The 56,115-nt window shown below is 63.5% G+C and carries 54 protein-coding genes and 1 riboswitch (1 of these 55 only partly in view); of the genes, 16 read left to right on the forward strand and 38 right to left on the reverse strand.

Translation table 11 applies throughout. The features are described 5' to 3' along the window. From VGO12_RS05920 to ccoN, 3 genes are read right to left on the reverse strand one after another with little or no spacing between them, the layout of a single operon-like run. The gene (locus VGO12_RS05920) at positions 1 to 153 is read right to left on the reverse strand and encodes a CcoQ/FixQ family Cbb3-type cytochrome c oxidase assembly chaperone (protein ID WP_034788377.1); all 153 of its coding nucleotides are present in this window, start codon (positions 151 to 153) and stop codon (positions 1 to 3) included. Positions 154 to 165: 12 nt separating this feature from the next. Then, on the reverse strand, positions 166 to 897 hold the full coding sequence (gene ccoO, locus VGO12_RS05925) for a cytochrome-c oxidase, cbb3-type subunit II (protein ID WP_104664286.1): 732 nt from the start codon (positions 895 to 897) through the stop codon (positions 166 to 168). A 13-nt stretch (positions 898 to 910) separates the two neighbouring features. Next, a complete protein-coding gene (gene ccoN / locus VGO12_RS05930) occupies positions 911 to 2,539 on the reverse strand; it encodes a cytochrome-c oxidase, cbb3-type subunit I (RefSeq protein WP_327511804.1) in 1,629 nt (542 codons plus the stop codon). 188 nt (positions 2,540 to 2,727) lie between these two features. On the opposite strand from ccoN, the gene VGO12_RS05935 reads away from it, so the two are divergent. After that, positions 2,728 to 3,228, forward strand: coding sequence for a hemerythrin domain-containing protein (locus tag VGO12_RS05935; RefSeq protein ID WP_327511805.1), 501 nt, complete (start codon positions 2,728 to 2,730; stop codon positions 3,226 to 3,228). 98 nt (positions 3,229 to 3,326) lie between these two features. On the opposite strand, the gene VGO12_RS05940 is transcribed toward VGO12_RS05935, so the two are convergent. From VGO12_RS05940 to hemN, 9 genes are all read right to left on the reverse strand, one after another. After that, on the reverse strand, positions 3,327 to 3,905 hold the full coding sequence (locus VGO12_RS05940) for a GNAT family protein (protein ID WP_327511806.1): 579 nt from the start codon (positions 3,903 to 3,905) through the stop codon (positions 3,327 to 3,329). Between the two features lie 147 nt (positions 3,906 to 4,052). Next, a complete protein-coding gene (locus tag VGO12_RS05945) occupies positions 4,053 to 4,763 on the reverse strand; it encodes a PAS domain-containing protein (protein WP_327511807.1) in 711 nt (236 codons plus the stop codon). A 364-nt stretch (positions 4,764 to 5,127) separates the two neighbouring features. Beyond that, positions 5,128 to 6,057: a lipid A biosynthesis lauroyl acyltransferase gene (locus VGO12_RS05950; protein ID WP_327511858.1), complete on the reverse strand. Its 930-nt coding sequence runs from the start codon at positions 6,055 to 6,057 to the stop codon at positions 5,128 to 5,130. An 11-nt stretch (positions 6,058 to 6,068) separates the two neighbouring features. Further along, positions 6,069 to 7,097: a zinc-binding dehydrogenase gene (locus VGO12_RS05955; protein WP_327511808.1), complete on the reverse strand. Its 1,029-nt coding sequence runs from the start codon at positions 7,095 to 7,097 to the stop codon at positions 6,069 to 6,071. A 269-nt stretch (positions 7,098 to 7,366) separates the two neighbouring features. Further along, entirely contained in the window at positions 7,367 to 8,653 is a 1,287-nt protein-coding gene (locus tag VGO12_RS05960; protein ID WP_327511809.1) for a beta-ketoacyl-ACP synthase, read from the reverse strand. A 9-nt stretch (positions 8,654 to 8,662) separates the two neighbouring features. Next, complete coding sequence (locus tag VGO12_RS05965) at positions 8,663 to 9,865, reverse strand: beta-ketoacyl-ACP synthase (protein WP_327511810.1); 1,203 nt, start codon at positions 9,863 to 9,865, stop codon at positions 8,663 to 8,665. A 1-nt stretch (position 9,866) separates the two neighbouring features. After that, positions 9,867 to 10,352, reverse strand: coding sequence for a 3-hydroxyacyl-ACP dehydratase FabZ family protein (locus tag VGO12_RS05970; RefSeq protein WP_327511811.1), 486 nt, complete (start codon positions 10,350 to 10,352; stop codon positions 9,867 to 9,869). A 143-nt stretch (positions 10,353 to 10,495) separates the two neighbouring features. Further along, positions 10,496 to 10,780 carry an acyl carrier protein gene (locus tag VGO12_RS05975; RefSeq protein ID WP_089044188.1) on the reverse strand — a complete coding sequence of 95 codons (285 nt, stop codon included), beginning with the start codon at positions 10,778 to 10,780 and terminating at the stop codon, positions 10,496 to 10,498. Between the two features lie 127 nt (positions 10,781 to 10,907). Then, entirely contained in the window at positions 10,908 to 12,257 is a 1,350-nt protein-coding gene (gene hemN / locus VGO12_RS05980) for an oxygen-independent coproporphyrinogen III oxidase (RefSeq protein WP_327511813.1), read from the reverse strand. Between the two features lie 216 nt (positions 12,258 to 12,473). Here hemN and VGO12_RS05985 point away from each other — a divergent pair, with 216 nt between their 5' ends. Continuing rightward, the gene (locus VGO12_RS05985) at positions 12,474 to 13,211 is read left to right on the forward strand and encodes a Crp/Fnr family transcriptional regulator (RefSeq protein WP_327511814.1); all 738 of its coding nucleotides are present in this window, start codon (positions 12,474 to 12,476) and stop codon (positions 13,209 to 13,211) included. Between the two features lie 127 nt (positions 13,212 to 13,338). Here VGO12_RS05985 and VGO12_RS05990 read toward each other — a convergent pair whose 3' ends face one another. The 6 genes from VGO12_RS05990 to VGO12_RS06015 all read right to left on the reverse strand — a co-directional run bounded on the left by VGO12_RS05990 (position 13,339) and on the right by VGO12_RS06015 (position 18,632). Further along, entirely contained in the window at positions 13,339 to 13,728 is a 390-nt protein-coding gene (locus VGO12_RS05990; RefSeq protein ID WP_327511859.1) for a L,D-transpeptidase, read from the reverse strand. 189 nt (positions 13,729 to 13,917) lie between these two features. Further along, positions 13,918 to 14,889, reverse strand: coding sequence for an adenosylcobinamide-phosphate synthase CbiB (gene cbiB / locus VGO12_RS05995; protein ID WP_327511815.1), 972 nt, complete (start codon positions 14,887 to 14,889; stop codon positions 13,918 to 13,920). Next, complete coding sequence (cobD, locus tag VGO12_RS06000; RefSeq protein WP_327511816.1) at positions 14,890 to 15,939, reverse strand: threonine-phosphate decarboxylase CobD; 1,050 nt, start codon at positions 15,937 to 15,939, stop codon at positions 14,890 to 14,892. After that, complete coding sequence (locus VGO12_RS06005) at positions 15,936 to 17,240, reverse strand: cobyrinate a,c-diamide synthase (RefSeq protein ID WP_327511817.1); 1,305 nt, start codon at positions 17,238 to 17,240, stop codon at positions 15,936 to 15,938. The genes cobD and VGO12_RS06005 overlap by 4 nt, the downstream gene beginning before the upstream one ends. Continuing rightward, positions 17,237 to 18,076 (reverse strand): uroporphyrinogen-III C-methyltransferase, encoded by an 840-nt coding sequence (gene cobA / locus VGO12_RS06010; protein ID WP_414650681.1) that lies wholly within the window; start codon positions 18,074 to 18,076, stop codon positions 17,237 to 17,239. Before cobA ends, VGO12_RS06005 begins: the two co-directional genes overlap by 4 nt. Before the next feature lie 127 nt (positions 18,077 to 18,203). Continuing rightward, entirely contained in the window at positions 18,204 to 18,632 is a 429-nt protein-coding gene (locus tag VGO12_RS06015) for a cobalamin biosynthesis protein (RefSeq protein WP_327511860.1), read from the reverse strand. Positions 18,633 to 19,183: 551 nt separating this feature from the next. Between VGO12_RS06015 and VGO12_RS06020 the strand changes: the two genes are divergently transcribed. The 3 genes from VGO12_RS06020 (at position 19,184) to VGO12_RS06030 (ending at position 21,118) form a co-directional block, all read left to right on the forward strand. Then, positions 19,184 to 19,969, forward strand: coding sequence for a TSUP family transporter (locus VGO12_RS06020; RefSeq protein WP_327511819.1), 786 nt, complete (start codon positions 19,184 to 19,186; stop codon positions 19,967 to 19,969). A 240-nt stretch (positions 19,970 to 20,209) separates the two neighbouring features. Next, entirely contained in the window at positions 20,210 to 20,434 is a 225-nt protein-coding gene (locus VGO12_RS06025) for a hypothetical protein (RefSeq protein WP_327511820.1), read from the forward strand. 537 nt (positions 20,435 to 20,971) lie between these two features. Then, positions 20,972 to 21,118: a hypothetical protein gene (locus VGO12_RS06030; protein ID WP_327511821.1), complete on the forward strand. Its 147-nt coding sequence runs from the start codon at positions 20,972 to 20,974 to the stop codon at positions 21,116 to 21,118. Between the two features lie 133 nt (positions 21,119 to 21,251). Here VGO12_RS06030 and VGO12_RS06035 read toward each other — a convergent pair whose 3' ends face one another. Continuing rightward, on the reverse strand, positions 21,252 to 21,596 hold the full coding sequence (locus VGO12_RS06035; protein ID WP_327511822.1) for a hypothetical protein: 345 nt from the start codon (positions 21,594 to 21,596) through the stop codon (positions 21,252 to 21,254). A gap of 316 nt (positions 21,597 to 21,912) precedes the next feature. On the opposite strand from VGO12_RS06035, the gene VGO12_RS06040 reads away from it, so the two are divergent. Beyond that, positions 21,913 to 22,506 carry an isoprenylcysteine carboxylmethyltransferase family protein gene (locus tag VGO12_RS06040; protein WP_327511823.1) on the forward strand — a complete coding sequence of 198 codons (594 nt, stop codon included), beginning with the start codon at positions 21,913 to 21,915 and terminating at the stop codon, positions 22,504 to 22,506. A 13-nt stretch (positions 22,507 to 22,519) separates the two neighbouring features. Here VGO12_RS06040 and VGO12_RS06045 read toward each other — a convergent pair whose 3' ends face one another. The 7 genes from VGO12_RS06045 to VGO12_RS06075 form a co-directional block, all read right to left on the reverse strand. Continuing rightward, a complete protein-coding gene (locus VGO12_RS06045) occupies positions 22,520 to 23,953 on the reverse strand; it encodes a hypothetical protein (protein ID WP_327511824.1) in 1,434 nt (477 codons plus the stop codon). 90 nt (positions 23,954 to 24,043) lie between these two features. Beyond that, a complete protein-coding gene (locus VGO12_RS06050) occupies positions 24,044 to 24,469 on the reverse strand; it encodes an EamA family transporter (RefSeq protein WP_327511825.1) in 426 nt (141 codons plus the stop codon). Continuing rightward, positions 24,469 to 25,113, reverse strand: coding sequence for a cob(I)yrinic acid a,c-diamide adenosyltransferase (cobO, locus tag VGO12_RS06055; RefSeq protein WP_327511826.1), 645 nt, complete (start codon positions 25,111 to 25,113; stop codon positions 24,469 to 24,471). The genes VGO12_RS06050 and cobO overlap by 1 nt, the downstream gene beginning before the upstream one ends. Positions 25,114 to 25,158: 45 nt before the next feature. Then, entirely contained in the window at positions 25,159 to 29,283 is a 4,125-nt protein-coding gene (gene cobN / locus VGO12_RS06060) for a cobaltochelatase subunit CobN (protein ID WP_327511827.1), read from the reverse strand. 75 nt (positions 29,284 to 29,358) lie between these two features. Continuing rightward, positions 29,359 to 30,423 carry a cobalamin biosynthesis protein CobW gene (cobW, locus tag VGO12_RS06065; protein ID WP_327511828.1) on the reverse strand — a complete coding sequence of 355 codons (1,065 nt, stop codon included), beginning with the start codon at positions 30,421 to 30,423 and terminating at the stop codon, positions 29,359 to 29,361. Positions 30,424 to 30,426: 3 nt separating this feature from the next. Further along, positions 30,427 to 30,951 (reverse strand): bifunctional adenosylcobinamide kinase/adenosylcobinamide-phosphate guanylyltransferase, encoded by a 525-nt coding sequence (gene cobU / locus VGO12_RS06070; RefSeq protein WP_327511829.1) that lies wholly within the window; start codon positions 30,949 to 30,951, stop codon positions 30,427 to 30,429. A gap of 134 nt (positions 30,952 to 31,085) precedes the next feature. After that, positions 31,086 to 31,490: riboswitch (cobalamin riboswitch) on the reverse strand. Positions 31,491 to 31,586: 96 nt separating this feature from the next. Further along, a complete protein-coding gene (locus tag VGO12_RS06075) occupies positions 31,587 to 33,044 on the reverse strand; it encodes a cobyric acid synthase (protein ID WP_327511830.1) in 1,458 nt (485 codons plus the stop codon). 248 nt (positions 33,045 to 33,292) lie between these two features. On the opposite strand from VGO12_RS06075, the gene VGO12_RS06080 reads away from it, so the two are divergent. Then, positions 33,293 to 33,436, forward strand: coding sequence for a hypothetical protein (locus VGO12_RS06080; RefSeq protein WP_327511831.1), 144 nt, complete (start codon positions 33,293 to 33,295; stop codon positions 33,434 to 33,436). A gap of 125 nt (positions 33,437 to 33,561) precedes the next feature. Here the strand turns inward: VGO12_RS06080 and VGO12_RS06085 are convergent, their stop codons facing one another. Continuing rightward, complete coding sequence (locus VGO12_RS06085; protein ID WP_327511832.1) at positions 33,562 to 34,251, reverse strand: alpha/beta hydrolase; 690 nt, start codon at positions 34,249 to 34,251, stop codon at positions 33,562 to 33,564. Between the two features lie 843 nt (positions 34,252 to 35,094). Here VGO12_RS06085 and VGO12_RS06090 point away from each other — a divergent pair. From VGO12_RS06090 to VGO12_RS06100, 3 genes are all read left to right on the forward strand, one after another. After that, positions 35,095 to 36,093 (forward strand): ABC transporter substrate-binding protein, encoded by a 999-nt coding sequence (locus VGO12_RS06090; RefSeq protein WP_327511833.1) that lies wholly within the window; start codon positions 35,095 to 35,097, stop codon positions 36,091 to 36,093. Between the two features lie 292 nt (positions 36,094 to 36,385). Beyond that, entirely contained in the window at positions 36,386 to 37,297 is a 912-nt protein-coding gene (locus tag VGO12_RS06095) for a proline/glycine betaine ABC transporter permease (protein WP_327511834.1), read from the forward strand. Beyond that, complete coding sequence (locus VGO12_RS06100; RefSeq protein ID WP_327511835.1) at positions 37,290 to 38,336, forward strand: glycine betaine/L-proline ABC transporter ATP-binding protein; 1,047 nt, start codon at positions 37,290 to 37,292, stop codon at positions 38,334 to 38,336. Before VGO12_RS06095 ends, VGO12_RS06100 begins: the two co-directional genes overlap by 8 nt. 274 nt (positions 38,337 to 38,610) lie before the next feature. On the opposite strand, the gene VGO12_RS06105 is transcribed toward VGO12_RS06100, so the two are convergent. Next, positions 38,611 to 39,483: a D-alanyl-D-alanine carboxypeptidase family protein gene (locus tag VGO12_RS06105; RefSeq protein WP_327511836.1), complete on the reverse strand. Its 873-nt coding sequence runs from the start codon at positions 39,481 to 39,483 to the stop codon at positions 38,611 to 38,613. 373 nt (positions 39,484 to 39,856) lie between these two features. On the opposite strand from VGO12_RS06105, the gene VGO12_RS06110 reads away from it, so the two are divergent. Beyond that, the gene (locus VGO12_RS06110) at positions 39,857 to 41,200 is read left to right on the forward strand and encodes an O-antigen ligase (protein ID WP_327511837.1); all 1,344 of its coding nucleotides are present in this window, start codon (positions 39,857 to 39,859) and stop codon (positions 41,198 to 41,200) included. Positions 41,201 to 41,283: 83 nt separating this feature from the next. Then, positions 41,284 to 42,300: a betaine--homocysteine S-methyltransferase gene (bmt, locus tag VGO12_RS06115; protein WP_327511838.1), complete on the forward strand. Its 1,017-nt coding sequence runs from the start codon at positions 41,284 to 41,286 to the stop codon at positions 42,298 to 42,300. Between the two features lie 102 nt (positions 42,301 to 42,402). Here bmt and VGO12_RS06120 read toward each other — a convergent pair whose 3' ends face one another. The 3 genes from VGO12_RS06120 to VGO12_RS06130 form a co-directional block, all read right to left on the reverse strand. Next, positions 42,403 to 44,370, reverse strand: coding sequence for an acyltransferase family protein (locus VGO12_RS06120; RefSeq protein ID WP_327511839.1), 1,968 nt, complete (start codon positions 44,368 to 44,370; stop codon positions 42,403 to 42,405). Positions 44,371 to 44,549: 179 nt separating this feature from the next. Then, positions 44,550 to 45,680: a pyridoxal phosphate-dependent aminotransferase gene (locus VGO12_RS06125; RefSeq protein ID WP_327511840.1), complete on the reverse strand. Its 1,131-nt coding sequence runs from the start codon at positions 45,678 to 45,680 to the stop codon at positions 44,550 to 44,552. 120 nt (positions 45,681 to 45,800) lie between these two features. Beyond that, complete coding sequence (locus tag VGO12_RS06130; protein ID WP_327511841.1) at positions 45,801 to 46,439, reverse strand: helix-turn-helix transcriptional regulator; 639 nt, start codon at positions 46,437 to 46,439, stop codon at positions 45,801 to 45,803. A gap of 151 nt (positions 46,440 to 46,590) precedes the next feature. Here VGO12_RS06130 and VGO12_RS06135 point away from each other — a divergent pair, with 151 nt between their 5' ends. Then, positions 46,591 to 46,938: a hypothetical protein gene (locus VGO12_RS06135; RefSeq protein WP_327511842.1), complete on the forward strand. Its 348-nt coding sequence runs from the start codon at positions 46,591 to 46,593 to the stop codon at positions 46,936 to 46,938. A gap of 274 nt (positions 46,939 to 47,212) precedes the next feature. On the opposite strand, the gene VGO12_RS06140 is transcribed toward VGO12_RS06135, so the two are convergent. The 3 genes from VGO12_RS06140 to VGO12_RS06150 form a co-directional block, all read right to left on the reverse strand. Continuing rightward, positions 47,213 to 49,366 carry a VWA domain-containing protein gene (locus tag VGO12_RS06140; RefSeq protein ID WP_327511843.1) on the reverse strand — a complete coding sequence of 718 codons (2,154 nt, stop codon included), beginning with the start codon at positions 49,364 to 49,366 and terminating at the stop codon, positions 47,213 to 47,215. Further along, positions 49,363 to 49,890, reverse strand: a complete 528-nt coding sequence (locus tag VGO12_RS06145) for an RNA polymerase sigma factor (RefSeq protein WP_327511844.1) — start codon at positions 49,888 to 49,890, stop codon at positions 49,363 to 49,365. The genes VGO12_RS06140 and VGO12_RS06145 overlap by 4 nt, the downstream gene beginning before the upstream one ends. A gap of 135 nt (positions 49,891 to 50,025) precedes the next feature. Further along, entirely contained in the window at positions 50,026 to 50,775 is a 750-nt protein-coding gene (locus tag VGO12_RS06150; protein WP_327511845.1) for a phosphodiester glycosidase family protein, read from the reverse strand. 152 nt (positions 50,776 to 50,927) lie between these two features. Here VGO12_RS06150 and VGO12_RS06155 point away from each other — a divergent pair, with 152 nt between their 5' ends. Beyond that, on the forward strand, positions 50,928 to 51,314 hold the full coding sequence (locus VGO12_RS06155; RefSeq protein WP_327511846.1) for a hypothetical protein: 387 nt from the start codon (positions 50,928 to 50,930) through the stop codon (positions 51,312 to 51,314). Positions 51,315 to 51,349: 35 nt separating this feature from the next. Here the strand turns inward: VGO12_RS06155 and VGO12_RS06160 are convergent, their stop codons facing one another. The 3 genes from VGO12_RS06160 to VGO12_RS06170 all read right to left on the reverse strand — a co-directional run bounded on the left by VGO12_RS06160 (position 51,350) and on the right by VGO12_RS06170 (position 54,417). Then, positions 51,350 to 51,901, reverse strand: a complete 552-nt coding sequence (locus VGO12_RS06160; RefSeq protein ID WP_327511847.1) for a hypothetical protein — start codon at positions 51,899 to 51,901, stop codon at positions 51,350 to 51,352. Between the two features lie 129 nt (positions 51,902 to 52,030). After that, positions 52,031 to 52,735 (reverse strand): ferredoxin, encoded by a 705-nt coding sequence (locus tag VGO12_RS06165; RefSeq protein WP_327511848.1) that lies wholly within the window; start codon positions 52,733 to 52,735, stop codon positions 52,031 to 52,033. A gap of 107 nt (positions 52,736 to 52,842) precedes the next feature. Continuing rightward, a complete protein-coding gene (locus VGO12_RS06170; protein ID WP_327511849.1) occupies positions 52,843 to 54,417 on the reverse strand; it encodes a trimethylamine methyltransferase family protein in 1,575 nt (524 codons plus the stop codon). A 337-nt stretch (positions 54,418 to 54,754) separates the two neighbouring features. On the opposite strand from VGO12_RS06170, the gene VGO12_RS06175 reads away from it, so the two are divergent. Continuing rightward, on the forward strand, positions 54,755 to 55,453 hold the full coding sequence (locus VGO12_RS06175) for a corrinoid protein (RefSeq protein ID WP_057254147.1): 699 nt from the start codon (positions 54,755 to 54,757) through the stop codon (positions 55,451 to 55,453). A gap of 111 nt (positions 55,454 to 55,564) precedes the next feature. Here VGO12_RS06175 and VGO12_RS06180 read toward each other — a convergent pair whose 3' ends face one another. Continuing rightward, positions 55,565 to 55,723 carry an entericidin gene (locus VGO12_RS06180; RefSeq protein WP_327511850.1) on the reverse strand — a complete coding sequence of 53 codons (159 nt, stop codon included), beginning with the start codon at positions 55,721 to 55,723 and terminating at the stop codon, positions 55,565 to 55,567. 39 nt (positions 55,724 to 55,762) lie between these two features. Here VGO12_RS06180 and VGO12_RS06185 point away from each other — a divergent pair, with 39 nt between their 5' ends. Next, positions 55,763 to 56,115 carry the 5' portion of a DUF1638 domain-containing protein gene (locus VGO12_RS06185; protein ID WP_327511851.1) on the forward strand. 268 nt of this gene lie beyond the right edge of the window, so only the first 353 of its 621 coding nucleotides appear in the window; it begins with the start codon at positions 55,763 to 55,765; the stop codon falls past the right edge of the window.

Genomic DNA, 56,115 nt, shown 5'->3' on the forward strand with positions numbered 1-56,115 from the left:
TCAGTCCTCCTTGAGGGGGATGGCTGCGGCATCATCGGCGGCCTTCTTGGCGCCGGGCCGGAAGATGAAGGCGACGACGCCCAGGAAGAAGAGCGTCATGGCAAGGAGCGCCCAGCTGTCGGCGAACTGGCGCATGGCCGTATAGGTTTCCATGGGTCGATCTCCTTAGCGGTAGCCGGTTGTGTCGTCGTAGGTGGAGAAGTCGACCAGCGTGCCGAGCATCTGCAGATAGGCGACGAGCGCGTCCATCTCCGTCAGCTTCTGCGGATCGCCGTCGAAGTCACCGAGCTTGGCCTTCGGATAGCGCCCTTCCACACCCGAAGTATCCGCGTTTGGATCGGCCTGCGCCTTGATGTCGGCAAGCGCGTTGTCGATCATCTCGTCCGTATAGGGAACGCCGACCGCCTTGTTCGCCTTGAGGTTCGCGGCGATGTTGTTCACGTCGAGTGGCGTCGCCTTCAAGAAGGCGTAGCTCGGCATCACCGATTCCGGCACCACCGAGCGCGGCTCGATCATGTGCTGCACGTGCCACTCGTTGGAGTAGCGGTCGCCGACGCGAGCGAGATCCGGCCCGGTGCGCTTGGAGCCCCACTGGAACGGATGGTCGTACATGGATTCTGCCGCCAGCGAGTAATGGCCGTAACGCTCCACCTCGTCGCGGAACGGGCGGATCATCTGGCTGTGACAGACGTAGCAGCCTTCGCGCACGTAGATGTCGCGGCCGGCAAGTTCCAGCGGCGAGTAGGGGCGCATGCCCTCCACCTTCTCGATGGTGTTTTCGAGATAGAAGAGCGGCGCGATTTCCACGATGCCGCCAACCGAGACGACGAGCAGCGAGCCGACGAGAAGCAGCGTCGCGTTGCGTTCGAGAGTGGCGTGTTTGTCGAGAATGGACATTGTCTGTGCCCTCCTATTCCGCAGGCTTCAGCGCGGGCGTTGCTCCGAAGATCGGAGCTTCGTCACGCACGCGGCCGAGGATGGTCATGGTTACGTTGAAGGCCATGAGCAAAGCCCCGGCGAGGAAGAGTGCGCCGCCAAGGGCACGCAGCACGTAGTAGGGCAGCATCGCCGCGACCGATTCCGCGAAGGAATAGACGAGGAAGCCCTGGTCGTCGTATTCGCGCCACATCAGGCCCTGCTGGATGCCGGCGACCCACATGACCGCCGCGTAGACGACGATGCCGAGGGTGGCGAGCCAGAAGTGCCAATTGACCATGCGCACGCTGTAGAGGCGCTCGCGCTGCCACAGCTTGGGAACGAGGTAGTAGATCGCGCCGAAGGTGATGAGGCCGTTCCAGCCGAGCGCGCCCGAATGCACGTGACCGATCGTCCAGTCTGTGTAGTGGCTGAGCGAGTTGACCGTCTTGATCGACATCATCGGACCTTCGAAGGTCGCCATGCCGTAAAAGGCGACGGCCATCACCATCATGCGGATGATCGGGTCGGTGCGAATCTTGTCCCAGGCGCCCGACAGCGTCATCAGGCCGTTGATCATGCCGCCCCAGGAGGGCATCCACAGCATGATCGAGAACACCATGCCGAGCGTCTGTGCCCAATCGGGCAGCGCCGTATAGTGCAGGTGGTGCGGGCCTGCCCAGATGTACATGAAGATCAGCGACCAGAAGTGGATGATCGACAGGCGGTAGGAATAGACGGGGCGGTTCGCCTGCTTGGGGATGAAGTAATACATCATCCCGAGGAAGCCGGCCGTCAGGAAGAAGCCGACGGCGTTATGGCCGTACCACCATTGCGTAAGCGCGTCCTGCACGCCGGCAAACGCCGAATAGCTCTTGGACCCGAGGAAGGAGACCGGCACCGCCAGGTTGTTGACGACGTGCAGCATCGCGATGGTGACGATGAAGGCGAGATAGAACCAGTTGGCCACATAGATATGCGGCTCCTTGCGGTTCAAAAGCGTGCCGAGGAAGACGGCGAGATAGGCGACCCAGACAATCGTCAGCCAGAGATCCACGTACCATTCGGGCTCCGCATACTCCTTCGACTGGGTGATGCCCAGGAGATAGCCGGTGGCCGCCATGACGATGAAAAGCTGATAGCCCCAGAACACGAACCAGCCGAGATTGCCGCCGAAGAGGCGCGCGCGGCTGGTGCGCTGGACGATATAGAACGAGGTGGCGATCAAGGCGTTGCCGCCGAAGGCGAAGATGACCGCCGAGGTGTGCAGCGGCCGCATGCGACCGAAGTTGAACCAGGGCTCGATGTTGAGGTCCGGAAAGGCGAGCTGGAGTGCCACCACGACGCCGACGAGAAAGCCGACGACGCCCCAGAAGACGGTGGCGATCACGCCATACTTCACCACCTCGTCGAAATACTCCGACTGCGGCGGTGGCGGCGGAGCCCTGCCGGCTGAAACGGGGCTGAACTCGATGCGTCGCATCAGGAGGATGGTGCCGGCAAGAAGCACGAAGAACAGCACCCACATATGGGCCTCGAAGTGCCGATCCTGAGCAAAACCGGCGCCGATCAGCGCCAGGAATGCTCCGATCCCGAGCAGGATCATCTCGAAAGTGTATTTCATGGTTGGGTCCCCAACTTGGTCCGAACGCACGCGGAAACACACTCCAGAACAGGGGCGTCGCCGCAGCTTGCCGGAAAGTGTCAGAATCAGGGCAGCTTCACCTTGATTCAGATCAAGGCTGCCCCACCTCCGATGGATCATCCTCGTCAAACAACAGGGAGCGCCGTGGGAGCTGGTGTCAGGAGCCGATGAAAAATACCTATGCAGAAGGACGTATCCGCAGCCGCCTGGAGCCGCCGCCCCGGCCCGCACCCGTGACCGAACCCTTCGCCTGGCTCGCCCGCGCCCATGAAGAGCAACTGGCGCTCTGCCACTGTCTGGAAGAAATCGCCGACAGCCTGCCCGCCGACATCGACCGGCAGAAATGCGTCTACGCCGCCAAGGTTCTCGAACCGATGATCCGCGAGATGCACGCCAGTGAGGAAAGCCTGGTCTTCCCCTGGATCGAGCGCACCTTCCGCGCGGACCCGACCATCGGCGCCACGCTGGAGCGGCTGAAATACGAGCACTGCGAGGATGAATGCTTTGCCGAGGAACTGACGGAAATGCTGGAGCGGCTGGGAGCGGCAGATGAAACCGTCAACGCCGAAACCGCCGGCTACATGCTGCGCGGCTTCTTCACCAGCTTGCGCCGGCATGTCGCCTTCGAGCAGGAATGTCTGCGCGGCGCGACGGCGCCAAGCGGATAGGCTGGCGTCCCTGCCGACGAGCGCACTTGCGACCGTTCCGTGGAAACGCAACAGCGCAGCATCCTGCGATTTCGTATCGCAGGGACATACACCTCGGTTCAGCCTTCGCTCGGCATCGTCCCTTTGCGATCGTCCCAATCGCTGCGCAGCAACGTCGTGACGTGCTCGATCGTCTGCCTGCCATCAGCCATTGAGCGGCTGGGGACGTCAGAGACGCGCCGAAACCCCAGCCTGCGCTGCATCGCCCATGAGTTTTCGTTGCCGTCGAAGTAACCGTTGACGAGCTTTGTCAGGCCCAGATCGTCAAAGGCGAACCGGATCTTCGCCTCGAACGCCTCGCGTCCATAGCCGCGCCCCTGATAGCGCCCGGCGATCCAGATCCCGCCACCGCCGGTGCCGGCCTGCCGGTCAATCCTGTTGAGACTGACCCCGCCGATCATCTGTCGTTCGGATTTGAGTTCGATTGCAAATTCATAGGCAACCGGCGGAGAACTGGCGTTCGAAATCTCCCGGCATCGTCTGATCCAGTCTTCCGCATGGGATTTCGAATAGGGGTGCGGGACGAAAGCGAGCCACTTTGCCAGCGCGAGATCGTTGAGGCCGAGCGCGAGCTGCTCGATATCTTCCTCACTCCAGGGCCGGAGAACAAGGCGCGGCGTTTCGATTGTGATCCCCACGACGTTGCCTTTGCTGAAGAGGTGTCACGACGCTGCAATGATGCGAAGGACCTGATCTGCAGGCAAGCCTCACCCCATCGGCGGTGATATCGTTGCGCGGCCGGCTCGAACAGGCCCTGCGGCAGACCTCGGGAATGCCGGAAGAGATCAGGCGGCGATCGCCCGGCGGCGATCGGCATGTTCCTGGATCACCAGGATCGCTCCGATGAGCTTCCCGGCGCTCGACATGCACGGCGTCAGCCGGCAGCGCACCACCACTGTTCGCGCGTCGACGGTCTTGGCAAAGGTATAATCGACCACCTCGCCGGCAAAACACCGGTCGAGATAGGACTTTACCCGCTGCTCGAAGCGCTGGATGCCGATGAACTCGACGATGTGCCGGCCGATCAGGTCCATCGGCCTGCTTTCCAGATGCCGGGCATTGCGCGGGTTGGTGTAGAGATAGCGGTAGTCGGGCGTAATCACCGCGAGCCTGTCGGGGAAGCTGTCGAGGATCGCCTCGTTGAGAAGGCCCTCGTCCGCCCTGCCCTTGCTCGGCTGCGCCGGTCGGCGTTCGAGCTGAAGGTCAGCGAACTTTTCCGCCCCGGTCGCGGCGAAATAGCGGTTGATCAGCGATTGCAGCAGCTGCGAGTGCCGGAGCACGCAGGAGATGTCGTCGGCTTCGACGCGCAGGATATCGATCAGGAACTGGAACTGCAGGCGGGCGTCTTCGACACTCACCGCCTTCTCGTCGTAGACGGACCGGAGAATGGGATCGAGCTCGCGATCCAGAATCCCCACGAGATGCTCGTCTGCCATGCGTACGGCATACTGCAGCTGCGAATACTTGAACCAGAACAGCTCAATCAGTGCGTTCAATTCGAAACCCCAATTCCCCACGGCCAAGCCGCTTCGATGCACTTACAAATTCAGGTGTTGATGCTGCTGACACTGATTTCGGTCTTGACGCTTCCCCACTGCTTTCGCCTGAAACCACCCCGCTTCGGTCATCCAAAGCGCTTGCAGTCTTGCCCCCGCGAGACAGTTAAGAGTTTACACTCATTGCGTTAGCGTTCAACAGCAGAAAGAAAAACTCGGCCGGCGGGAACCATTTTCAGGTGCGATCCAACGAGGGCTTTCACCCTATGTAAGACAAAATGACGCCCGGCACAGGCGTACCGGGCGCGCGAAAGCGTGAAATTTGGTGGGGCGCACCAGCCGTGCGGATGTGGCTGTAGGAGAATCAGTCCTTGAGGTAGCGTTTGATGTGCCAGCGGTCGTGGTACCAGAGCCATTGCCCGGGATACTCGCGAACCCAGCTTTCCACCTTGTCGTTCAGCACCTGCGCCGTGGCGGTGACATCGACATTGCCGTCCGCCTTGCGCGGGATGGCGATCGCCGGTTCGATCTCCAGGCGGAAACGGCCGCCCGGCAAGCGGATGCAGCGGGCCGGGTAGACCTCGCAGTTGAACTGGCGAACGAGCTTGGCCAAGAGCGGGTTGGTCTGCACGTCCTGGCCGAAGAACTTGGTCTTCAGGCCTTTGCGGAACTTCTGGTCGACGAGAACGCCAACCCCCTGGCCGCGCTCGAGCTGGCGAGCAAGCGCAAACGAGGAGCCGGCATGCGACGGCACGAGCTTGCCCATGCGTTCGGCGCGGAAATTGAACACCTTCTCGGCCACGTAAGGGTTGTTCGGCGGACGGAAAAGCACGGTGACATCAAGGCCGAAGGCGGAGCCGGCCACCGGCAGCATCTCGAAATTGCCGCTGTGGGCGGTAAAGACGATGAAGGGGCGCGGATTGTCGCGCAGCTCGAGAAACAGCGGAATGCCCGAAACTTCGATGCGCCCAGGTGTCGTACGCTCCGGATCGAAGTCGAAGAGCCGGTCGAGGAACACGTATTCAGCCGCCATGCGGCCCATGTTGCCCCAGCTCTCGAGCGCGATCTCGTGGATCTCCGCCTCGCTCTTCTCCGGAAAGGCATTGCGCAGATTGGTCAGCGTCAGCTTCTGCCGGCTGGTCTTCGGGCCGATGAAGCGCAGGGCGCGATCCATGAAGTTGATCGCGCCGTCGGCCGGAAACATCTTCAGGATCGTCAAAAGCAGAAACACGAACTGCGCAATCAGCCACTGGCGGAAACGATCCGCCGCCAGCACCAGCCGTGTGATCACCATGCGCACGTCGATCAATCCATCTTCAGGATGATCTTGCCGAAGATCTGGCGCGATTCCATGCGCTCGAGCGCCCGGTCGATCTGATCGAGGGTGATTTCGGTGTCGATGACCGGATGGACCAGGCCGCGGGCCATCTTCTGCATGGCGTTGGCCATGTTTTCCATGCGGCAACCGAAGGAGCCGAGCAGCTTCAGCTGCTGCTGGAACAGCATCATCAGGTTCATGTCGGTGGACACACCCGAGGTCGAGCCGCAGGTCACCAGACGTCCGCCGCGCTTCATGCAGAGCATGGAACCCGCCCAGGTGTCCTTGCCGACATGTTCGAAGACGACGTCGACGCCCTTCTTCTTGGTGAGCTTGCGCACCACGCCCTCGAAGCGGTCGGTGCGGTAGTTGATGACGTGATCGGCGCCAAGCGCCTTCGCCTTCTCGATCTTGTCGTCGGAGCCGACGGTGGTGATCACCGTGCAGCCGATCTTCTTGGCAAGCTGGATCGCCGCCGACCCGATACCCGAACCGCCGGCGTGGACGAGAATGGTTTCACCCGGTTCGAGCTTGGCGTTGTCGAACAGCATGTGCTCGACGGTGCCAAAGGTAACGGGAGCACATGCTGCGGCAACGGCATCGACACCCGGAGGGGCCGGAACCAGGAGGCGCGCCGGCAGGTTGATCTTTTCCTGCGCGAAGCCGTCGAGGTGGAAGCCGTGCACGCCGCCCACATGTTCGCAGAGATTGTCACGGCCTTCCTTGCACGGACGGCAGAGGCCGCAGGTGCGCGCGCCATAGACCGAGACGAGCTGGCCCGGAAGCACGCTCGAAACGCCAGGACCGATGCTGTCGACCACGCCAGAGGCTTCCGCGCCGATGACGAGCGGCATCTTGCGCTTGGCAAACGCCATGCCGCGCCAACCCCAGACGTCGATATGATTGAGCGCCACCGCCTTGACGCGCAGCGTCACCTCTCCGGGGCCCGGTGCTTCCGGTTCCGGAATGTCGGTGATTTCAAGCTTGCGGTCATCGAGCAGTTGCAGGGCGCGCATGGTTCTTCCTTTAAATCTTGCAGAGTCGGCGGCGGGGCCGTGCTGACTGGGCATATATACACTTTGGGAGAGTGGTACTCACCCCCCTCTGGCCTGCCGGCCATCTCCCCCACAAGGGGGGAGATCGACCCGCGGCAAGCCAATCACTTTAAGCCTCGGCGTTGGCGTCGTTGAAGGGACGGTGCCACATCCAATCTCCCCCCTTGTGGGGGAGATGCCCGGCAGGGCAGAGGGGGGTTACGCCAGAGCCCCTCGCCCTCGTCAATGGCTCAAGCCGGCTCGGCCGTCATCACAAGGCTGGCGTTCTGGCCGCCGAAGCCGAAGGAGTTCGACAGCACCGCATTGACCTGCTGGCTGCGCTTCACGTTCGGCACCACGTCGAGCACGATCGCCGGATCGGGGTTCTGGTAGTTGATCGTCGGCGGCAGCGTGCCGGTCAGCATGGTCTGGATCGAGAACACCGCCTCGACCGCACCGGCGGCCGTCAGCGTGTGGCCGATCATCGACTTGTTGGACGAAACCGGGATCGACGGCAGGCGCTCTCCGAAGACGGCCGACATCGACAGATATTCCATCTTGTCGTTCTCGGGCGTCGAGGTGCCGTGCGCGTTGATGTAGCCGATGCCGTTCTCGTCGATGCCGGCGTCGGCAAGGGCCGCGCGGATCGTCGCGATCGCAGGTCCGCCGTCCGGCGACGAGCGGGTGCGGTGGAAGAGATCGGCCTTCTCGCCGCAGCCCTTGAGGATGCCGTAGACGCGGGCGCCGCGGGCAACGGCTGCTTCCAGCGATTCCAGCACAAGGGTCGCTGCACCTTCGGCGATGACGAAGCCGTCGCGGTCCTTGGTGAAGGGCTTGGAGGCCTTTTCCGGCGGGTCGTTCTGGGTGGAAAGGGCCGACAGCAACGCAAAGCGGATCAGCGCCTCGGCGCTGACCGAACCGTCGGTCGCAACCGTCAGCGCCCGGTCGGTGCGGCCCTGGCGGATCGCCTCGACGCCGAGCTGGATCGCGGTCGCGCCCGATGCACAGGCTGTCGACAGCGTCACCGGCAGGCCGCGCGTGCCGAAGCGGTCGGCCAGGCGTTCGGAGATCGAGCCAAACAGCACGGCCTCATGAAACACCGGATCGGCCTTCTGGCGCATGGCGGCAAGGAAACGGTTATAGGCGTCGCCCGGCTGTTCGGACGGCGGCGAACGGTCGGCAAGCTCGAAGCGCGCGCTCCATTCCGGTTCGACCGGCGGAGCGGCGAGAAACAGCGGACCGTTGAAATCACCGGAGATGCCGGCCTGAGCCAGGGCTTCAAGCGTCGTTTCGCGCGCCATGGCATAGGAGCGCTCGACGGAATTGGCGGCGGGAATGTCGATGAAATCGACCATGCCGGAGATGCGGGTGTTGAGACCCTCGGTCGGAAAACGGGTGATCTTGTGGATGCCCGAAACACCGCCCGAAAGCGCTGCCCAGTTGTCCTCGACGCCCTGGCCGAGCGAGGTGATGACGCCCATGCCGGTAATCGCGATGATCGGCCGGCCGAGGTGATCCTTGTAAGCGTTGCTCATCATCCGCTCCTGTTATTCCGCCGAAAGCACGGCGACGCCTTCGCCGCGCGAATGGCCGATGGTGGTGACCACGGCGCTCTTGGCTGCCGCCGTCATCGGCTTTTCCGCGCCCGCATCGAAGGCGGGCACCTTGGCGCCCTCGCCCAGCGTCAGCGCTGCCAGCGCCAGACCCAACGGGAATTGCGCCTCGATGCTGTGGCCGACGAGGCCGCCATACGCGCGCACGGGCGCACCGGCAAGTTTCGCTTCGAGGAACGCCTTTTCGCGTGCCACGAGGTCATGGAAGCCGGAGGTACCGGAGAAGACGACCGTCGAGGATGCGTCGAGATCGGATGCAGGCTTGGCGAGTTCGGCAAGGCGGGCTTCCAGCTTGCCGCCGTCGCGCGCGCCACGGTCGCCGCCGATCGCGTCGATCGTCGCATAGATGCGAGCGCCGCGGGCTTCGGCAAATTCGCGCGATTCCAGCACCAGGAAGGCGCCGACCGAACCGAGGATCATGCCGCCGCCATTGTCCTTGCTGCGCGACCAGATCGGGTGCCAGTCGCCGAGCGCGTGGCCCTGGATCGCTTCGATCAGGAGAATGATGTCGAGACGCTCGGCCGAGAACGCGCCGCCGACGAGCGTGTGGCTCGACTGGCCGGCCTTGATGCGGGCAAAGGCGGTTTCGATCGCCGAGATGCCGGCCGCTTCCTCGCCCATGAAGGTGCGCGACGAACCGGTGACCTTGTGCACGATCGAGATGTTGCCGGCGAGCAGGTTCGAAAGCTGGGCGAGAAACAGCGTCGGGCGCAGCTCCGTCGTCAGCTTCTCGTTCAAGAGCTGTTCGCGGTCGTTGCGCTTCAGCGCCTCGTCGACGATCAGCGAATCGACATTGATGTCGCGCTCGCCGCCGCCGGCAGCGACGATCATGTCCATGCTGCCGCAGGCTTCGAGATTGTCCTTGAGGCCGGCGTCATCGAGCGCGAGGCCGGCGGAAAAAACGCCGAGGCGCTGCCAGTTTTCCATCTGGCGCTGGTCGCCACGCTTGGCGATCTGCTGCGACCAGTCGATTTCCGGCAGCGGATGCACCGGATAGGGGCTGAACTTCTCGGTTTCGACACGCACGGCCGGCGACACACCGGCTTTCAGCAGAGCCACATGCGGCTCGACGCCGACGCCCTGGCTGGTGACGATACCGACGCCGGTAATGACAACGTCGTTTGCAGATTTGCTCATCTTACTTCTCCGAACCGGCTGCCGCCGAAAGAGCTGCCATCAGGCCCACTTCGCCAGCCCGCTTGCGCACGATATCGCCAAGTGGAACCTGGTCGAACGGCATGGTTCTCAGCTTCAACTGGGCGTCGCAGACCTTTTTGCCGGCCGACGTGATCTTCGCCTTGGTCACCGCAAAGCCCGAACCGTCGTGTTCGAGGAAAGCCTCGATATCGAGTTCGGCATTGGGCTCGACGAAGGTGCGCATCTTGGCGCCGTCGACCGACATCAGGAACGGCATGGCGGCGAAATTGGTGGCGGCGAGCACCAGGAAACCGGAGGCCTGTGCCATCGTCTCGATCAGAAGCACGCCCGGAACCAAGGGATAGCCCGGGAAATGGCCTTCGAACACCGGGCTCTTTTCAGGAACCACGGACCGCGCCGTCAGCCGGCCAGCCGAAAGATCGACCGTTTCGACACGATCGATCATCTGGAAGTACTCAAGGAGCATTGGGGCTCACCCTGTTCGTTTTCTGGCTTCGTTTTCTGGCCGCGTGTTTCGGGCTCAAGTAAAAACGCCAATGCCGCCTGTCAAGCGCAGCGCGCGACGGGCGGCATTGGAATTGGTGCGGCAAGGATTGGGCGAAAGCCCGATCAGCCCTTGGCAGCCCGCAGTTCGTCGATCTTGGCGCAGAGGTTCTTCAGAACGAAGTATTCTTCGGTCGAAACCTTGCCTTCGTTGACTTCCTGCGTCCACTGCTCGAGCGGGATCTTGATGCCGAATTCCTTGTCGATCGCAAACACGATGTCGAGGAAGTCCAGGCTGTCGATGCCCAGATCGTCGATCGTGTGGCTTTCCGGCGTGATCGTCTCGCGATCGATCTCGCTGGTTTCGGCGATGATGTCTGCAACCTTGTCGAATGTAGCTGTCACGCGCATACCTCTTTATTCTTATGTCGAGTCTCGGCGATCCTATAGGTAAATGCGCCGCAAAAGCCAATGGGCTAGATGGCAACGGTTTGCAAATTGGCGACCGGTGTTGCTGCAAAACTAGGGAAAAACGCGCTTAGACTGCCGCCGAATGCCGCCCACGGCCATTGCCGAGATAGGCGTCGAAGGCTGCCGCCACCGATCGCGCAAAGGGCCGCCCGCGTTCGGTCAACCGGAAAACCCCGTCCTCGATCACCGTGAGGTTGTCGAGATCGCGGGCCCGGAAGAGCTTCGCCTGCCCGATCACGGCGCCCGCAAGTCCCGGAAACGCCTCCTCTGTCTCGCCGAAGGAGAAAGCGAAGCGGCACATGATGTCGGCAATCACCTTTGCTCTCATCCGGTCGTCGTCCGTGAAACGGTAGCCGCGCACCGCAGCAATGCCGGCGCTCTCCACCTGGCGCAGGTACTCGCCGGTTGCCGGCATGTTCTGCACGTAGCCATCGCGAAACTGGCCGATCGCAGAGGCGCCAAGGCCGACAAGCGTTTCGGCGGCATCGTCCGTATAACCCTGGAAATTGCGACGCAGCCGTCCTTCCCGGCTCGCCTTCGCCAGACTGTCCTCAGGCTTGGCGAAATGGTCGATGCCGATCGCCTCGTAGCCGGCCGCCACAAGCATCTCGGCTGCCCGCGTCATCTGGGAAAAGCGCTCGACAAGGCCGGGCAGGCTTTCGTCCGGGATCATCTTCTGATGCGTCTTCATCCATGGCACATGGGCATAGCCGAACAGTGCGACACGATCGGGATCGAGCGTCAGCACCGCCTCCATCGTGCGCTCCAGCGACCGCAGGCTCTGGTAGGGCAGACCGTAGAGAACGTCGCAATTGACGGAATGCACGCCCCTTGCCCGCGCCGCCTCGATCGCGCCGCGTGTCTGCTCGAACGTCTGGATGCGGTTGATCGCCTCTTGCACCTGCGGGTCGAAATCCTGCACGCCGAAGCTTGCTCGCGTCATGCCGATCGCAGCCAGCGCGTCGTGACGCGCCTCGTCGAGATCGTTCGGATCCATCTCGACGCTGATCTCGCAATCGGGCGCAAAGGTGAAGTGATCGGCGAAGGTGCGCTTCAGGGCGATCAGATCCTGCGGCCGCACGAGCGTCGGCGAACCGCCGCCGAGATGCAGAGCCGTCACCTTCGCCTCACGGCTCACCCGCCCGCCGATTTCCGCAACCTCGCGGTGCAGGCCCTTGAGATAGGTGGCCACTGGGTCGTAGCGCAGCGTCTGCTTGGTATGGCAGGCGCAGAACCAGCAGAGCCGGTCGCAATAGGGCACATGGGCGTAAAGCGAGATCGGCTCGCCCGGACCGACCGCTCGCAACCAGCCTTCGTAGTCACCCGGGCCCACGGCATCGGAAAAATGCGGGGCGGTCGGATAACTGGTGTAACGCGGCACGGGGGCCGCATGCTTGAGGATGAGCGCGTCGTCCATCTGTCTCTCCACTATCTTGGAGTTGACATAGGACGGATGGCCAAAGCAGCCTTTGATTTTGATCAAGTCGCCGAATTAACACGTTAAAATTGACAATGCTCAAGCCAGCATGAGACATTGTTTCGCGCTTTCGGAATTAGCACCTGTCAACTCTTGATTTAACCACCCGCATCCTCTTTGGTCCTCCAGGGAGCCATTGGATGCAGGTAGAAAGAATTGCAGATCGTGAACGAACATCGCCGCAAGGATATCCATAATTCGGACATTCCAACCGTCTGCTCCGCCTGCGAGGCGCGCCATGGCGGTGTGTGTGGCACGCTCTCTCCGGACCAGCTTCTCGACCTCAGCCGCCATTCGACCCGCCGCAGCATCGAGCCCGGCCGCGAGGTCATCGGCCAGGGCGAAACCACCGACAGCTACGCCAACATCATCTCGGGCGTCGTCAAGCTCAGCAAGGTTCTGGCCGACGGACGCCAGCAGATCGTCGGGCTGCAGTTTGCACCTGACTTCATGGGCCGCCCCTTCACCCGCGAGAGCGCACTGACGGCCGAAGCCGCCGTCGACACCGACATCTGTTGTTTCCCCCGCACCGTCCTCGACCGTCTCGTCGCCGAAGTGCCGGGGCTGGAACACCGGCTGCACGAGCAGGCGCTGAAGGAGTTGGACGAAGCGCGCGACTGGATGCTGACACTCGGCCGCAAGACGGCGCAAGAGAAGGTCGCAAGCTTCCTCTACATCATCGCCACCCATATCGATCCGGAAAAGGGCACGGCCAACGAGTTCGACCTGCCCTTGTCGCGCGCCGACATCGCCGACTATCTCGGCCTCACCATCGAGACCGTCAGCCGCCAGATCACCAAGCTGCGCAAGGAAAACGTCATCCGCATCGAAAACAGCCGCCACGTGAGCGTGCCGAGCCTCGACCGGCTGATGCATGTGGCTGGGATCGATTGAGCGGCGGCCAGCTCTCTCCAGAATTCGCTTGGGGCTTGCCCCTCACCTCGGCTTTAACCCAAGGACCAAACCTTCCCCCCGCCTGCGGGGAGAAGGTCCCAGCAGGCGGATGAGAGGCAGCGCCTGATCACCGCGTAATCACGATCCGCGTATTCGCCAGCCCATGTTCCCGCGTCAGCGCAAAGAACTCCGCCGCATTGTTGGGATGCAGTCGCACGCAGCCGTGCGATGCCGGGCGGCCGAGGCGTTTGATGTCGTAGGTGGCGTGGATGGCGTAGCCGCCGTTGAAAAACACGGCATAGGGCATGGGCGCATCGTCGTATTTGCGCGAGCGGTGGTTGCGCGAGAGCCACTTGGCGCTCCAGCTGCCGCGCGGCGTGACGTAGCCCTTGCGCGCCGTCGACACCTTCCAGCGATACATGATGATGCCGTTCTGCCGAACGGTCATGGTCTGCGAGGACAGGCTGATATCGGCAATGAGATTGGCCGCGTTCACGGTCTGAACGGGAAACTGCATCAAGGCGGCAATAAACACAGTCAAAATGGTTTTGCGCATGCTTCTCTCTCCGGGAAAACGAGACACATACCGGTGGAACCAGACGTTCCAAGGAGAATAACTGGTCGAATATGATACGACCTTAATACATATGGGAAGAAAAGTCTTAACGCGAAGGTGATTTTTGAGAGATCGGAAGGCTTTCCGCGATCAAATCATCGCGATGGCAAGAACAGCAAGCGTCATCGCCGTGCAGGCGCCATCAAATACAGCAATGCCGGCCCTGATATCTTCAGCGGTCGCCACGGCTCGGCCGGCGCCGTTGATCATCGGTTCGCTCACCTTGACGCCGCCATAGATGCGCGGGCCGGCAAGCTGCAGGTCGAGCGCGCCGGCCATGGCCGCTTCCGGCCAGCCGGAATTCGGAGAGCGGTGTAGCCCGTGATCGCTGAGCGCCACCGTCAATGCATCCTTGGCGGCGCGCGCGCCGCGATAAACCAGCGCGCCGGCTGCGATCAGGAAGATCGAGAGCCTCGCTGCCGGCCAATTGGCGAGATCGTCGAGGCGCGCCGAGGCCCAGCCGAAATAGAGATATTTCGGCGACTTGTGGCCGATCATCGAATCGGCGGTGTTCAGCATCTTGTAGGCGAGAAGGCCGGGAAGGCCGGCAATCGCATACCAGAACACCGGCGCGACGGCGCCATCGGAAAAATTCTCGGCGAGGCTTTCGATCGCCGCGCGGCAGACGGCCGGTTCGTCGAGCGTCTTCGGATCCCGGCCGACGATCATCGAAACCGTCCTTCGCCCTCCTTCGAGCCCGCCCTGCGCCAAGCCCTCGGCCACACGACGAACGTGGTCGGCGAGGCTCTTTTGCGCCAGGAACACGGCGACCAGCAGCGCTTCGAGCAGGAAGCCGACCGGGCCCAATGCGGCGAGCAGACGATGCAGCAGAAGACCAAGGCAGACGCTCAAGCCCAGTAGCAGGAGGATCGTAACAGTGCCACGAACCTTGCGCGCGCCATCGCCCAGGTCCTCACGGTTCAGCCGCGCATCAAGAAGGCCTATCGCCTTGCCGAAGAAGACCACCGGATGCGGCACGCGCGCCCACAACCAGTCCGGATCGCCGACGAAACGGTCGATGACGAGTGCCAGCACAAGGATGAGCAGGATCGTTTCCGACACTCAGCGCTCCATGCGCGAAAGCGCGTCCGCCAGGCGTCGGTCGCCCGCAGCATCCGGCGCAAGCCCGATTCTGAGCCAGGTTGGCGCGTAGTCGAACTTGCGCGTCAGGATATGCGCTTGGCAGAGCGTCTCATGCAGCCGGGTCGCCTGCGGATGCTCGACCAGCACGAAGAGCCCGGTCCCGCCGATCCTTTTGATCCCGGCTTCGTCGAGCACCGCATCAAGGCCTGCGCGGCGCGCGAGAATCCCGGCGGCAATGTTCTTCGTGTCGCCCTGCATGAGCGCCGCCGAAATCGTCAACGCCGGACCGGAAACCGCCCAGGGACCGAGCCACTCGGCAAACGCCGCAAGGATCGCATCGGGTGCCGCGACAAAACCCAGGCGCAGGCCGGCGAGCCCGAAAAACTTGCCGAAGGAACGAAAGACCACGAGGTTGCCCTGGTCGCCCACATGGGCGGCGACGCTCAGGTCCGGCTGCAAATCGCCGAAGGCTTCGTCGACCAGGAGCAGACCGCCGTTCGCCTTCAGCCGCGCGGCAATGGCGAGGAGCTCGGCGGGCGAAAACGACCGGCCGGTGGGGTTGTTGGGGTTGACGACGACGGCAAGCACGTGCCCGGCGCCGATCGCGTCCGCATCCTCAAGACGGTCGACCGCAAACCCGGCAGCGGAAAGAACACGGGCATACTCGCCATAGGTCGGCCCCAGCACCGCGACACGGCTGCCCGACCCTGCCCCAATGCCTGCCCCTGCCCCTGCCGTTGCGCGGGCGTGGAGTTCGACCAGCCGCGGCAAGAGCTGGATCACCGACTGCGTACCGGGCACGGCCAGGGGCAGAACGTTGCCCGTGCGATAGTACGCGGCGGCAGCCAGGCGGGCATCGTCCACGGTCTGGCGATCCGGCAGCCGGTGCCAGGCGCGCTCGGGCACCTTGGGCACGGCGACCGGGCACGGGTTGATCCCCGTCGACAGATCGAGCCAATCTTCAAGCCGGCCGCCGTAGCGGGCCGCGGCCTCGGTGATGCCGCCGCCATGGATGATCGGAGCGCTCATGGCTGGGCCGCGATATCGATCAGGTGCATGAAGGAGCCGGCGACATTGCCGCGTCTGAGCCCCGCAGCGCCGAGATCTTCGCCCGCGGCGTCACTCACCGCAAACAGCCTGTCGGCAGCACCTTCGGCAACGATGGTCGCATAGTGAAATTCGTGCGCGGTCATGGGTCCATCGAAAAAGCCGTTGTCGACGGGCACGACCCGGCGATAGCCGAGGTGCCGCCTGCGCTCGGCAAAGCTGGTTGCAAGCGGCAGCAGGCCAAGCATCTCGTAGCGTGCGCCGTCGGCAGCGACAAGGCCTTCGCCGAGAACCATGTATCCGCCGCACTCGCCAAAGATGCGCGCACCCCGTTCCGCTGCTGATTGCATGCCGGCACGGAAAGCGGACGCGGCGCTGAGGCGGCCCGCATGCAGTTCCGGATAGCCACCTGGCAGATAGACCGCATCGGCCGCCGGATCTGGCGCCTCATCTGCAAGCGGCGAAAAAAACGAGATCTCGACACCGTGCCGACGCCAGCCGAAGAGCAGATGCTCGTAGGAAAAGGCAAAGGCAATGTCGCGTGCGACCGCAATGCGCTGGCCGAGCGGGGAGAGCCGCCCGACATTCGTCGACGCCCTCTCCTGCGGAAAATGCGCCGCGATCAGGCGCATCGCGTCGAGGTCGCAGGCGCGCTCCACCCGCTGTGCCGCCACTTCGATGAAGCCTTCAAGCGCGCCATGCTCACCCGCCTGCACGAGGCCAAGGTGCCGCTCCGGCAGGGCGAGCGCGCTGTCCTGTCGCAACACGCCGAACACCGGCATGCGCACCTTCTCAAGCGCATCGCGCAGCATCTTTTCGTGCCGATCGCTGCCGACCTTGTTGAGAATGACGCCGGCGACCCGGATGTCGTTTCGGTGATCGGCATAACCACGCACGAGCGCTGCCACCGATTGCGACATCCGGGCGCAATCGACCACGAGAACGACCGCAAGGTCGAGCGTCGCCGCCAGATCGGCCGGGGTGCCGGAACCATCGGCCGCCCCGTCGTGCAAGCCCATCATCGCCTCGATGATCAGCGTGCGCCCGCCGGACGCTGCGTGCACGGCGTTTGCCATCAAGAGGTCGGGCCGCATCGCCCAGGGGTCGAAATTGAAGCAGGGCTCGCCGGTCGCGGCCGCATGGAAGGCGGGGTCGATGTAATCGGGCCCGGCCTTCCCCGGCGCGATCTGAACGCCGCGCTTCTTCAAGGCCCGCATCAGCCCGAGCGTCACTGTCGTCTTGCCCGAGCCCGACGAAGGTGCGGCGATCAAAAGACCGCTCATGCCGGGTTCCTGAGAATGCGATTGGCAAAGGGATCTGCGGCAAGCTTGCGCCCGTTCAGCGCCCCCATCCAGTCGAGTGCCGCGCGAAGCCGCACCACCTCGCCGACGACGACGATCGCCGGCGGCTCGAGCCCAGCCGCGGCAACATCGGCCTCGGCGCGCGACAGCGTCGTTTCGAGCACCGCCTGATCCGGTGTCGCCGCATTGCAGACGAAAGCGACCGGCTCCTCCGGCGACCGCCCGGCGGCAATCAGATTGCCGGTGATCGCGCCGATATGTTTCATCGCCATGTACATGACGATGACGGGCGAGCCGCTGGCGATCCCCTGCCAGTTGATGCGATCGGGAACGAGACCGGAGGAATCGTGGCCGGTGAGAAACGTCACGGCGTGATTGACCTCGCGGTGCGTCACCGGAATGCCGGCATAGGCGAGCCCGCCGATCCCGGCGGTGATGCCCGGCACGATGCGAAACGGCACCTGGTGCTCGACCAATGTCAGCGCTTCCTCGCCGCCACGGCCGAAGACGAAGGGGTCGCCACCCTTGAGCCTCAGCACCCGATTGCCGGCGCGGGCAAGCTCGACCAGCCGCAGCGAGATGTCGCGCTGCTTCGGCGACGGCTTGCCGCCGCGCTTTCCGGCAAATTCCAGGACGGCACCCGGCCGGGCGAGCTTCAGGCAATCCTCGTTGACCAGCGCATCATGGACGATGACGTCGGCCTGTCTCAGCGCATTGGCGGCATGCAGCGTCAACAGGCCGGGGTCGCCGGGCCCCGCACCGACCAGCCAGACCGAACCTTTCTCGAGCGCCGGCAATCCGGCAAAGAGGTCGTCGATCATCCGTGCTGCCCCACCTGAATTCCGGCGCCAGGCGCCTGACCTGATACTCTTGGCGAACGACCGGATTCCATTTCAGAGGAAATCCGGACAAAAGATTGATTCAATTCAACAACATACGCCGACATCAACGACGCTCCGAGAGCGACCGCCGCCCGGCGGCCATCGATGCCGGACCGGCAATCGCCGCCGTCGCCTGGCTCGATGTGATCTTCGGCACGACCAGCACCGCGTCACGGCCGGCGCCGACAAGCGCCGCCCCCTCGGCGACGCCATGGCAGCCGGTATGGGCAAAGACAACCTTGGACGGGTTTTCCAGCCGGCTCGCCTCCGCCTCAAGCGTCGCCGCGTCGTAGAAGGCGGCCGACACGCCAAAGTGCCGGGCGGTGGCGAGAATGGCCGACTCATCCGCCCGCGCGTCAAGCGAGGTCACCAAAAGCAGGTCTGCCATCGTGGCGCCCGCCTCCACCAAGGCGCGCTCGGCAAGCGCAATCACGTCCTTGGGCGGCGTTCCGCGTTCACAGCCAAGCCCCAGCACGAGGGTCGCACCTCGCAACCGCCCTGCCGGCTGGCTCGCCGCGCGCGATGCCGGGCCGACGCCCGCTTCGCCCTGCGGCTTTGACTGCTCTGATCCGTTGACCGATGGCACGACGGCCGGCTCCCTTCGTCGGTTCTCCCTCACGAAGCGCCGGCTGCAACGGGCTGTTGCCGAGCCGATCTGGACAGCACCGGCTGAAGCCCCCGTGTTGGGTCGGCCGCACCGGACGCTCTTTCAGTCCGCAGAAGCGGACGCCGTCGCATGTTCCTCTATTTTTATCCAAGCGGCGACAACCGGTCAAACCGGATTGCGCCATCCCGATGTCGCGATTGGGGAAGATTGTCGCTGCCCGGGTCGATCGGGTCATGCCAGCGCGGGCGATCGGCTGCGCGACGTGCACCTCCCATCCGGAATTCCAGCTTCCCGGTGTAACCGTCTGATCTCGCTGATGATTGCGGCCATGGCACCGGCGCGCGCCGACGCGTGCCTGCAGAAGCCTTTGCTTTTCTTCGCTGGCTCTGACACAAGGCGCAGAACTCCCTCAGGTCTCCTTCCCACTGGACTCCCCCGTGCAAGATCTTGCCTTCCACCTGCTCGCCTTCCTGTTCGTTGCCGCCTTCATCGCCGGCTTTATCGATTCGATCGCCGGTGGCGGCGGCATGATCACCATTCCGGCGATGCTGATCGCCGGCATTCCACCGTTGCAGACGCTTGGCACCAACAAGCTGCAGGGCCTCTTCGGCTCCGGCTCGGCGACGCTTTCCTACGCCCGCAAGGGCCATGTGAACCTGAGGGAACAATTGCCGATGGCGCTGATGTCGGGGGCCGGCGCCGTGCTCGGTGCGCTGCTCGCAACCATCGTGCCCGGTGACGTGCTGAAGGCGATCCTGCCCTTCCTGCTGATCGCGATCGCGCTCTACTTCGGCCTGAAGCCGAACATGGGCGATGTCGACCAGCACCGCCGCATCACGCCCTTCATCTTCACGCTGACGCTGGTGCCGCTGATCGGTTTTTACGACGGCGTCTTCGGCCCAGGCACCGGCTCCTTCTTCATGCTCGGTTTCGTGACGCTTGCCGGTTTCGGCGTCCTGAAGGCAACCGCGCACACCAAGTTCCTGAATTTCGGCTCGAACATCGGCGCCTTCGGCGTCTTCCTGTTCTTCGGCGCCATCCTCTGGAAGGTCGGCCTGCTGATGGGCGTCGGCCAGTTCCTCGGCGCCCAGCTCGGCTCGCGCTACGCCATGGCCAAGGGCGCAAAGATCATCAAGCCGCTGCTCGTCGTCGTTTCGATTGCCCTTGCCATCCGGCTTCTGGCAGATCCCACGCACCCCTTGAGGATCTGGCTGGGGCTTTGAGGCCAGGCGCTTCAACGCGGCGCGCACGCACGCGACATCGACAGTCTGACGCGGAACGCGTGCCTGCTACCGCCAGGTGAAGGAACGGCGCCTGCGGCCAGAGGCCGTCGGCGCGCCTGTCCTTGCCGCCTATTCCTTTTTGACTGCCGCCGCTACCACCGAAGAGCTATCGAAACGGGACCCGGACCGCCCGATGTAGGTTCCAGGACGTCGCCTTAGCCCTCTCCAAGCCCCGGCAAAATGACCTCAGAAAACGCAGCACCCCGCAGGAAATACGCCGTCCGCTATCCGAGCGGCCTGACCGCCGAAGAAGGGATAGCCCTCCTGTCGCAGACGTGTGCCGACATCGCTCCGCATCTCACGCTCAGCGAGAAGGCGGACGGCGCGACGATCGAGGGCGAGCCATGGCACGTCCTGTCAGTCTGTCTCGCTTTGCCGCTCTTCGAGATGAACGAGGTGGGATAGGCGTATCTGCCGATTTGCGCCTTGCGTCGTCAGTTGGGCGGACTGCCACGTCCTGGGCCCAGCCGCCAGCGGTTGCAGCTCTTCGAATTCACCACTTGTGTTTGGCCACAACAAGCGCAAACTTCTCCCGTGCAACGTTGGGAGAGATCGCGGGTGGACTGGATCAGCCTCGTCGTCATCATTGGAGGCCTCATCTTTCTTCTCGGCGCCATGGACCGAGGGAAGGCATCTGAAGCCACATCGAAAATTCCGCTGGAGCCTTGTTTCCGGTGCAATCCGGGAGATGTGCACCTTCAAAGGAAAACTCAGCACGATTGGCATGTCAGGTGCTTCAGTTGCCAGGCATCCACGGAACCAACGCCCCTTGCGCTGGTGGCGATTACCCAATGGAACAACGTGAACAAGGCGCTCAAATCTTCAAGCGCGGCCACGCAACCTCTCTCCCCTCCTGACGGCACAAGTTGAAGACATCGGGAACCGGGCAAGCGGTCCGGATGGCTCTGATAGCGATGGGAGCGCTGTTGCCTGGAGACCAGAATGGCTGAGAACGATGGCGAGGGACCGGCCAAGCCGACAAGGGAACCTGCGTACACCTACGGAAAACCACTGCCGCAGGGACACGATTGGATCGGGGTAATCTACCAGTTCCTGATCGCTCTCAAGTCGGCCCTGCCAAAGAAATAGCCCGCCGCCAACCGGCTGACATGGCGTCACGGCATCCCGACGGCCCCGGGCCGAACGCGATGGCTGCGTCGGGAATGTCGACGTCAGGTCGGGGCAACCCGGCAAGCTCCTTCAGGAGCCTTTCACAGGCCCGTCAAGGCCGCGCTGTCAGGCCGGCATCAGGCGCGCCGAACTTCGACCAGCACGAACAGGGGTCCCCCACGGGGCCGGCACCATAGCTGCACTGCGTGTTGCGGGTCTGGCAGATCCGCGGACGGCGAGCCTCGGCGAGGGCCTTGGCCTTGGCTTCATCCGCCGCCTTCTGCTTCCGACTGGTCTTGGCCTTGGGGCTCGGCTTCGTGCTCGGCTTGGTTTTCGCCGTGGAAACGTGGGCCTGGGACACGCCCGTTTTCGTTGTTTGTGAAAAACCCATGTTACCGGACGCCGCAAACAGCAAAACCGAAACGGCAGCAACCGCAACTCTGAAACCGATCTTCAAGGCTCACCCGCTATCTGGATCATGATGACGCGTTAAATGGAGGCTTTTACGACGTCCATCAAGCAAGTTCGGCGAAGCTTCAGACAAGATTCTGCGAAGAACAGAACAAAGTCGGGGCGTTATCGTCCTCCCCCCGCATGACGCCGGTCACCTTGCCGATGAAAGTCCGGTAACCACAACCAAAGTCGAGCACCGGCCCCTCTTGAACCTCTAGTCGCTAGAGATTGCAACTTGCGAAACATGCGTTGCGGCGGGGTTGCGAAAGCCACTTGCCGACAGGCGTCACCCGATCATGTTGCTTAAGTCAGAGGTTTAGATGTCTACCACCCTTCCCGCCATTCTGATGCTTGTCGTCGGCCTGTCCACCCTGGCGCTGGCGATCCTGCGCCGCGTCCAATCCGGCCGTTCGCCTGTCGTTCTGACCTACGGCGACGATGCGGAAGGATTTGCCGGCAAGCTCTTCCGGGTGATCGTGGTGGCGCTGGTGGTCCATCTGATGGCGGTCGCGGCCTCTCCCGAAGCCGTCGACGCGTCGCTTGGACGGATCCCGGCGCTCGATACACCGGCTCTTCACACAGCCGGTCTCGTTTTGATGGCACTCGGCGGTTTTATGACGATGCTGTCGCAATGGACAATGCGCCATTCCTGGAAGATCGGCATTCCCGAAAAACAGGACACGCCGCTCGTGACCTCCGGTCCCTACCGCTTCTCGCGCAACCCGATCTATGTCGGCATGGTCACGGCACTGATCGGCACGGTACTTGCGGTTCCCAACGTCATCTCGGTCGCACTCGCCCTTTCCGCCTGGATCTCGATCTCCTACCAGATCCGCATGGAGGAAGCCCACCTCACTCGCGCCTTCGGTGAAGCCTACGGCGCCTATTGCAAGCGCGTCCGGCGCTGGGTCTGACGAAACCTCGCGGTCACGCGACAGAACTCGCGCCGTCAGCCCGACTGCGCGGCGTGCGCCGTCGGAGCAGGAATACGGCCGTGAGGCCTGCAATGACGCAGGACAACCCAAGTCCGAGGAAGGCGCCCATCGAAATCGGCACGCTGTTTCTGAGTACGTCTTCGCTCAAGCTATGCGCCATGGCGCCTCCGACGAGAAAGGCTGACAGCGAAAGGATGATGAGAGCCAAGCGCGGTTGGACCGCTCTGCTCTTGAGAAGGTGGTCAAGCGAAAGTGTCAGCAACGCAACGACCGCCCAGACCCGGTAGTTCAAAAGCCACGTCTCGATAGCGCCGATCTGCAGAGCGTTGTCGAGGTCCGACTGTGTCGTGATGCCGAGCATGTGGGCCATGGCTGCGAAAACAGGGAAGGAGAGCGACGCGGTGGCCGGTGCGGCAAAGCCGGCGGTCCGCAAAACGCGGACAAATTCTCGCACACAAGCTGCCTGTTGCGCAGTTTGGGCCCCAAGGCCGCGGCGGTCGGGAAACCAGATGGCGGCGCAAATGGTAGCCGATAGGGCGCCAATGAGGCCGCCGATTGGCAGCAGAAATGCCTGATTGCTGGCGGTGTCGTCGGCGTAGTCAAACAGAAGCGTGAAAATCGCACCGACGTGCAAGCCGACGAAAAAGGCGGCAAGCCAGGCCGAGCGACGGGAACGATTGAACACCAGCGCAAGAACGAGCACGGCGCTGATCGCAGCCGCGTAAGCACCGCCGAAGTAGTAGCGCAGCACTGCCCATGGCAGTTTCGGCGCGCCGAGCGCTGTCTCCGGACTGAAGATCATCTCGAGCAGGATCAGCGGGAGCACAATGACCACCGGACCGACCAGAACAGAGAGCCAGATATAGCGCTCTTCGGCCCGCCACTGCCCACTGCGAGCGAATGCGCGCTCGTGCGGGGAAAACGGGGTGTGCTGTGAGGCCGTCCCGTCCCCCGCCTCAGCGCTGTTGCGTTCCATTCTCCTCTCGCCCAGCAGCCACAGCCCGAAGGTCGCAGCAGCGATGAGCGCACCGGCGACCGCGAACACCGGGAAACCGGACGTTAGAAAACTGTGCGTCAGCACTGGGTAGGGCACGGCATATCCACCCGGATCCCAACTCGCGAAACTCATGGTCAGAACGTAGATGCCAATCAGGCCGGCGACCGTGGCGAAGCCACACCCGGACGAATACGCCACCAGTTGCCAAGGGCTGCGGCGCGATCGGCTGAGCGCGATCGTCAATCGCGCTGTAACCATGGCCGGGAAAATACCAAGGAGAACCACAACGAGCCCGAATGGGCAGCCCGCAGGCAGTGTCGCGACATAGTGGACGGCAGCGCAGAGCGCCGACAGGACCGCCGTCACCCAGGCTGCGAAGAAAAGGTAGTCTCTTTCATGGCGCCCGCGCCAACTGCCGTCAACCTGCATGCCGTCCTCCGATCCATCGCAACCACTGCATGTACCGGAATTGCGACGTGATTGAGGCGAACATTCAGTGAACAAACGGGGCGAGCGACCTCAAAACACCGCCAGCAACAACGCGCCGCCGGCGATGAGGCCGACGCCGAGCCAGTTCATCAGGTTGAGTTTTTCACCCAGAAACAAGACGCCGAAGATCGCCACCATGACGATCGACAGCTTGTCGAGCGGGGCGACGCGGGCGGCGTCGCCGAGCTTCAGGGCGCGGAAATAGGCAAGCCAGGAGGCGCCGGTGGCAAGCCCAGACAGCGCCAGGAACAGCCAGGTCCGGCCGGGGATTTCAGACGGCTTCTGCCACTGCCCGGTCGCCACCACGATACCGGCGAGCACAAAGAGAATGACGACGGTGCGGATCAGCGTCGCGAAGTCGGAATTGACCTGCGCGACGCCGACCTTTGCAAAGATTGCCGTGAGCGCAGCAAAGGCTGCCGACAGCAGCGCCCAGAACTGCCAGCTCTGGCTCATCAGAATTCGACGCCCTGCTGCGCCTTGATGCCGGAGCGGAACGGATGCTTGATCAGCTCCATTTCGGTCACCAGATCGGCGATCTCGATCAGGTCTTCCTTGGCGTTGCGGCCGGTGAGCACGACATGGGTCATGTGCGGCTTTTCTTCCTTGAGGAACCGCACCACTTCGGCGACATCGATGTAATCGTAGCGCAGCGCAATGTTGATCTCGTCGAGCAACACCATCGAGTTGCGCTCGTCGCGGATCAGCTCCTTGGCCTTTTCCCAGGCTTTTTCCGCCATCGCCACGTCGCGGGCGCGGTCCTGCGTTTCCCAGGTAAAGCCTTCGCCGAGCGTGTAGAACTGGCAAACATCGCCGAAATGCTTTTCGATCAGCTCGCGCTCGCCGGTCGCCATGGCGCCCTTGATGAACTGCACGACGGCGCAGGGCATGCCGTGGGCGATGTGGCGGAAGATCATGCCGAAGCCGGCGGTCGACTTGCCCTTGCCCTTGCCTGTGTTGACGATGACAAGGCCCTTCTCGTCGGTCTTGGTCGCCATGATCTTTTCGCGCGCCGCCTTCTTCTTCGCCATCTTCATGGCGTGGCGGGCATCGTCCTTCTCGGCAACAGGTTCGCCGCTGTTCGTCGTTTCGTCGTTCATGGTCACTCCCTCAAATCAGGTTTGCAGGATGCGGGGCATCCCGCTCTATTCATTGCCGGCCATTAGCCGCGTTACGGCCTGGCTGATGCCGCCAAGTTCAAAGCGCGCCGAATTCGAGCGCGGCGTCCAGAGATTGCGGTCGATCGCTTCGAGCAGCCGCTCGGCCAGTTCGGCAAAGGCGGCCGGGTTCTTGTCGCGCAGGAAATCGGCCACCCGTTCGTCGACGACGAAGGCCTGGTAGGCGGCCTCGAAATGATGGTCGCGCACAGCCCCCGTGGTCGCGGCAAAGGCGAACATGTAGTCGACGGTGGCGGCGATCTCGAAGGCGCCCTTGTAGCCGTGGCGCATGACGCCATCAATCCACTTGGGATTGACCACGCGGGCCCGGACGACGCGGCCGATCTCCTCCTCGAGCGAGCGGATGACCGGCTTTTCCGGCCGGGAATGGTCGTTGTGGTAGATGGCCGGGCGCTTTGCGCCCACGTGCTCGGCCGCCGCACTCATGCCGCCTTCGAACTGGTAGTAGTCGTCGCTGTCGAGCAGGTCGTGCTCGCGGTTGTCCTGGTTCTGCACCACGGCCTCGATCGTGCGCAGTCGCTCCTCGAAGAGGTCGCGCTCGGCCTTGCCCTCCTCGCCGGCGCCATAGGCATAGGCGCCCCAGGTGAGATAGGCCTCGGCGAGATCCGCCTTGCTCTCCCAACCCTTCTCGTCGATCAGCGCCTGCAGGCCGGCGCCATAGGCCCCGGGCTTGGCGCCGAAGACGCGATAGGATGCGCGGCGCGCGGCCTCTGCGGCTTCCACCCCCTCAGCCTCCAGCCGCCGGCTCTCCGCCCGCATGCGCGCGGCGATCATGTTGTCGGCATCGTCCTCTTCCAGCGCTCCGACGGCGCGGATTGCCTTGTCGAACAGCGCGATCTGGTCCGGGAAGGCATCGCGGAAGAATCCTGAGATGCGCAGCGTCACGTCGACGCGCGGCCGTCCGAGCACGGCGAGCGGCACGATCTCGTAGCCCATCACCCGGCGCGAGACCATGTCCCAGGTGGGCTTGGCGCCGATCAGCGCTAAGGCCTGGGCGATATCGTCGCCGCCGGTGCGCATGTTCGCCGTGCCCCAGGCCGTGAGCCCGAAAGACGACGGCCATTCGCCGTGATCCTGCAGGTAGCGGCGGATCAGAAGTTCGGCCGATTTCTTGCCAAGCTCATAGGCCGCCGGCGTCGGCACCGAGCGGCTGTCGACGGAATAGAAATTGCGGCCGGTCGGCAGCACGTCCGGGCGACCACGGGTGGGTGCGCCGGAGGGTCCGGGGGCGACGAAACGGCCGTCGAGGCCGGTGAGGAAACCCGCCATCTCGGCGGCGCCCGAGCCGGAGATCGAGGGCTTGAGGCGCGTGTCGATTTCGGCAAGGACCGCGCGGGTGTGGGGCCAGTCGCCGGGGCAGCTCTCTTCGCCCGAGACGAGCTTTGCCGCCAGCAGTTCGATGCGCTCCACCGTGTCGCCGTTGGTGCGCCATGGGGCATCGGAGAGGTCGGCGAAGATCGCTGGCTTCGGGCCGGTCCATGGGGCGGACATGACGCAGTCGAGCGGGTCGAAGGGTTTGGTCTGCGAAGAGATAGACCCGTCCTCGTTCGTGGGATTACCCCCCGCAGGTGCCGAACGAACAGACGAGACCGCGCGGTTCAATCCCGCATCCACCGCGATCGCCCGCTGCAGGCTCTGGTCTCCACCCTCGCCGAGCCCACGCGGCACGCGCGCCAGCGCTACGGTGAGATCTGTCAGCAAGCGCCCTTCCGGCGCCACGCCGAAGACGTGCAGGCCGTCGCGGATCTGCATTTCCTTGAGGTCACAAAGATAGGCGTCGAGCTTTTCCAGCGCCTTGTCGTCGCTGTCGCCCTTGTCGATGCCGGCGTCGCTGTCGAGGCCGATGTCGCGCACGAGATCGAGGATTTGGCGGCTGAGCAGACGAAGCCGGCGCGGGTCGCCGCCAGAGGCGTCGTAGTATTCGTCGACGAGCGCTTCGAGGTCCTTGAGCGGGCCATAGGATTCGGCGCGCGTCAGCGGTGGCGTCAGGTGATCGATGATCACGGCGCTGGTGCGGCGCTTGGCCTGCGTGCCTTCGCCCGGATCGTTGACGATGAAGGGATAGATATGCGGCAGCGGCCCGAAGATCGCCTCGGGATAGCAGGTTTCAGACAGCGCTAAGGCCTTGCCCGGCAACCATTCGAGATTGCCGTGCTTGCCCATGTGCACGATCGCCTGTGCCGCGAATTGCAGGCGCAGATAGGCATAGAAGGCGAGATAGCCATGCGGCGGCACGAGGTCCGGCGAGTGGTAGCTTTCCTTCGGATCGATATTGTAGCCCCGCGCCGGCTGGATGCCGACGATCACCTCGCCGAAGCGGGCGAGCGGCAGCGCGAAGGCACCATCGAGGAAGAACGGATCGGCCTCCGGTGCACCCCAGCGACCACCGACCTGATCCCGAATCTGTTTCGGAAGCGAATCGAAGAAAGCCTTGTAATCGCTGAGCAAAATTGTCTCGCGGATTTCGCGGTCGCGGCTAGCGGAATTGGTTGGCCCGGCCATCAGATACTGGATCAGGGCGTCACCGTCGTCGGGGATATCGCGGGCGGCATACCCCTCCTTCGCCATCGCCCGCAGCACCTCGACGGTGCCGGCCGGCGTGTCGAGCCCGACGCCATTGCCGAGGCGGCCGTCGCGGTTCGGATAGTTGGCCATGACGATGGCGATCCGCCGTTCGGCAGGCTCCGTCCGGCGCAGCTTTGCCCAGTTGACGGCAAGGCTTGCGGCAAAGCGCACCCTGTCCTCGAGCGGTTCGTGGCCGACGATGTTGGCCTCGACCCTGGCGTCATAGATCGACGCCGCCTTGAAGGAGACGGCGCGCGCGAGAATGCGACCGTCGACTTCCGGCAGCGCGACGTTCATCGCAAGGTCGCGCGCCATCAGCCCCTGCGGCGACGTCTCCCATTGCGCCCGCGAAGAACCGGAAAAGATCACCTGCAGCACCGGTGCACCGGTTGATTCCAGCACCGTCGGCTGCCGGTCGGCGCCGGGCGAAGAAACCGCAAAGCCCGTGGCGTTCATCACCACGTCGGGAGCGGCTTCGGCGAAGATCGCCTGCAGCGTGCCGACGGAAACAGCATCCTTGAGGCTCGAAACGAACACCGGCAGCGCACGCACGCCCTGCTCCGCCAGCGCGTCGATCAGCGCCTCCACCGGTCGCGTCTCGCCGCTCTGGACGAGCGCGCGATAGAAGCAGATGGCGACGGTCGCGCTCGCTTCAGCATTCAAGGCGCCGGACGTGAGTGCCGGATGCGCCGCGTTTGTGGCGGCGTTGCCCCCCTCTGCCCTGCCGGGCATCTCCCCCACAAGGGGGGAGATTGGCGTGGGGTGAACGCTCGCTTCAAAAATTGGATTGCCGGCGACTGAAGGATGACTCTGGGCAGCCACCTCACGCTCTCCACCCAAGACAGGCCGCGCGCCCGCATCCCTGATCTCCCCCTTTGTCGGGGAGATGTCCGGCAGGACAGAGGGGGGTGCGTCCCACCCCACAGAAGCCCGCAAGTCGGAAGCAACCGCCTGCAGCCACTCCGATACCCCGATCACGCCCCTGCCCGGCCACCAGATGCCGGCTTTCAGCAGCGGCTTGGCCGGTTGCGGTTTTTCCGCGCCTGAGATCAGCGCCGCGGCATAGTCGAGGAACAGGCCAGCATTGTCGGCGCCGCCCTCGGTGAAATAGGCCCAGAGGCGCTGGCGGTCGTCGGCGGCAACGGTCGAGAAAGGTTCAAGTCCCGGGTCCGGCTTGTCGTCGCCGGGCAGCACCGCGATCTGGAAGCGGTGGGTGACGGCCGCGGCGTGCAAGGCCTCGAGCAGATAGCGGAAATAGCTGGCGCCTCCGAGCGGCCGGACCACGATCAGCTTCGCATGCCGCACCGTGCGCTCGACGTATGTGTCGACCGACATCGGGTGCATCAGGCTCATGAGGCTTGCGATGCGCAGGCTCATGTCCCCGTCGCGGCGGCCATGGGCCGCGGCGATCGAGGAAAGCTCGGTGTCGGCGGCCGAGAGAAACAGGATATCGGCCGGCGTTTGCCCGAGGTCGATCGCTTCATTGCCGTCGGCGATCGTTCCTTTCTGGGCGAGAAGCAGATGCATGGTCTTGTCCGTTCAGGCCGTACCGGGCGTGCGGCACGAAGCAGCCTCGGCCCGGTGCGGCGTCATTTCGAAGTGTCAGACGAGTGCTGCGATCGCAGCGCGCACCGCAGCCTCATCCATGTCGTGCAGGCCGATGACGACGAGGCGCGTGCCGCGCTTTTCGCCAGCAGCCCAGGCGCGGTCGTAATACTGGTCGATGCGGGCGCCGACCGCCTGGATCAGGAGGCGCATCGGCTTGCCGGGCACATCGGCAAAACCCTTGAGGCGCAGCACGTCATGCTCGGCGATGACGCCCTTGAGGCGATCGATGAAGGCATTGGGATCGGCGATCGCGCCGAGTTCGACGACGAAGCTGTCGAACTCGTCGTGGTCGTGCTCTTCGCCCGCCTCATGCTCCATCTCGTGATGCGACTTGCGGTTGGCGATATCGCTTTCGGTGCCGACGCCGAGGCCGAGCAGGATGGCGGCTGCCACCTCGCCGTTCTTTGCCTCGATCATCGTCGGCTTGCGGCTGGTGCGCGAGGCGACTTCTTCGCGCACGGCCTTCAGGCCCGAAGCGTCGATCAGGTCGGTCTTGTTGAGAACGATGAGGTCGGCAGCCGTCAGCTGGTCCTCGAACAGTTCCTCGATCGGGCTTTCATGGTCGAGATTGTCGTCCTCGACGCGCAGCGCATCGACCTTGTCGTGGTCGTCGGCAAAACGACCGGCGGCAACGGCAGCGCTGTCGACCACGGTGACGACGCCGTCGACGGTCACTTCGCTGCGGATGTCCGGCCAGTTGAAGGCGGCGATCAGCGGCTGCGGCAGCGCCAGGCCCGAGGTCTCGATGATGATATGATCCGGGCGCTTCTCGCGCTCGAGCAGCTTGGTCATGGTCGGGATGAAATCATCGGCAACCGTGCAGCAGATGCAGCCATTGGTGAGCTCGATGATGTCGTCCTCGGTGCAGGCTTCCGCGCCGCAGCCCTTAAGCACGTCGCCGTCGACGCCAAGATCGCCGAACTCGTTGATGATCAGCGCGATGCGCTTGCCGTCGGCGTTCTGCAAAAGGTTGCGGATCATCGTCGTCTTGCCGGCGCCGAGGAAGCCGGTGATGACGGTCGCCGGGATCTTGCCGTGGCTGGTTCTTGCGGTGGTCATAATTCAACCCTTCATTTTCAGCGGCAAACCGGCCGCGACAAAGTAAACTTCAGCGGATTTCTCCGCAACGATCTGGTGAAGCCGGCCGGCATGGTCGCGGAATTCGCGCGCCATGCGGTTCTCGGGCACGATGCCGAGGCCGACTTCATTGGAGACGAAAACGAGGCGCGCCTGCGCCTCGGGCAGATAGGCGGCAAGCGCTGCAAACTCCGCCCCGATGTCGCGCTCTTCGAGCATGAGATTGGTGACCCACAGGGTCAGGCAGTCGACAAGGACGATATGACCGGGGTTATCGATGCGTTGGAGCACACCAACGAGGTCGACAGGCTCTTCGTGCGTCGTCCAGCCTTCGCCTCGCCGCGTCCGGTGATGATCGATGCGATCGCGCATTTCGTCGTCCCAGGCGCGGCCCGTGGCGACATAATGCATGGCGAGACCGGACGCTTCGACCAGCCTCTCGGAAAAGCTCGATTTGCCGGAACGGGCGCCGCCAAGGACCAGGATCGGTCCGACGCTCTCATTGCTCATCGCCGCCGCCTCAGGAACCTGAGGTCATCGACAGATGGCAACAGCCGGTCAGCGCGCCTGCGGCGCGTTCGGAAAATGATCTGCGAGCCAAAACAACCTCCGTGATGGCGTTGGAGACAACGTCTCCTCGGGCGGAATGCCCATGCAGGATGGCAGGTCTCCTGGCTCACGGCGTCACGAGGCCCGGCATCGCCTCGCCCCGAAAGGGCGAGGTTCCGATGTCAGGACCCGAGCGGCCCGCCTCACCTTCCCGGCGTTTTTAAAAGTTCGTGAAAGGCGGACGATTCGTAGAAGAAGAGGCGTCCAACCCGGCTGATCACGAAGCCACGCCAGTGGCTTTTCCGGTTTGACTTCGACCTGCCCCGATTGCCCATGCAACCGGCCGACAGCCCGGCATCAAACCCGATGGCGAACCCTGACCGTTCTACAGTCGCGGGGTCGGCTGCGATGAGGATGCCCGATTTGGGTCCACCCGTCACATTCCCAATTATTCCCCCTGATCGCCACGACCGGGAGGAACCATCCAACGTCCGATGATTAGGAAGCGGGCAGCCCAAAGTCAATCGACGCTTGCGACGCCTCCCCGGCCGAGTTGCGCCACGCGACGATTTGTCGGCTGCGATCGGATTGGTGCGCTACCGCCCGAGCAGCCCGTCCAGCCAGCGCCGGTCGAGCACGGCTTCGAGCTCGTTCGCGACATCGTCGAGCGCCGCATCGACCGACTGGCGATAGTTGTTTGCGCCACCCTCGATACCGAAACTCTTCAGAAGCGCCGCGCGATAGGCATCGCTTGAAAACAGCCCGTGCAGATAGGTGCCCATCACCCGGCCATCGGACGACAGCGCGCCATCGGCGCGGTTGTCGATGCGCACCGAAGGGCGGTCGCAATCCGGCCCTTGCGTCCGGCCGAGATGGATTTCGTAGCCGTCGAGCGCCACGTCATGCTCCAGCGACCAGGCGCGACTGTTGCGCACGGTCTTCTCCGGCGCCATCTCGGTTTCGACGTCGAGCAGTCCGAGGCCTTCGACGTCACGCTCGCCGCCCTCGATGCCGAGCGGATCGGTCACGCCCCGTCCGAGCATCTGGTAGCCGCCGCAGATGCCGATCACCCTTCCGCCGCGGCGCACATGGCGCTGGAGGTCGCGATCCCAGCCCTGCGCCCTGAAGTCGATGAGGTCGCCGATCGTCGATTTCGAGCCGGGAATGACGACGAGGCCAGCATCCGCGGGGATCGGGTTTCCCGGCCGCACAAAGATGAGATCGACCTCCGGTTCGGCGGCGAGCGGATCGAGGTCGTCGAAATTGGCAATGCGCGACAGGACGGGTACTGCGACCTTCAGCGCCCGGCCTTTGCCCCGCGTCAGCTTTTCGAGCACGACAGAGTCTTCCGCCGGCAGCCGCGATGCCGCCTTCAGCCAGGGCACGACGCCGAAACACGGCCAGCCGGTGAAGCGGTGGACGGCGGCAATGCCGTCGTCAAACAACGTGACGTCGCCGCGGAACTTGTTGATGAGATAGCCCGTCACCATGCGCCGGTCTTCCTCGGGCAGGATCGCGTGCGTACCGACGAGCGACGCGATCACCCCGCCCCGATCGATGTCGCCGACGAGCACGACCGGAACGCCGGCGCGCGTCGCAAAACCCATATTGGCGATATCGCCGGCTCTGAGGTTGATTTCCGCCGGCGAACCCGCGCCTTCGACCACCACGAGATCGGCGCCCGCCGAAATCTCATCGAAGCTCTCCATCACCGCGCCGAGAAGCTTGGGTTTGAGCGCCTGGTATTCGCGCCCCTTCGCCTGCCCCGCCACCTTGCCCTGAACGACGATCTGGCTGCCGACGTCGGACTGCGGCTTCAAGAGCACCGGGTTCATGTGGATCGACGACGGCACGCGGGCGGCCATCGCCTGCAGCCATTGCGCCCGGCCGATCTCGCCGCCGTCGTCGGAAACGGCGGCGTTGTTCGACATGTTCTGCGGCTTGAACGGGCGGACCTTCAGGCCCTGATTGGCTGCGAGCCGGCAGAGCCCCGCCACCAGTACCGATTTTCCGACATCCGAGCCGGTTCCCTGCAACATGATCCTGCGTGTCATGCGGCATCGGTAACACCGAAACGCGCGGCGGCAAAGGTCTGTTTCGACACGATTTCGCCGCAATTGAGCCCTGCCGCTCACGCATTGTTTCCAGCCTTCGCAAGGCTTGTCGAAAATGTCGCGGTGGCTAGCCAAAATGCGACATCGCATGGCGAATTTGGCCTTCCGTTTTTCGCAGTGCACACCTATATCAGCGACATATCAACAAGCCCCGGAGCAAGGCCTCCGGCCTCTCAAGGTTTACGTCCATGCTGTACATCTTCAGCAAGCCCAATTTCGTCCAGATCGCCTGGAATTCCAAGGTTCCCGCCAGCCAGTCGCGCGTGCGCAACCTCGTGGTCGACGCCCCCTTCGGCCCGCTCGGTTTCATTCGCACCTCGAACGTCGGCTAAGCCGCGATCGGGCGATGTTCGCCCTTAAGAGCTCTCCTCCCGGAGCCTCCTCCAGCCGCCCCTCCAGGGGCGGTTTTTTTGTGCGCCAGCGACGCCGGGCGCAAGCACGCAATGCGACGCCGTGGCTAGCCCTGTTCAGCGATCAGCCGGCGGAGGATGGCGTTGATGGCGTCCGGACGCTCCAACGGCACATAGTGCCCGCAATCCGGAACGATATGGAGGGTGGCATCAGGCGCTGCGGCCGCCTGTTCGGCACTTCGTTGCGGCCCCGGCGCGCTGTCGTCGGCGCCGCTGACGACAGCGATCGGACCCTGAAACGCTGAGAGAGTGCGATCGCGGCTCTGTCGACCGTGAAAGGCGGCAACGCCGCGCGCAACCTCCAGCGGCGATTGGCGAAGTGCAATGCGCCTGACCGCGTCCTTCGCGCTCGCAGGGGCCTGCGGTGAAAGCAGCGGCTCCCACAGAGCACGATAGGCCTCGTCCATCCCCTTCTGATCAATCAAGGCGATCGCCCTGTCGCGCAGGTCGGGATCGGGCCGATGCCGAGCCTTGGTGCCGATGAGAACGAGCGCCGCCACCCGGTCAGGTGCGATGGCCGCGACCTCCAGGGCGCAGGACCCGCCGACCGAACAGCCGACGACGATCAGCCTTTCACCGGTCGCCTGGCCGAGCACCGCGCTCGCCCATGCCTCGACGCTGTCCCCAAGGCCATAGAGGGTCGGCGCATAAGCCGCGCCTGGAAGAAGGCCCATCTGGCCCGCCCACATCGAGCCATCGAGCGGAAGCGCGTGCAGGAACAGCAATTGCAGATTCACGACCGGCGAGCCCCTCCCGCAAGGCTCCCCTATCGGCAGCCGATGAACGGACAGATGTAATGCAAGGCAAAGAGCTACAGCGACCGTGACGCGCCTGACAAGATGGCCGCCGTCTGGAACAGTGGCCGCACGGCTGCGGCAAGGAGGGTTCCTGAAAATGCGAAGGCCGCATCAACCTCGCTGGGAGGGATGCGGCCGCCAAAAAAACGCCTGGTCACTTCGGAAAAACACCCCGAAGGTTCGCTCAAAGCCCGGGACGCTAAAACCTGATCCGGACCGGCGGCAGTCCCCCGCCGCGAGAAGAACAATTAGCTCGACATCGTTACCGGATGGTTATTGAAGATTTAACCAAAGGTGAATTCCGGCCTTTTTTGTAAATTTTTCGCGACATGCGCGACAAATCCGGTGGCGCAATCGCGACAGGAAACGTCAGGATCCGGACAGGGTTCGAAGTGACTCTGCTTCTCGCGCCGGTTTTTGCGGCAGGAATTGTCGCTATTGCTTAAATTAGACGCCTTTCACGGGCAAAAACGTCGCTCCAGCGATGTCGCATACAGAACGCATGTTCACGCGCGCCGCCCGCTCATCCGATTGAAGAGGTTGATTTCTCAACGAGAAACCTTAGGCTTGGCTGACGGTATAAGAGGAGATTGGCTGGCGACAGGGTTCCGCGGCCATGGGTAAAAGCGAACTCCCGCACCGTCCGCAGCAAGGGTGACCCTTGGCTTGTCCGATGCCGAACCTCACGCTGCATGAGTTGCTCCGGGTGACGGAGGACGCGTCGCGTCCCCCGTGGATTCCCGTTTGGATATTGGCTGCAAAAAGACTGGGAGGTCTTGCAACATGAAGAAACTCCTCGCTTCCACCATTCTCGCCGCGGGCCTTTATGCTCTGGCGGGCTCCGCCCAGGCTGCGGAATGCGGTGACGTCAGCATTGCCGAAATGAACTGGGCTTCCGCCGGCGTCGCCGCCCAGGTGGACAAGTTCATTCTGGAAAACGGCTACGGCTGCACCGTGACGCTGGTGACCGGCGACACCATGCCGACCTTTGCCTCGATGAACGAAAAGGCGCAGCCCGACATGGCGCCGGAACTCTGGGTCAACGCGGTGCGCACGCCGCTCGACGCGGCGATCAAGGAAGGCCGACTGATCGAAGCCGCACCTCTGCTCAGCGAAGGCGGCGTCGAAGGATGGTGGATCCCGAAATTCATCGCCGACGCGCATCCCGACATCAAGACGGTGCAGGATGCACTGAAGCATCCGGAACTGTTCCCGGCACCGGAAGATTCGTCGAAGGCTGCGGTTCACAATTGCCCGTCGGGCTGGAACTGCCAGGTCTCGACGGCCAATCTCTACAGGGCGCTGAATGCGGAAAAGGACGGCTTCCTTCTGGTTGACACCGGCTCGGCCGCCGGCCTCGACGGCTCGATCGCCAACGCCTTTGAAAAGAAGACCGGCTGGCTCGGCTACTACTGGGCGCCGACCGCCATCCTCGGCAAATACGAGATGACCCGCCTCTCCTTCGGCGTCGAGCACGACAAGGCCGATTGGGACGCCTGCACGGCCGTTCCGGACTGCCCGAACCCGAAGGTCAACTCCTACCCGGTCTCCGACGTCTACACGGTCGTGACCAAGTCCTTCTCCGAAAAGGCCAGCGTCGCCATGGACTATGTCAAGGTCCGCAAGTGGGACAACGGCACGGTCAACAAGGTTCTCGCCTGGATGGACCAGAACCAGGGCACGAACGAGGACGCGGCCAAGCACTTCCTCGAGGAGTTCCCCGACATGTGGACCAAGTGGGTGAGCCCGGACGTGGCCGAGAAGGTCAAGGCGGCACTCTGATCGCAATCTGACGGCGGGTGGAGCGGCGCAACAGGCCGCCTGCCCGCCGCGGCACCGTTCCACCACCGGAACCATGGCGCCTGCCTCAGGGTTGATTTGCGCGCGCATCGTTCCAGCGGCGGCGAACCGTGGCCCTTCGCGTCGCAATCAGTAAAGCGGGCGCCACATTTCGCTGACACATTTTAGAAGCCGGGACCCAGAGAGGTCACCCAAGTGTGCGCAAGCCTCGACCCTGGTCGAAGCCGAGACGCAACCGGCGACAACAAGACTTCCGGCCAAGAAGGGGAAACAAATGGCGTCCATCTGCAGTGTCTTGCCAGAGTTGCTCTGCAAGTTCCCTGCCATTGACGAGGGCATGATCCGCCTGGCGCGCAAGACCATCGACGACGGCTTCAAAGGCTTCGTCCGTTCTTATGGCGACGCCATCGACACGGTGGTCCAACCGCTTCAATGGTTCCTGAATTATCTGGAGGGCCTGTTCGTCGGCTCTCCCTGGATCGTCATCCTGGTGCTCATGGTCGCGGTCGTCTATTTCGGTAGCCGCAACATCAACATCACCATCGGTACGGCGCTGTCGATGATCGCCATCGGCCTCGTCGGATTGTGGAACGACACGATGATCACGCTTGCGATGGTCACCGTCTGCACGCTGATTTCGATCCTGATCGGTATTCCGATCGGCATCCTGATGGCGCGTTCTGAGCGGGTGCAGGCGATCGTCAACCCGATCCTAGACGTGATGCAGACGATGCCGAGCTTCGTCTACCTGATCCCGGTCGTCATGATCTTCGGCATCGGCAAGGTGCCGGGCCTGATCGCCGTGGTCATCTATGCGGTGCCGCCGATGATCCGTCTCACCAACCTCGGCATCCGGCTCGTCGACAAGGAGGTCCTGGAAGCGGCCGACGCGTTCGGCTCGTCCACGTGGCAGAAACTGAAAAACGTTCAGATGCCGCTGGCGCTGCCCACCATCATGGCCGGTATCAACCAGACGATCATGATGTCGCTGGCGATGGTCGTCGTTGCATCGATGATTGGTGTCGGCGGTCTCGGCAAGAACGTGCTGCAGGCGATCGCCAACCAGTTCTTCACCGTCGGCTTCCTCAACGGTTTTGCCCTGGTAGGCATCGCCATCATTTTCGACCGCACCAGCCAGGCCTTCGGCAAGCGGCTGCAGAAGCACTCGGAGGTTATCCATGGCTAGTCACGCGATCGAGGTGAAGAACCTCTACAAGATCTTCGGGCCCAACGGCGGCGCCTATGTCGACGCCGTCAAGAAGGGCATGGGCAAGGCCGAGCTCAACGAGCAGCACGGTCACGTGCTCGGCCTCCAGGACATCAACATCTCCATGCCTGCCGGTGCCGTCACGGTGGTGATGGGGCTTTCGGGTTCCGGCAAGTCGACGCTCATCCGCCACATCAACCGGCTGATCGACCCGACGGCGGGCGAAGTGCTCTATGACGGCGTCGACGTCTGCAAGATGAACGAGAATGCCCTCAGGGAATTCCGCCGCCACAAGACGGCGATGGTGTTCCAGAAATTCGCGCTGCTGCCGCACCGCACCGTGCTCGACAACACTGTCTACGGGCTGGAGATCCAGGGCGTCGAGCGCAAGGACAGCGAAAAGCGCGCCCGCGGCTGGATCGAACGCGTCGGCCTGAAGGGCTTCGAGAACCACTTCCCGAACCAGCTTTCAGGCGGCATGCAGCAGCGCGTCGGCCTTGCCCGTGCGCTCACCAACGATGCCGACATCCTTCTGATGGACGAGGCCTATTCCGCACTCGACCCGCTGATCCGCGTCGACATGCAGACGGTGCTGCTCGACCTGCAGAAGGAACTGAAGAAGACGGTTGTCTTCATCACCCACGACCTCGACGAGGCGCTGCGCCTCGGCGACAAGATCGCCATCCTGCGCGATGGCCGCGTGGTGCAGCAGGGCACCGGCCAGGAGATCGTGCTTTCGCCTGCCGACGACTACATCACCGCCTTCGTCAAAGAAGTGAACCGTGGCCGGGTGATCAATGTCGAGACCATCATGCGGCCGCTGTCGGGCAATGCCGAGGGCGTGCCGCTGGTGACAGGAACGGTCTTGGAATCGGCCGCCCGCACCATGACCGCAGCCCGCGTCGCAACCGCCCATGTGGTCGACGAAAACGGCCGGCCAATCGGCGCCCTCGACCTCTCGGCCATCATCTCCGCCATGGTCACCCCCGTCAGCCATGACGACAGGAAGGCGGCCTGAGGCGTTACGCAGGTTACCGAAGAGCAACCGACCCTCATCCGCGCGGTGAGGACTGCCCCTCATCCGCCTGCCCGCACCTTCTCCCCGTTTGGACGGGGAGAAGGGACACGCGGCAACGTCGCAATCCGTCCGACAAGAGCTTATGAATCACCCGGCCAAGTTCTGGCGGCCCGCAACAGTTCTCGTCCCCTCGCCCCGCCTGCGGGGAGAGGGTTAGTCCTCGGGCTAAACCCGAGGAGAGGGGCAAACCCTCAACGAAAACCGCATGAGGAGATCAGTTCGTCGTGGTGGTCGTCGTCGCCGTCGCGGCCGCCGGTTCGGCGATGCTGGCGGCGCTGGCCTCGTCCTTCGGCGGCAGGAACTTGTCGAGGAGCGCGATCATCTCGTCGTCACGCGCCTGCGCTGTCTTGCCGCCCATGACGACGGCGACGAGGCGTGTGCCGTTGCGCTTGGCCGAGGTGACGAGATTGTAGCCGGATGCATCGGTATAGCCGGTCTTGATGCCGTCGACGCCCTCGTAGCGCTTCATCACATTGTTGTGGCCGCGCAGCTTCATGCCGCGAAACTCGATCGTCTTGTTGGCGAAGAGCTGGAATTCCTGCGGATAATCGCGCATCAGCGCGAGACCGAGCGTCGCCATGTCGCGCGCCGTGGTCACCTGGGCCGGGTCAGGCAGGCCGTTGGCGTTCTTGAAGACGGTGCTGTTCATGCCGAGGGTCTTGGCCTTGCGGGTCATCATCTCGCCAAAGGCGGTCTCGTTGCCGGCGAGCGTCTCGCCGATGACGACGGCGGCGTCATTGGCCGAAAGCACGACCATGCCCATGACCGCTTCGCGCACGGTGATCTGGCGACCGGCGCCCACGGCAAGCTTGAAGGGCTCGAGGCTGTTGGCGTGCTCGGACACGGTCAGCTTCTGATCCCATGCCAGGGTGCCGTTCTTCAGCGCTTCGAACGCGAGGTACAGCGTCATCATCTTGGTCAGCGATGCCGGGTAGTTCAGTTCGTCGGCGTTGTCGGCCTCGAGGATGGAGCCGGTCTCGGCATTGACGACAAAGTGGGCCTGCCCGGCTGCGGCAAAGGATGCGCTGCCAAGGAGCAGGCTGACGGAGACCGCGGCGGACGCGACCATACGGTAAAGGGACTGCATATCGTGTTTTCTCGTTTCGACGCTATCGAACGACCTCGGGACGAAAATCGTGATCGAATTATGGAAGACATGCCGCTGAATACGGCAACGGCCGCATTTTCTGACGGCCGGGACACTCCCCACCTTTTTAAGGGCACGAAGCCCGTGCGGCAAGCACCTGCGGCAATCGGCGCGGAAATATCCGTGGGCGTGGCGCGAAGGTCCCGCAGGGCGGCGGCAGCACTCGCTTGCCCGCTTCACCGAGACTTAACCTGATTGCGCCAAGCTGCATCCCGATCCCTGCCCGGCCCGGCCGCCTGATTGGCCTCGGAAGGAGCCAATCTCGACGCCGCAAGAACCGCGGCAGCCCTGCCTCACCCGTTTCGGCGCCGCCATGCATTCGAACCCAGCCACGGCCAGTCTTTCCAGCGAGCGGCACAAGGTGCCCGCCGCCGTCGATGCCGGCCTTGTCGAACTCGTTCACGGTCTCGCCGCGCTTTTGTCCGGGCTCGGCCTGTTCCTCATCGTCTTTACGCTGATCCCGTTTCAGGCCGGGGTGGAGACGGACCCGAATGCCGCCAACGATGGCAACATCATCAACCAGATCGGCTACCTGGTGCTGGGCGCGGTCTATCTCTTTGCGATGATGCTGACGGTCGACCGTCGCGTGCTGTCGCGCCTCGTCTCGCCGTCCTGGATCGCCATCTTCGCGATCGCCTATCTCTCCTGCCTGCAATCCTACGACCCTGCCGCCTCGGCCCGCGGCCTGACGCTCAGCCTTGTCGCGATGATCATGGTCGCCGGCGTCCTGGTGCTGCCGAAGAGCGAGAAGGATTTCGTCAATGCCGGCGCCAACGCGATCCTCATCCTGATCCTGATCGACTATGCGGCGCTGTTCGTTGCGCCCGATCGCGCCATTCATTCGGCCGCGGGCGGCGAGCCCTGGCATGCCGGCTTCTGGCGCGGGCACCTGCTGCACAAGAACGTCTCGGCGCCGGTGTTTTCGATCCTGTGCATGTTCGGCATCTACTGCCTGCGCGCCGGCGCGCCGTTGCGCGGCTGGGCGATCACGCTGCTGGCCGCCAATTTCGTGCTTCATACCGGCTCGAAGACGACCATCGGTTTCCTGCCGATCGCGATCGGCCTCGTGCTTGCCGGGCGCGCCGTGCGCAGCCCCGGACTGATGATCCTTGCCCATCTCGCCATGTCGGTGCTGGTCTTCGGCCTGACGCTCGGCACCATCTATTCCGACACGCTTTACGCCATCACCAAGGCGCTGATCGACGATCCGACCTTTACCGGCCGCGACGACATCTGGAAGTTTGCAAGCGAAAGTATCGCCGAGCGTCCCTGGCTCGGCCAGGGCTATGCGAGCTTCTGGCTGTCGCCTGTCATCATGGGGCTGGAAGCCAATTTCGAAGCGAGCTGGGACGTGCGCGGCATCGTGACCGGCCACAACAGCTATCTCGACGCGGTGCTGATGTTCGGCGTTCCCGGCGGCATCCTGATGACGCTGCTCCTCTTCGTCAAACCGCTCTTCGACTATGCCCGGGCCTATCGCCGCCCGCAGGCCCGGATCTTTGCCGACTTCTGCGTCATGGTGGTGATCTTCATGACCTACAACGCCATGCTCGAAAGCTTCTTCCTCAACCGCGCCGACCCGATGTGGCTCCTGACAGCGCTCGCGGTCTTCGGGCTCGGCCTTGCCGGCCGCATGAGCCTGCGTGCTCAACAATAGTCGCGGTACGGGCGCGAACAGCTTGCAAAGACATAAAGATATCTTTATATCTCTCTGCATCCTCTTCTAGCCGGGAAAAACCGATGACCGCAGCGACGAATGCCCTCTCCGCCCTGCTTGCCGAAAAAGGCGTGCTTCTTGCCGATGGTGCGACCGGCACCTCGCTGTTCGCCATGGGCCTGGAGGCCGGCGAAGCGCCGGAACTCTGGAACGAGACGAAGCCGGAGAACATCACCAAGCTGCACCAGGACTTCGTCGACGCCGGCGCCGACATCATCCTCACCAACACCTTCGGCGGCACCCGTCACCGCCTGAAGCTGCACCAGGCGGACGACCGCGTGCATGCGCTCAACAAGCGCGCCGCCGAGATCGCCCGCGCCGTTGCCGACAAGGCGTCGCGCAAGGTCATCACCGCCGGCTCCGTCGGCCCGACCGGCGAACTGCTGATCCCGCTCGGCGCGCTTTCCTATGAAGATGCGGTATCCGCCTTCGTCGAGCAGATCGAGGGCCTGAAGGCCGGTGGCGCCGAAGTCGCCTGGATCGAGACCATGTCGGCTCCGGACGAGATCCGTGCGGCGGCCGAAGCTGCGATCAAGGTCGGAATGCCCTATGTCTATACCGGCTCGTTCGACACCGCCGGCAAGACCATGATGGGCCTGCACCCGAAGGACATTCACGGCGTTGCCGGCGACCTCGGCAACGGCCCGCTCGCCGTCGGCGCCAATTGCGGTGTCGGCGCCTCCGACATCCTGTCCTCGCTGCTCGACATGACCGAAGCAGCGCCCGGGGCAACCGTGATCGTCAAGGGCAACTGCGGCATCCCGGAATTCCGCGGCTCGGAGATCCACTATTCCGGCACGCCGCCGCTGATGGCCGAATATGTGCGGCTTGCGGCCGACGCCGGCGCAAAGATCATCGGCGGCTGCTGCGGCACGACCTGCGACCACCTCGCCGCCATGCGGGTGGCGCTCGACGCGCATCAGCGCCGCGAACGCCCGACCCTCGAGGTGATTATCGAGAAGATCGGCCCCTTGCGCAACAAGACGGCCAACGAGACGCCTGCCGCCCCGAGCCGCGAGCGCCGCAGCCGCCGCGCCTGATCGCGCGGGCATAAGGACCGGCCAGAACCAGAACGCCCCGGCATCTCAAGGATCCGGGGCGTTTGTCGTTTCAAAATGCCGCTTGCCGGGCATGCACGGCCCTCAGAGCCCCACGCCGCCGTTGGGAGCCGGCTCGCCCGCCCGTTGCGATGGGCCTGGCCCCTTGGCGGCGCCAACGAAGGTGCCGTAGAAGTCGAAGGCACGCCCCAGCTGGCGTGACCCCTGGGCCGAGAAATGCCCGGCGTCCTCGAAGAGGCCGACGCCATTGTCCTTCACCTTGCAACTGTCGGCGTCGCAGAGATAGTCCATGAAACTGACGACGGGATACTCGTCGGCGATATCGGCAACGACCGTCAGGACGTCGCGATCGTGAGCCCGCACCTGCGTCAGCTCAAGCTCGCACCGCTCGGTCGGCTGCCCGAGCAGCGTGGCGCGCGCCACACACAATCCGGTGTCGCGACCATCATGCGGGGTCGGCGCCACAAAGACGGCTTCAAAACCGTTTGCCTTCAGCCAGCCCAGCGTTTCCCGCAAGCCGTCGCCCAGGAGCTTGATCTGCGACGGCACTTCCCGACGGCCGCCGACGAGGACCTTCTCCTCGTCGAGATACTGGCTGAGCTGAGACGACAGGATGACATAGCGGATCGATCGATGAGCGAGCAGAAAGCGGCGGACGTCGTCGTTGAAGCGGGAGCAATCGTCCGACCAGTCGCGGCCAAGCCGCGGAAGAATGGGCGCGAGGCTGACGAACGGTCCGCAATTGTTCTTGGCGAGTTGCACCAGGCGCACATCGGGCCTGGAGGCGATGACACCGTCGACGAGATGACGGGCGAAGGAATCCCCCCACACCGCCACCTCAGGGGTCGGGCTGGTGGCGCAGCGCAGATCCGTAACCGCGTCGCACGTCTTTCCAAGGCCGACGCTCGGCCGGGTCAGTTCCGCGAGCTGGCGATTGCGCGCGACGAGCCCATCGCTACCGTCCAAGCCGAAACCGAGTGCGATCGCCGCCGACCCTGCCGCAAGCGTCGCCCCGAAGATCGCGCCGCGGCCGAAGCGTTCGCGCTTGCGGAACGGCTGCTCGACGAAACGCCAGCTGAGATAGGCAAGCGTAAAGCACAGCACCAGCAGCAGCGCGTAGCCCGAAGCCGGGATCTCCTCGATCGCCCGCAGCCGCGCAAATGCAAAGACCGGCTGGTGCCAGAGATAGAGGCTGTAGCTGATGAGGCCGATGGCGACCAGCGGCTTCAGCGACAGCATCTTGCCGACAAGGGTATCGCCGCGGGCAAAGGCAAGAACCAGCGCCGTGCCGAGCACCACCGGCACCGTGGTCCAGCCGGGGTAAAAGGCCGATTCCTTGACCAGGGCATAGCTTGCAACGATCAGGACAAGCCCGAGGGCGGACAGCAGCTCGCGATGGCCTCGCGCCAGATCGAGCTTCTCAGCGCCAACGAGCGCCAGGAGCGCACCGACGCCCAGTTCCCAGAAGCGGCTTGGCAGCAGATAGAAGTTTGCCGCCGGGTCGATATCCGCCAGCACCTGGGTGACGGCGAAACTCGCGATCACCAGGGCGGCAACAACCTTCAGCATCTGGGCGGCGGAGAAACGGCGCAGCAGGATGAGGAGCAGTGGAAACACGACATAGAACTGCTCCTCCACCGCCAGCGACCAGGTGTGCAACAGCGGTATCAGGTCGGTGCTCGGCGCAAAATATCCGGTCTGGTCCCAGAACAGGAAGTTCGAGGCAAACAGGTTGACCGCATAGAGGCTCTTGCCGAAATTGTTGAGCTCTCCCGGCAGCATCCACAAAAGCGCGAACGGGATCGAGACGGCGCACACGACAAGCAGCGCCGGCGCCAGGCGCCGCGCCCGTCGCTCATAAAACGAGACGATGCTGAAGCTGCCGTCCCGGATTTCGCGGTGAATGATTGCGGTAATCAGGTAGCCGCTGATGACGAAGAACACGTCAACGCCGGCAAAACCGCCTGCAATGAAGCTGAAACCGGCATGGAAGAGAAGCACGGGAACCACGGCCAAGGCGCGCAGTCCATCAATTTCGGGTCTGTAATGCATCGATGCGAAGATACTCAGGCGGCATGAACGGCGCTGGGTAACACGCCGCTAATATTCAGGCTATTGAGGCCCCTGTTCTATCCACATCTGCGCACTTTCTAAGGCAAAGGCGTTACCAAGATCAGGAAAACGGGCCGCAAACGATCGCAACACAGCCCCATGGCCACGCCGGCCCGCCATTATCCCGACACGTGCCGACGCCAGGCGGCGAGCCCGACCTCGATATCCTTGCGACCGAAGCCGACGCGAAAGCGATCGGTGGCGACACTCAGGAGATCGGAAACGAACAGGCTTGACGGCAGGAGCAGGACACCCGCCTCCTCGACCAGGCTGCGGCAATGGGCCTCGACCCCGTCAGCCCCGAGATAGCGGGCAAAACCGACGCAACCGCCGTCGGGCGCCTGCCATTCGTAAAGATCCGGGAACTCCGCAAAGAACGCGCCGAGTTTTGCAAGATTGGCCGACACAAGCGCCCGGTTTCGCTCAAGAATCGTCGCTCGCGCCTTCAGCGCGATCGTTGCCAGCACTTCCGACGGCCGCGAATTGCAGATCGACAGATAGTGCTTCATCTTTTCCATGCGCTCGAGCAACTGATGGTCGCGGCAGGCGATCCAGCCGATCCTCAAGCCCGGCAGGCCATAGGCCTTGGACATGACGTTGAGCGAGATTCCGCGCTCGAAGAGGTCTGCTGCCTGTGGCAGGCGCAGGGCCGCATCCCGCTCCAGCCCGCGATAGACCTCGTCGCTGAAGAGATGGATGCCGCGCTCGGCGCAAAGGGTCGAAAGCGCTGCGAATGTCTCCTGGTCGGCAATGGCGCCGGTCGGATTGTTCGGGAAATTGACGCAGATAAGTTTCGTGTTGGGACGCAGGGCCGCGCGCACGTCGGCGATATCGAGCCGCCAGCCGTTCTCAGGGCGAAGGGGCACGCCGGTGACGGAGCCGGCGATGGTCACTGGAAGGGTCTCCATCGACTGATAGTTCGGCACCGTCACGATCGCATGGTCTTCCGGGCCAAGCAGCGCCAGCATGGCGCAGTATAGCCCTTCTTCCGCACCGGCAAAGCAGAGGATATCGGCGGCCGTGAGCCGCTCATAGGTTGCGGCGATCGCGGCCCGCAGCGCCGGGGCGCCGTAGGTCTCGGTATAGCCGAGCGTCACGCCCTCCCAGGCGGCGCGATCCTCGTCATCGGCCAGCGCCAGAAGCTCGCTCATGGCCATGGTCTGGCTGTCGCTCGCCGTCATGTGATGGCGGGCGCTGAATTCCCAGCGCGAAAAGTGGGTTTCGAGCCGGAAATCGGGCAAGGTAGTCATGGTTGGATACCCTTCTGTTGCCGCGTCTGGCGGCACGGGAAAACGATTGAAATTCAGACGATTACATCAGGAACATAAAGCTCCGACCGATGGGAACCGTCGGTCCGGTTGGAACGATTCCTACCCGGAGGCCTCGCCGCGCACCGCGGCGAGGTAATTGTAGATCGAAGCGCGCGAGGCGCCGATCAGGCTTGCCAGGTGATCGACGGCATTGCGGGTCTGGAAGAGCCCCCGTTCATCGAGCGCGGCCACGAGGGCGACGCGGTCGGCGCGCTTCAGCGCGGCAAGCGCCAGTCCGCGCGCCTTCAGCCAGCCATGCAGCGTCGCATTGATTTCCTCGCGCCAGTCGCTTGAAAACAGCGCCTGCGGCCGTGGCTGCTCGGCGCCGGCGAAGGCAGAAAGCAGTTTCACCGCATGATCGATCATCGAGACATCGAGATTGATGCACAAAAGACCGATCGCCGTTCCGTTCCCGTCGCGCAAAACGGCGGAAATCGATTTGAAGCGCCGGCCGTCGGCCCCGGTCTTCTCGTAGGGACCAAGCACGGCTTCGTCGTGGCCGAACGCGCTGAATTCGGGCTCGTTCAAGGAATCGTCTCCGACCGCACGACCGGAAAAGCAGTTCCAGATCGCGGCGATCCGGCCCGTCTTCAGGTCATGCAGCACGACCTCCCCGTGCGGATAGAGCAAGGCGCTGATGGCAGCGCCGGTCGGGGCATGCAGGAAGAGGTCGGCTGGGACGGCGGGGGCGATGTTCATGCACCCGGTTTCGTCGAAATTGGATAAATTGTCAATATTGGACAATATGAATAAATTCACGGCTTCTGTGATGCTTGCACCGCCACCCAAGCTCGCCTATCCCCGATTAACGACAGATTCGCCTGAAGATCCGCAGCCCGGAGACTTTGATATGAACGCCGGCCCAGCCTCCTTTCCCGACCGCGACACCGTTGCCGAGAAGCTCTCGGTCCTTTGCGAGGCCGACCAGTCCTTCCTGCGGCTGCTGATGGAAAACCCCGAGCAGGACGAGCGGCTGATGGACGGTCTCTACCGCCACCTCGACGCCGCCTCCGAGGCCAAGTTCCTGAATTCGCTGAAGCTCGAAAAACTCGGCGAATGGCTCGGCGCCCAGGCACCGGCGCGCCTGCAGATGCGGCTGATGGAAGCCGGCCGGTCGAGCCAGCATGCGGCCTACCAGGCATTCAAGGCGGGACTTTCGAAGTCCGGCGGCCTCGGCCGCGCCTTCCCGAAGGCATGAGCGCCCAGCGGATCGACGCTGGGTCTTGAGGCAAGCCCCTCACTGTCCTGCCGGACATCTCTCCCCGCAGGCGGGGAGAGAGCCGCTGGGCGCATCCGTCGGTGACAAGCCTTTGCCACGACAATCGCAGCGCTTCACGACGGCGAAACGGTCGCCACGTGTTCCCTTCTCCCCGTCATAGCGGGGAGAAGGTGCCGGCAGGCGGATGAGGGGCATAGCCATATCGCGTGAATGAGGGGCGCTGACCTCCGCGCGGGAGCCAGTGGACTGCCCCCTAGTTGCGCGATCCACCCAGCCCCTTGGCGAGCCGCACCAGATTGACGAACTCGCTGCGGTAACCGAACGGGTCGGCGCCCCTCGAAGCGAGGGCGAGATCGATAACGGCGTCGTAGGTGTAGTCGTTGAGCGCCGTCACGCCCGAGAGTTTTTGGCCGAAGGCAGCAACAGCCACCGAGAAGCGCACGTCGGCCGGGGCTTCGGCAAGCGAAGGCACCGCGTTGGCCTCCGTCACCGGCGTGGTGATCAGTTCGCTCTTGTCCCCATCCGGCTTCTTGTAGCGGATCTTCAGGAAGGCGAGTTCGCCGCCATGCGGGCTTGCCTCGGCTGCCGGTTTCACAGCCTCGGCATAGCGCAGATCATCATTGAGCACCGCGGGGCTGCCCTTCGGGGTCACCTCGTAAATCGCCGTCACGCTGTGGCCGGAGCCGATATCGCCGGCATCCACCTTGTCGTTGTTGAAATCCTCGCGCTTCAGGGCGCGCGTCTCGTAACCGATCAGCCGGTACCCGGCGATCGCCGCGGGATTGAACTCCACCTGCAGCTTCACATCCTTGGCGATCGGAAACGGCGACGAGCCCGCCTCCTCCACCAGCGTCTTCTGCGCCTCGGCAAGCGTGTCGATATAGGCGGCCGTGCCGTTGCCGTTCTGGGCGATGGTCTGCATCAGCGCGTCGTTGTAGTTGCCGCGGCCGAAACCGAGCACGGAAAGGAAGATGCCGCCGTTGCGTTTTTCCTCGATCAGCCGTTTCAGGTCGTCGTCGCTCGACGGCCCGACATTGAAGTCGCCATCGGTCGCCAGCATCACGCGGTTGACCCCGCCCTTGACGAAGGCCTTTTCCGCGAGGGCGTAGGCCGCATCGATGCCTTCTGCGCCGGCCGTCGAACCGCCCGGCTGCAAGCTGTCGATCGCCTGGAGGATCTTCGCCTTGTCCTTGACACCGGTCGGCTCCAGCACCGTACCGGCATTGCCGGCATAGGTGACGATCGAGACCGTGTCCTCCGGCTTCAGTTTCTCGACCAGCAGCCGAAACGCGCTTTTGAGCAGCGGCAGCTTGTCCGGCTCGTCCATCGAACCGGAAACGTCGATCAGGAAGACGAGGTTTGCCTTGGGTGCTTCCGCCGGCACGACGTCGTACCCTTTGATCGCCACATGCATCAGCCGCGTGCCGCCATTCCAGGGCGTCGGCGTCACGGTTACCGTCGCCTTGAACGGCTCGGTGACGCTCGTCGGACGTGGCCAATCATAGGGGAAGTAGTTGACCATCTCCTCGACCCGCACCGCGTCGCGCTCCGGCATCTGGCCTTCCATCAGCGAGCGACGGACGAAGGCGTAGGAAGCCGTGTCGACATCGACCGAAAAGGTCGAGACCGGCTCGGTCGCAACGCTTTTGACCGGATTGCTGTCGGCCTTCCCGAAGCGCTCGCGGTTTTCCGGAGGCGCGACCAGCTTCTCCTCGGTGACCGGCGCCGGCAGGTAGGTGATCTGCGGCTGCGCACCGCCGACGGCGGAAAGCGGAGCGGTGGAGCGCGCTACGCTGTTGGCCATCGCATCGGCTTCCGCGGCAGGCGCGACGGTTTCGCTCTCCATGGTCTTGCGCTTGGCTCCGTTCACCCCCGACCTGTTCAACAAATTTGCAATTTCGTCTGCGTTGAACTTTTCCTCGGAGACGGCCGCGGCTTGATCTGCCGCCTGCGCTTTCTGCTCGGCGACGCTCTGGTCGGTCGCAGCGCCGGGAGCCGTTTCGTCCTGCACGCGAGCGAGATCGCCCTCGGGCGATGCGGCAGGCAGGGCCGGCTTCGGTGTCGGCTGCGGTGCCGGCTTTTCCTTCAGCGCAATCTCCTGAGCGCGCTCGCCGAAGGGCGCACCGTTGCGCGTCAGTTCGAGCGTGAGAAAGGCGGCGGCGGGCACGACGAGAAGGGTTGCGAGGGCCGATCCGGCCAGCAGTTTCCGGTTCATGATGGGGCTCCATATCCGGTTGAAGATGGAGCTTTGACGAACCGGCCGGACCGATCCTTGGGTGGCGGCAGAATTTTCTTCGGCGGCATCGAACGCCTGCATGGCGACGGCCAGCGCGCGGGCGCGCGCTTCGGGAGAAGCCATCGGCGGGGTGAGCCCGGAGAGCCTTTCGAAATCGTCGCTCATGGTCACACGGCCTCCTTGCCGAGCAATGTTTTCAAGCGCTTGCGCGCCTCGTGCACATGCCAGGATATGGTTGCTTCCGAGCAGCCCAGCACGTCGGCGGCAGCCGCATGGCTCAGTCCCTCGGCGTAAACGAGCAGCACTGCGTCGCACTGTTTTTCCGGAAGTTCCCGCACGGCTACCCAGAGCACCTCCCGTCGTTCCGCGTCCGGGTCCTGGTGTGGCGCTGCCACCGCCTGTTCGCTGGCATAGGCCTGCATCTGCCTGTGATCTCGCACTTGCCGTCGCTTGTGATCGCGGGCGGCATTCAGCGTCAGCGTATAGAGCCAGGTGCGAAACCGGCTGGTGCCACGAAATCCGCGGATCGCAGCACCCAGGCGCAGGCACACATCCTGCGCGATATCCTCTGCATCCGACACGTTTCCGGACCAGCGCCACGCCACTGCGTGCACAAAATCGTAGTGTCGCTCGACAAGCGCGCCAAACGCCTGCCGGTCTCCACTTACCGCCTTCTCGACGAGTTCAGCGTCCAAATCCGTGCCCGCCCTCACCTATTTGAACCTTAGACGTTGCAGACAGACCATTCCTTGGGTGGAAGCGAAGATTTTTTTCGCGGGATGAGAAAAAGCGTGTGCGGTTTTCCGCCCGCATCCCGCGCCCAAGGCCCGTCAGCGCGGAAATTTGCCGACGACGACGATCATCGGCCCCATCGGAAACAGCCGGTCGTGGCGGTTGATGTCGGGCGAATACACGCTCGAAATCGTGCCGTCGAGGAAGAGCGCGTTGGGGCAATCGAGCGCATCGCGAAACAGCGTCGCGAAATCGTGGAAGCGCACGGGGCGCTTTGAAATGACGAAGACCACCTCGCCGTCCTTGGTCACACCGACGCCATTGCGGGTCTTCAGGCTGGTGCTGTCGGGCAGGAAGCGCGGATGCAGCTTGCCGTCGATGACCAGCATGGGCCCGGACTGAGTGGCGAAACGAGGAGCTATCCCGGCATCGCGATAGGCGTCCGCCGCCATCACGCCGGCTTTGCCGCCCTCCACATAGAACACCCCGTTCGGCAAAAGGTGGAAGTTGCCCCAGCCGGAATTGGTGTTGAGCGGCGCCTGCTCCTGCCCCTCCTCGATGTGCAGCCCGACCGGCGACAGATCCTCGTGATACATGCCCCCGTTCATGGCAAACGCCATATATTCCTCGCGATGGCGCAGTTCCAGCGTCAGCGCCCGGAACGAGCGGAACGGAACACCCGCCTGGTCCTTGTTGTAGAGGCGAATGTCGGTTTCGGCCGGATCGAAGGTGCAGGCCACATAGTCCTGGCCGAGATGGCTGACATCGCGGCAGGCACCGAGGGCAGGCCCGGCAAGACCGGCGGAAAGGACGGCACCGACGAGAAAGGGTTTTGGGAAAAGCGGCATGGCGAAAGGTCCAATCGAATCAGACATCAAGCATGACGGAGATTAAGGCGGTTCTGGCGCAGGATTCTAAGGAATACCGTCTGACCAATTCTGAAAGACACCGCAGTTAGAATCGTGTCAACTGGCATCGCTAGCCCTGAAACTGCTGGGTCATGATGACGTTCACCGATATCGCACGCATTGCGCTCTGCGCGGTTGCCTTTGGTTCCGCCTCGATCGCGGGAGCCGAAGAAACCAGCACCGCCGCAATAGAAGGATTTATCCCGGCAAGATGCCTGTTGCAGGTCAACGGCATTAAGTACATCGCAAGGACGTGTCAGTTTCGGCCGACAGGGGGCGGCGACTTCGTCCTCTATGGCGGAGATTACTTCGCTTACGTCTTCATGTCGCCCGAAGACGGCCCCAACACCGCTGTGGCTCACTGGAACGCAGAACCGAGTTCCACACATGCCCATAACCCGCTCGGCAAACTGGAGCGCGATGGCGCGTGCTGGGTCAGTAAAGCCGTAAGGATATGCGCGTGGAAGCTGGAGAAATAATCAAGGCACGCGCCGCGCTCTTCACAAGCTCAGCGTCAACCTCCCGAGATCAGCCCCATCGCGATAACAAGTCCATAACACCCGGCCGCCGCCGCCAGGCCGAAGATGGCGCACAGGCAAGCAAAGCCGCCGACGCCCGCAAGCAGGTATGACTTGGCGTCACGCTTGAGCACGTCCTGCGACATCGAGACGAGCAGCCGCTTTTCCCGGAGCGTCGTTGCCAGCTTCACTGCATGGCGCTTCGCTTCCCTCTGCACCTCGCCGTAATTGTTGCCGATCGCCAGGAATGTGAGGAACAGGCCGAGCGCACTGACCGTCAGCGCAAATTTTCTCAGGATGTCGATGGCATCGGGCAGGAGGTCGCCGGCAAAAACCGAGCGATCGACCAGCGCGTCGAAACCGGTGATGCAGGCAGCGATGACGGCCGCGTGGCCGGCGCCGATCGCCAAAAGGCGCTTGAAGGCATCTTCGAGGACCTGGCTGTTGGCGGCGTGAATGCTGTCAAGCCGAGAGATCTGCGCCTCTACATCCTCGCGCGACAGGTGCGGAGGATAGTTGCTCACGGATACGACTGGGCTACCTCTCATACGATGGACTCCAACGCCACGCCGTCCAGATCGTTATAAATTCGATAATATTATCTTTCCACGACACCTCCAATTTTAATCATTTTGAGGATTTGCACCATTTTTACGCGTCAGGGTGGAGACGTGCGCTCAGAGTTCTAGCGCCGCCATATGGAAGCACAGTTGGTCGGGCGGATAGCGATGCGTCGCGCCGACCGGACAGGCGGCGCGCGACAGGCAGCCATTGGCAAGGCAACCCGCCCTGCCCGCGTCCGTGCGCAGATGGCCGCGACAACGCCCGACATCGAAGCCCTCCCCGGCAAGCGCCGCCGCCGGACAGCCCGAAATGCACGGCTTTTCCAGACAGCGGTCGCAGGGGTGCCCGACGCTTGCCTCACCCGTCTCGCCGAGCGGAATGCCGAAGGCCAGCGCCCCGCGATAACCATGCCACAGGCCGAACCGCGGATGGATGAGAATGCCCAGCGGCGAAGGCTTCAGACCTTCGGCCCGCATCGCCCATTGCTGGAACGGCTGCCACGGGAGATCGGACGGGAAATAGGCGGTCGCCCCAAGGCCGGCGGCCAGGGGCTGGATGACCGCCTTCGACCAGCTATCGAGCGGGTCCCTGCCACCGCGATCGGGCGCGGCGTCCCGCCAGGCGCTGAAGGGTTGCCACAGCGAACCGCCGATATTGCCTGTTAGCACGACGCTTGCCGCCGGCCGGCCATCGGAAAGCAGGGGCGCGACCTCCCCGGCTTCGAAATTCACCGTTCCGCGCAAAAAAAGTCCGTGCGGCAGAAGTGCCGCACGGACCATATCGATCGTCTTGTCCGCGCGTGCGGAAGGCGCCGTCATTTCGGTTTCGGCCCCTGTACTTCGTAATGCGGGCGCCAGACCTCCTTCTGGATCATGTCAGCCACCTGCGCCGCGCCGCCTTGCTCCCTGGCTCGCTCGGGACCCTTTCAGGTGAAAGCGTCTGGCATCGAGTTCTTGCGTTGGTCGATGAAGGCCTTGAGCTTTTCGTCGATCTCGGGATCGAGGTAAGGCGCCTCGTAATGCTCCAGCCAGCTGCGGCAGAGCGCATTGGCGCGCTGCTCGATCCGCTTTTCGCCTTCCACTTCCCACTGTTCGAAGGAGTTGTTGTCGGCAAGCGGCGAACGGTAGAAGGCCGTCTGGAAGTTGGCCTGGGTGTGGGCGCAGCCGAGATAGTGGCTGCCCGGGCCGACTTCGCGGATGGCGTCGAGCGCCTGGGCGTTTTCCGAGAGGTCCACGCCTTCGGCCATCTTCTGCATCATGCCGAGCTGGTCCTGGTCGATCATGAACTTCTCGTAGGACGAGATCAGACCGCCTTCGAGCCAGCCGGCCGCATGCAGCACGAAGTTGGTGCCGGCAAGCAGCGTCATGTTGAGGGTATTGGCCGATTCGTGCGCTGCCTGCGCATCCGGAACCTTGGAGCCGCAGAGCGAGCCGCCGGTTCGGAACGGCAGCTTCAGGCGACGGGCGAGCTGGGCCGCACCATAGGAGACCAGCGACGGCTCCGGCGTGCCGAAGGTCGGCGCGCCCGACTGCATCGAGATCGAGGCAGCAAAAGTACCGAAGAGCACCGGCGCGCCCTTGCGGATCAGCTGGGTGAAGGAGGCGCCGGCGAGAACTTCGGCCAGGATCTGCGTCAGCGTGCCGGCAACCGTGACCGGGCTCATGGCGCCCGACAGGATGAAGGGCGAAAGAACGCAGGCCTGGTTGTGGCGGGCGTAGACCTTCAGCGCGCCCACCATGGTCTCGTCGAAGACCATCGGAGAGTTGGCGTTGATGAGGTTGAGCGTCACGCAGTTGTTTTCGACGAAGTCATCGCCGAAGACGATCTTCGCCATGGCAATGGTGTCTTCCGCCCGTTCCGGCGCCGTCACCGAGCCCATGAAGGGTTTGTCGGAATATTTGATATGGCTGTAGACCATATCGAGGTGGCGCTTGTTGACGGGGATGTCGACCGGTTCGCAGACCGTGCCGCCGGACGAATGCATCGACGGCGCCATGTAGGCGAGCTTCACGAAATTGCGGAAGTCCTCGATCGTCGCATAGCGGCGCACGCCTTCGAGGTCACGCACGAAGGGAGGGCCGTAGACCGGCGCGAAGATCGTCGCCTTGCCGCCGACCTTTGCGCTGCGCTCCGGATTGCGGGCGTGCCAGGTAAATTCGGAGGGCGCCGTCTTCAGCAGTTCGCGGCAGAGGCCCTTGGGGAAATGCACGCGCTGGCCGCGCACGTCGGCGCCCGCCTGCTTCCAGAGTTCGAGCGCCTCGGCGTCGTCGCGGAATTCGATGCCGATTTCCTCGAGGATAATGTCGGCGTTGCGCTCGATGAGCTGCAGGCCTTCTTCGTCGAGAACCTCGTACTCGCGAATCTTGCGCTGGATATAGGGCAGTGACGGGCCCGGCCCGCCACCGGTGCGCGATGCGCGCCGTGCTGCCGCACCCCGTCCCTCGCCACGTGCGCGGCGACCGCCGCCTTCACCCGCGCCCTGTTCTGTCACGTCGCTCATTCGCTCTTTCCTCTCCCGCGCATCCATGTTTTTGCGCCTTCAAGCATCAATTTGCCCTAATGCTACCAAGCATCAAAGCCGGTACGGGTCTCAATGCGCCAAGGAGTGGCGCAACTCGAACACTACCGAGAAGCGACCACACGGCGCCAAAAACCGCGTGGCGCGAATATATTGTTTTTGTTAAGAATATGGAGGCATCGCAAGAACGTGCGTCCCCGTCGCTTTTTGTCATCTGCGACGTCGCTTTCGAAAACAGATTTTTAGCTGTCGACCGCTATGGATGAATGGACGCGTGCCAGATCTCGCGCGACCGTGCCAGGAACCGAGGAACCCCAATATGGCAGACGATGAAATCATTCTCGAGGACCTTTCCGACGAGGAACTGGTGCAGCAGATGCACGACGACCTCTATGACGGCCTGAAGGAGGAAATCGAGGACGGGACCCACATCCTGCTCAAGCGCGGCTGGACGCCCTACGACGTCCTGACCCAGGCGCTGGTCGAAGGCATGCGCATCGTCGGCATCGACTTCCGCGACGGCATCCTGTTCGTGCCGGAAGTGCTGCTTTCGGCCAACGCCATGAAGGCCGGCATGACCATCCTGCGCCCGCTTCTGGCCGAAACCGGTGCGCCGAAGCTCGGCAAGATGGTGATCGGCACCGTGAAGGGCGACATTCACGACATCGGCAAGAACCTCGTCGGCATGATGATGGAAGGTGCAGGCTTCGACGTCGTCGACCTCGGCATCAACAATCCGGTCGAAAACTACCTCGAAGCCATCGAGCGCGAGCAGCCGGATATTCTCGGCATGTCGGCACTTTTGACGACCACCATGCCCTACATGAAGGTCGTGATCGACACGCTGAAGGAAAAGGGCCTGCGCGACGATTACGTCGTTCTCGTCGGCGGCGCGCCGCTCAACGAGGAATTCGGCAAGGCTGTCGGTGCCGACGCCTATTGCCGCGACGCGGCGATCGCGGTCGAAACCGCCAAGGACTTCATGAAGCGCAAGCACAACCGCCTGGCGGCCGGCTGAGCTTCGGGCAATCCGAATGGAAGACGCCGGCCACTGGGGTGAAATCCGCGGCCGGCTTTCTTATGTCTGGTGAATCGCCGGGCAAGTATGCCGGGTCACAAGTATGCCGGGTCAGTTGACGGAGTTCGCCACCTTCTTGCCGGCCGACTGTGTCGCGTTGACGGTGTTTGCAGTATCCTGCCCGATGCCGCGGATGGTGTTGCCGCAGGCGCTAAGGGTCGAAAGCGCGACGAGAACGGCGCCGACGGTTGCAAGGGTCTTTACAGTCATGGTCAGGGTCCTTCCCGCTGATAGCCACGTGGAATCAAGATGGAAAAAGTATCGCCCGCAATAGAACGTGCACAACCGGAAAAAGTTCACGTGATCGGTTGCGGCGCGATCGCGCGGGAAATCCTGGCGGTCTGCGAGGCGAACGGGCTCGCTCATATCGATCTCAGCTGTCTTCCCGCCATCTGGCACAACACCCCGGACAAGATCACGCCCGGGGTGCGCGACGCCATTGCCAAGGCCCGTGCCGAAGGCTTCAGGCGCATCTTCGTCGCCTATGCCGATTGCGGCACCGGCGGCCTGCTCGACAGGCTTTTGGAGGAAGAAAAGGTCGAGCGCATCCCCGGCCCGCACTGTTATTCCTTCTTTGCCGGCAACGACGATTTCGCCCGCCG

Source organism: Ensifer sp., assembly GCF_035999135.1.
GTDB lineage: Bacteria > Pseudomonadota > Alphaproteobacteria > Rhizobiales > Rhizobiaceae > Ensifer.

Excerpts from the sequence above, each read along its gene's own strand:
- VGO12_RS05920 (WP_034788377.1), bottom strand. The coding sequence starts at position 153 with ATGGAAACCTATACGGCCATGCGCCAGTTCGCCGACAGCTGGGCGCTC.
- ccoO (WP_104664286.1), bottom strand. The coding sequence starts at position 897 with ATGTCCATTCTCGACAAACACGCCACTCTCGAACGCAACGCGACGCTG.
- ccoN (WP_327511804.1), bottom strand. The coding sequence starts at position 2,539 with ATGAAATACACTTTCGAGATGATCCTGCTCGGGATCGGAGCATTCCTG.
- VGO12_RS05935 (WP_327511805.1), top strand. The coding sequence starts at position 2,728 with ATGAAAAATACCTATGCAGAAGGACGTATCCGCAGCCGCCTGGAGCCG.
- VGO12_RS05950 (WP_327511858.1), bottom strand. The coding sequence starts at position 6,057 with ATGGTGATCACACGGCTGGTGCTGGCGGCGGATCGTTTCCGCCAGTGG.
- VGO12_RS05955 (WP_327511808.1), bottom strand. The coding sequence starts at position 7,097 with ATGCGCGCCCTGCAACTGCTCGATGACCGCAAGCTTGAAATCACCGAC.
- VGO12_RS05960 (WP_327511809.1), bottom strand. The coding sequence starts at position 8,653 with ATGATGAGCAACGCTTACAAGGATCACCTCGGCCGGCCGATCATCGCG.
- VGO12_RS05965 (WP_327511810.1), bottom strand. The coding sequence starts at position 9,865 with ATGAGCAAATCTGCAAACGACGTTGTCATTACCGGCGTCGGTATCGTC.
- VGO12_RS05970 (WP_327511811.1), bottom strand. The coding sequence starts at position 10,352 with ATGCTCCTTGAGTACTTCCAGATGATCGATCGTGTCGAAACGGTCGAT.
- VGO12_RS05975 (WP_089044188.1), bottom strand. The coding sequence starts at position 10,780 with ATGCGCGTGACAGCTACATTCGACAAGGTTGCAGACATCATCGCCGAA.
- hemN (WP_327511813.1), bottom strand. The coding sequence starts at position 12,257 with ATGGACGACGCGCTCATCCTCAAGCATGCGGCCCCCGTGCCGCGTTAC.
- VGO12_RS05990 (WP_327511859.1), bottom strand. The coding sequence starts at position 13,728 with ATGCAGTTTCCCGTTCAGACCGTGAACGCGGCCAATCTCATTGCCGAT.
- cobD (WP_327511816.1), bottom strand. The coding sequence starts at position 15,939 with ATGAGCGCTCCGATCATCCATGGCGGCGGCATCACCGAGGCCGCGGCC.
- VGO12_RS06005 (WP_327511817.1), bottom strand. The coding sequence starts at position 17,240 with ATGAGCGGTCTTTTGATCGCCGCACCTTCGTCGGGCTCGGGCAAGACG.
- VGO12_RS06025 (WP_327511820.1), top strand. The coding sequence starts at position 20,210 with ATGACCTCAGAAAACGCAGCACCCCGCAGGAAATACGCCGTCCGCTAT.
- VGO12_RS06030 (WP_327511821.1), top strand. The coding sequence starts at position 20,972 with ATGGCTGAGAACGATGGCGAGGGACCGGCCAAGCCGACAAGGGAACCT.
- VGO12_RS06040 (WP_327511823.1), top strand. The coding sequence starts at position 21,913 with ATGTCTACCACCCTTCCCGCCATTCTGATGCTTGTCGTCGGCCTGTCC.
- VGO12_RS06045 (WP_327511824.1), bottom strand. The coding sequence starts at position 23,953 with ATGCAGGTTGACGGCAGTTGGCGCGGGCGCCATGAAAGAGACTACCTT.
- VGO12_RS06050 (WP_327511825.1), bottom strand. The coding sequence starts at position 24,469 with ATGAGCCAGAGCTGGCAGTTCTGGGCGCTGCTGTCGGCAGCCTTTGCT.
- cobO (WP_327511826.1), bottom strand. The coding sequence starts at position 25,113 with ATGAACGACGAAACGACGAACAGCGGCGAACCTGTTGCCGAGAAGGAC.
- cobN (WP_327511827.1), bottom strand. The coding sequence starts at position 29,283 with ATGCATCTGCTTCTCGCCCAGAAAGGAACGATCGCCGACGGCAATGAA.
- cobW (WP_327511828.1), bottom strand. The coding sequence starts at position 30,423 with ATGACCACCGCAAGAACCAGCCACGGCAAGATCCCGGCGACCGTCATC.
- cobU (WP_327511829.1), bottom strand. The coding sequence starts at position 30,951 with ATGAGCAATGAGAGCGTCGGACCGATCCTGGTCCTTGGCGGCGCCCGT.
- VGO12_RS06075 (WP_327511830.1), bottom strand. The coding sequence starts at position 33,044 with ATGACACGCAGGATCATGTTGCAGGGAACCGGCTCGGATGTCGGAAAA.
- VGO12_RS06080 (WP_327511831.1), top strand. The coding sequence starts at position 33,293 with ATGCTGTACATCTTCAGCAAGCCCAATTTCGTCCAGATCGCCTGGAAT.
- VGO12_RS06090 (WP_327511833.1), top strand. The coding sequence starts at position 35,095 with ATGAAGAAACTCCTCGCTTCCACCATTCTCGCCGCGGGCCTTTATGCT.
- VGO12_RS06095 (WP_327511834.1), top strand. The coding sequence starts at position 36,386 with ATGGCGTCCATCTGCAGTGTCTTGCCAGAGTTGCTCTGCAAGTTCCCT.
- VGO12_RS06100 (WP_327511835.1), top strand. The coding sequence starts at position 37,290 with ATGGCTAGTCACGCGATCGAGGTGAAGAACCTCTACAAGATCTTCGGG.
- VGO12_RS06105 (WP_327511836.1), bottom strand. The coding sequence starts at position 39,483 with ATGCAGTCCCTTTACCGTATGGTCGCGTCCGCCGCGGTCTCCGTCAGC.
- VGO12_RS06110 (WP_327511837.1), top strand. The coding sequence starts at position 39,857 with ATGCATTCGAACCCAGCCACGGCCAGTCTTTCCAGCGAGCGGCACAAG.
- bmt (WP_327511838.1), top strand. The coding sequence starts at position 41,284 with ATGACCGCAGCGACGAATGCCCTCTCCGCCCTGCTTGCCGAAAAAGGC.
- VGO12_RS06120 (WP_327511839.1), bottom strand. The coding sequence starts at position 44,370 with ATGCATTACAGACCCGAAATTGATGGACTGCGCGCCTTGGCCGTGGTT.
- VGO12_RS06125 (WP_327511840.1), bottom strand. The coding sequence starts at position 45,680 with ATGACTACCTTGCCCGATTTCCGGCTCGAAACCCACTTTTCGCGCTGG.
- VGO12_RS06130 (WP_327511841.1), bottom strand. The coding sequence starts at position 46,439 with ATGAACATCGCCCCCGCCGTCCCAGCCGACCTCTTCCTGCATGCCCCG.
- VGO12_RS06135 (WP_327511842.1), top strand. The coding sequence starts at position 46,591 with ATGAACGCCGGCCCAGCCTCCTTTCCCGACCGCGACACCGTTGCCGAG.
- VGO12_RS06150 (WP_327511845.1), bottom strand. The coding sequence starts at position 50,775 with ATGCCGCTTTTCCCAAAACCCTTTCTCGTCGGTGCCGTCCTTTCCGCC.
- VGO12_RS06155 (WP_327511846.1), top strand. The coding sequence starts at position 50,928 with ATGATGACGTTCACCGATATCGCACGCATTGCGCTCTGCGCGGTTGCC.
- VGO12_RS06160 (WP_327511847.1), bottom strand. The coding sequence starts at position 51,901 with ATGAGAGGTAGCCCAGTCGTATCCGTGAGCAACTATCCTCCGCACCTG.
- VGO12_RS06165 (WP_327511848.1), bottom strand. The coding sequence starts at position 52,735 with ATGACGGCGCCTTCCGCACGCGCGGACAAGACGATCGATATGGTCCGT.
- VGO12_RS06170 (WP_327511849.1), bottom strand. The coding sequence starts at position 54,417 with ATGAGCGACGTGACAGAACAGGGCGCGGGTGAAGGCGGCGGTCGCCGC.
- VGO12_RS06175 (WP_057254147.1), top strand. The coding sequence starts at position 54,755 with ATGGCAGACGATGAAATCATTCTCGAGGACCTTTCCGACGAGGAACTG.
- VGO12_RS06180 (WP_327511850.1), bottom strand. The coding sequence starts at position 55,723 with ATGACTGTAAAGACCCTTGCAACCGTCGGCGCCGTTCTCGTCGCGCTT.